Here is a 57671-nt window from a genome sequence, read left to right as displayed (position 1 = left end):
ATAGAGTTCAACGCCCGCTTCGGAGATCCTGAGGCAATGAACGTTCTTCCCATACTGACCTCCAACTTCGTGGAGATCTGCGGCCACATTGTGGACGGTACTCTTTCTCAATCTAAAACAGCCTTTGCCAAGAAAGCGACCGTATGCAAGTACGTGGTTCCCGAGGGCTACGGCACCAAGTCAATGGCCGGCCTCCCCATAACCGTCGACGAGAGGGCCATCGACAAAGAAGGCGTCTGGCTTTACTACGCCGCGGTCAATGAGGAGAAGGACCGCGTCCTTACCACCACATCGAGATCCCTGGCGATCGTGGGGGTGGAGGATTCGATAGAGGATGCGGAGAAGGCCTGCGAGAGGGGTCTCGCCCACATCAAGGGCGAGGCGATAGCCATACGCCACGATATCGGGAAGCCTGAACTTATCCAGAGGCGTATCGACCACATGAAGGAGATAAGAGGCTAGGGAAAGCCTTTATTCCTCGACCGCTCTTCCCCGGAACATGAGAAACCTGGACGAGATAGCCATTGGCATCCAGGATGAGCTGGACGAGAAGGACACCGTTAGAGAGATCGCTATCAAATCCTCCAGGGCCATCATCCGGCTCTCTGGGGGCGCGGTCCATTCCATACACAAGGGAGAGGATGCCTCGGACATGCTGGCAACGGCTCTCGAGGAAGCCGCCAGACTCAAGAGCCTGCTTGAAGTTCACCCCGACATATGGACCTCAGGGTTGGTATCCGATGCACTCCAGGAACTGGCCGAAGCGGCAATCGTCCATTCCATCTTCAAGTGTGAACGCTTGCCCGCCCCCCATGAGCTCGGGATTCCGCCCACTCCCTACCTTCTAGGATTGGCCGATTCCATCGGCGAGATAAGGCGCTTCGTGCTCATCGCGCTCAGGAGAGGGGAGGTAGACGAAGCGATAACCTACCTGGATATGATGGAGGAGATGTTCCTGGTGATAATGAGGTTCGACTATCCTCAGGCACTGGTGGCCATAAGAAGGAAGCAGGATATAGCCCGCTCACTGGTGGAGAAGACAAGAGGAGATATCACGCTTGCGGTGAGCTCTCGCAGGCTGGAGGAGAAGATCGAAGATTTGCAGAAGAGGCTTTAGAACTTCTGCTTGATGATCTCTTCGATGGCCTCTTTGGGCACCACACCAACAATCTCGTCCACCAATTTTCCGTCCTTGAAATAGAGGAGAGTGGGTATGGCCATGATGCCCATTTCATTAGAGGTTTCGGGGTTCATATCCACATCCAAGGTGCCAAAGGCTATTGAATTCTGATAATTCTCGGCCAGCTCCTCCACGAGGGGTTTGATCATCTTGCAGGGCCCACACCACTCCGCCCAACAATCGATGACCATCTTGTCATACTTGGCCTTAAGCTCCTTGAAGTTCTCGTCGGTCACCTCGATAAGATAGTCCGCCATGATATCAAGGTGTCAATCTACAACTTCCTATTTAATCAATTAGACCAATCGCTTACATCCATATGCAATTTGAATCGTATTATTGAAAAACAAAAAGGAACAAAACGGGCGGAGAATCCGCCTGTGAAAGATTTCTCATCTCTTGCGGCGTTTTGACGGTCTTCTGTAGAAGGTGTACGCCATGAAAGCCAGGAATATGGCCAGGACCACGAACAGTATGTTCCAGAGACCCCAATCCTGCTCACCGACCCATATGGTGGAGGTGTACACCGTTCCCCCTCCAATGAAGGTGATGAACTCCTGGTCAGGGTCAAGCATCAGCTTGATGACATGCTCGCCACTGGATACCGAGGGATCTGTCCAGTTGTACCGAATGGTGGTGGAGGCACCGGGATCCAAGCTCACGGTGGTGGAATATATGGACTTCCCGTCAGCGAAGACCGTCAACGGCACACCTCTGACCGAGATGTTCCCGTTGTTCACCACGTTCGCGGAGATCACGATGGGGTCCATGACCTCTATCCCATACTCCTTGACCATCCTCTCCTCCTCTATTCCAAAGAATGAGGTGACGTTCACCCACAGCACTATTCTCGGCACCTCGCCTTTGGCTGTGACATTCAGGAAGAATGTCCCGCTGGAAGTGCCATCGCTGGGAAGAACATGGGCGTCCGCTCCCGTGGTTCCAAGTATGCTCGCAGTATAGGTGTAGTTGCCTTTCCCCTCAGAAGGTCCGCCGGCTACATCCACCCTGTACATCTTGGTCTCGCCCTTTCCCATGACGATGGGGCCGTCGATGGAAATGTACATAGGAGAGTATTCGGCCTGGACCTGCGGTGCCAGGGCCAATATCAGGATCATGGATATTGCCAGCAGTGAAATCAGCGTTTTCTTCGTCTGAACACCCCCTTCTGATATCCGAGAAGCGCCATTATCACGAACAGCACGAGGGCTACGCCGCCCAGGGCAATGGTCTCTATGGGTATGGCAGGTGCGCTGTCATGCACAGATGTTCCGGTGACAGAGAGATCGGGTACGCTCACATGGGGCAGATTCAGAATCACTGGAAGAGCCTTCTGAACCGTGCCCTCTGAGTTAGACCTGGCGAACAGGACAAGCTCAACATCTGGATCTGGGTTGCTCCTTGTAGGTGTGAGCGACATGTCGAAGTAGGCCGGCATGCCCGCATCCACGGTGACCTCCATCCAACTCTTGGAATTGTTGGTGAAGCTGTAGGTCCACCCCAGGGAAGCCAGCTGCTCAGCGTTGGCCACGGTGATGTTGTAGGTGTCCTCGATGTTCCCCAGGTTGCTGAGCTTGACCGAGTAGGAGTAGCTCTCACCCGACGTTGGGTAGCCCTTGTCGAATGTGAGGTTCAGGGACCTTACCGCTATGATGTTCACATCCACGTTCACACTTCCAGACTTGCTTGATTGTGTTGTGGACTGTGCCAGTATCCGAATCTGATCGTGGTCTACCTTGGCATCGGCCGGGGCAAATATGGTGGCGGTGACCACGGCCGAGTTCTGGCTACCGAATTCCACTGTGACCTTTTCCTTGGAGAACTCAACTTCCCATGAGGTGAAGAGTGTAGACAGCTCGTAGGTGTCCTTCACATTGCCGGTGTTCACAAGCGTGATGGTGTAGACCGCATTCTCACCGGGCAGTATCGTGGCCTTCTCCTGTTCATTCCATTGGACCGTCACTCCGAGGAGCACCTGCTTCTCCAGCTCTATGGTCTTGCTGGTGCTGCTAACGAGATCCAGATCGAAGGAGGACAGGTACTCGACATCCATCTCACGCTCAACGGCTTCGGCGGAGCAGGTGACGCTGTAACTTCCACTGGGAAGGAATACCTCAAACGATCCGTCGGGTCCGCTTTCCAGGTCCACAGTTCCATTGCCAGAGATCTGGATGCTCGCTGGACCTTGAATTCCGCTGTAGATGGTCTTTCCACTGAACCTCAGACCGGACTCAAGCTGGATCGTTATCACATTCGGTTCGTATGGCTCGATCTCGATCACGCCCAGGTACGAACCAGGGCCATCGAACTGTTTGGCGTAGACGCTGTACTCGCCCGGCGCCATCTCTAGGTGGAAACCTGCCATGGTCGCCGTTGCTGAGGCGTTCATCGAGGTATCCGATATGGCTGCGAAGGTCAGCGAGCCAGCGATTGGGCTGCCATTCGTCCCTATGAGCATTCCGCTTACCGTGGAGTTGTCGTAATCCCTGTCGAGCTCGATGTCGATCTCTGTTCCAGAGAGGAGGTCGACCTCCCTGTAACCCGTGTATCTGACGTATTTCTGTTCAAGACCGATTCGTTCTATGGTGCTGTAATCGACATCGATTGTGTACTCGCCCGGCATCAGGTATGTGGTGAACATCCCGATGGAATTGGTGTCGATACGCAGTGTTGCTCCACTCGCATCAGTTATGGAAACTGGCGTCTTTCTTAGGAACGGCCCGTCTCCGAACATCAGGCTTCCATCAAGTGCGTAGGCCCTGTCGGTTATTATCACGATGGGCGAGGATGTATGGTCGATGGCCATCCTCTCCAGGTAAGCGTAGCGAGTGGTGAATCTCTCCGCGGATGCGTAAATGTCGTACTCTCCCGGTATGAGGTATATGTCGAATGTCAAGTTGACGCTGATCTCCTTCGTCTCCGGACCATCGAATGTGATGGATGTCATCACATTCCTGTCGGGTAGGACCTCGCCGTAGACCCTGACACGCTTCACGACATCCAAATCAAGTGGTTCTGGATCCTCTCCGATGACCACTGTGAGAGTGGTGTAGTTCTGCCATCGAGTGGCGTTGGACCCTAGGGTGACGTTCTGGTCAACCTCTACAAGGTACTGACCTGGAGCGAGGGATATGCTGAACAGTCCGTGAGCGTCGGAAATCGCCGTTGCGTTCACCGCCCCTCCACCGACCGCATAGAAGCGGACCTCAATATCATCCAGAGCCGTGGTATCGAAGAAGGCGCTTCCCTGAACGGTCCTGTTCTCTGGGACAAGCTCGATGTTCTCTTCCACAGATTCCATCAGTGGCTTGTACTCCCTCTCGACCGTGTAGTAACCATCGAATGAGAAGCTCACCTGGTATGTGTTCCCGGGTACCAGGGTCACCAGGTACTGCCCGTCGGAGTCGGTGGTCGATGTTATCTTCCTACCGTCGGGATCGATCGCCGTGACGGTGACCCCCTCCATTCCCTCCTGGTCTCCCATGAGGTCGTTACCATTGGAGTCGGTCCATACAACCCCTGAGAGATGGACGGCCTGTGCGAGGTATACGTCCAATCTCTTCGAAGAAGAGACATAGACATCCTGCCAGATGGCGTGGGAGTCCGTGTGAGAGTACATGAAGTAGGTCCCAGTGGGCAACACCGTCCTGAAACCACCGCTGGCATTTGTGACCAAGGAGATTCTGGCACCGCTGGTTCTTTCCTCGAATATGATCTCTGTATCAACAGAGGGCACTCCGCCCTCGTAGACGGTCCCGGTGATTACCTTGCCCTGGACCAGGTTGGGATTGACGGTGACCTTGCCGGTACCTGAGGCCGTTCCGATCCATGCATACTCTACACCGGCCTTGACTGCGATAGAGTAGATGGTGTAGGTGCCTTCCGGAACAAGGATCGAGTACTTTCCAGTGGAGTCGGAGGTGGTCCACACCTCTGTGGTGGGAGAGATCGCTCCCACGAGTACGTTCGCGGTGAGGGTTCCCCCGAGCCTGACGCTACCGGAGATTCCCAAGGAATGGTGTATGGTGAATGTACTGTCCACGGTGCGTCCGTTCACAAGGTTGAACACCTGCTCTCCGATGGACACTGTCTGGTCCTTAAGTCTCAGAGAATAGTTACCTGGAAGCAGCTTGGCGAACTGGAATTCTCCGTCCTCTGAGGTCGTCCGGTTTGTCACCTCTCCACTGATGAGGTCCACCATCTCCACGACGACACCGGAGGCAGCCTCTCCCGTATCGTAGACAAGGGTACCGTTGATCGCACTGGGCCGTACCGGTATATCGACGGTGCGGTCACCCAGTGGGAATATCTCCTGGACGGTCAGGCCAAGCTTGCGGTCCTCATAATATGCGTAGAGGTCAGCAGTCATGGGCGGTACCGAGTAGAACAGGTACCCACCAGAGTTGTCGACCTCTTGCTCCTCGTGGAATTTGATCGACGTCCCATTGAGTATTACTTGGGCATCGGTCATTGGCTCATCGACGCTTGGGTCGAACTCCCCATCGCCGTCGATGTCCCAGAATACCGTGCCGTCTATGCTGCTTGAGGGTATCTGCACGTCTCCGTTGACGTGGTAATCCCACACGCCGTCATTGTCGGAATCGACCTCATCTCTCATGGCCTGAGAATAGCTGATGTTGTGGTTGACCGTCAGGAGCTCTCCGGCCACCTGGGTCCTTAGATCGAGGTCGCCGTACGAGTATACGATTGTAACGTTACCGAAAGGCATGATCGCGCTGTAGTGACCGTTCTCATCGGTCTTGACCGTTTGATGGGGCACTCCATAGTCGTCAAGCACGGTCACCCATGCATTGGCGAAAGGCTTGCCCGATTCTGTAGTTGCGGTGCCCTCGAGCATCGCCCCCTCGTAGTATTGCACAAAGACCACGCCGCTGGCGAGTGTGGGTGCGGACATGTCGACCAAGCCGTCGATCTCGCCGGCATCGATCTTCTCCTTCAGCTCGACCGCTTCCTCCAATGAAACTGCGCGCCATGCCTCTGGGTGATCAGAGACCAGCTCGGCTGGATACGGGTTGTAGTATGCGGTGCGGTAAACCATCCTGAAGTGCGAGAGGTTCCATCCCTGCATGGGCGGCAGATTGGCGAGGGAACCCGAGATGCCGGGGATGCCCTGACTCTCGTACCCAATGTCCCAGGGGCCATAGCCCATGAAGGTACGGTAAAGCATGGACTCGTAGAACATCTCTTTGTATTCGATGGTGTAGTCCACGATTACCATGTCAGCGGTGACGTTCTCGAAGGTGTGCGTCTCGCCGTACTGATCCACAGCAAGTATCTGGTAGAAATCGAAGGGCTGATTGAACTGATCGATCCTGTGGTCTGAGAGTGAGGCTGGAGCGTAGAAGATGTTGTATCCGAATGCTGTGAATGGGAACAGGCGTCCGTCAATGGCGAAATAGCCGACGTCGATGCCGGTCTCCTCTCTCAGGTCGTGGTATAGGTCAACCAAGTCGTCAGAACCAATGAGAGCCAGCTCCACCTGCATCGCCGAGTACTTGGCATTCTGGGCGCTCAGATCGCTGTCGTAAGGTCCGTAGATATCGGGATTGCTCAACACCACTTCGATGTATTTTGATGGGTTGGTCATGATGTCGTTGACCTTGTCCACATCGACATCGTATCTCTCCAGCATCGCTACGATGGTCTGATTGTTCGATATACCTGTTTTCTCAAGGGTCCTGGTGATCAGCATGGCGATGGCGTAGTCCTCGTTCTGACAGGTGATGAACTGTCCCGCGAACTGGTAGGCGTTCTGGAAGTTATCTGCAACCGTCGGATGGTCTCCCTCCCTGACGGATTCGAAACCGTAATCCCACCATGACAAGAATGCAGGTTTGGCCGCATCTGGAACGATTTCACTATCCTGTTCACTGAACCAACTCCAAGCCGCTGGCCAGTAGCTGGTGGGAAGTGGTAGGTTATAGGAGAACGCTCCGAAGTACCAGGATGTCCCGTTGACCGTATCGTAATCTGCCGGTTTGAGGAAACTGGGCATCACGTCGTAGACCTGCTGCGAGTACTCCTCTTTGGAATTTGATGGTATTCCCGCGTCCATCGCGTACCAAACGTTGGGAACAATGATCATGAACGCAAGGAACAACGCTCCAAGCACATGCCGCAATTTGACCGCCTTTCTCAGAGCCTGAATGGGATTTCCTGTCACGCCGGACAGGGTCTTGGGAATGTCCTGGAAGTTGATCCAGTCGATGATAATAGCGGATATCCAACCGGCCGTAATGGCGAAGGCCGGAGCCGCGTTGAACATGAACCTCCCGGCTGAGATGGCCATGAACATGGAGATGCCGCTCCATACCACGATGAAGATGAGGTATGGGCTGGTATCCTTTGCGACCTTCATTGCGGCGTAGACCACGCCGGCAAATGAAAGCCAGAATGTGAGAATTCCGAATGACAGCACCAGGTTGGAGAAGTCCGGTGGTTGTGCCTCCGAGATGGTAGAGTACAGCTTACTCTGTACGAAATACCCCTGCCCCGTTATCAAGGCCTCGAACAGGCTGGGCATGGTAAACGAGAGCACGAACAGGGCCCCTCCACCCAGTATCATGAACACTGGAACTGTTAGTGTCCAGGGGTAATCCCTGGTGATCACGAAGTATCCACCGAAGATCATCCCTGCAAGGAACATGTAGAAAGGAATGTCAAACCAGGTGTCCCAGTAGTTCATCTGGTAGTAGACCGGAGCCATGATGGCAAAGCCCACCAGCAGCATCAAGCCCACCGTGATGACCACGCCCATGGAGTCTATGTCCCTGAAGCGATTGACCAGGACCTGTACAAGCAGGTAGGCGAGAATGATGACCACCAGGTAGGCGAAACCGGTCCATATCATGGCCACTGCTGCCAGCATGGTACCAGATAGGACTGCGTATAGCAGGGATATCTGATTCTGACTGAGATAACCGCGGAACCCTTTCCTGATAGAACCGATCTCTCCCCATTTGGAGACCCACTTGCTACCTTTGACATTCATCAGGGCCAGCATCAGGAAGTAGAAGGAGCAAACCGCGAAGAAGAGCACCATAGCGTCGTGATCAGCGTTTGACATCACACTCCTCTGAATGTGACCTGACATGATCGCGAACAGCAGCGCAGCTACAATTCCGGCCTTGTTGCCAAAGGCAGCCCTGCCCATCAGGAAGATGGGTATTATCGTAAGTGTGCCCCAGAATGCTGTTGACATTACCAGAACGAAGCCCATGGCATCGAATGAATCGATCCCGAAGGCCGTCAGTAGCGAACCTGTAACGGCAACGGACCAGTCATAGAGCGGAGGTCTCGCATTCCTCATCCCAGCTGGATAATTGAGCATGGGATCTTGGACCAGGTGCTGGCCCGTTTCCATGACGTAATCGATTACCCTTTCATGATAATAGGAGTCAGATCCTCCGGATACAAGGTATCCGTTATCCACGGAGATCGAGTACCCGAAGTATGTCCTTACGAAGAACGCTATGAACAAGATGGTAGCGAGAATGGCAACAATGTGCCAGTTCTTGCCGAACCATGAACGCTGGAAGCGGGACTTGAAACCCGCTTTCATCGGCTGTTTCCTTGTGGACGGGGGCCTTTCATCGGCCCCTCTATTCCTAGCCATGGTGCAGTCTCCCTACTGGAAATCGTGCCATCTGATTAATGACCCGATATAAATAGATTGCCAGATTCTGAATGCCCCTTGAGTGCATGCCTGGACACTTCCTCATTCGGGGCGGTTTGCCCAGGCCCTCCTCGCCTCCTCGTACATTCTCTCAGCTGCTGATCTGGGGGAGTCGGCCTGGTATATCACCCTTCCCACGATGACGAAATCCGCACCCATGGATATGGCGTCAGCTGCGCTTCCTCCCTGCGCTCCTACCCCGGGCGAGAGTATCTTCAGATCCCCAATCATCGATCGTATCTCCCTGATCCTCTCGGGGCGTGTGGCAGGGGCGATTACTCCAGCCGCGCCTGACTCCTTCGCAATCCTGGCGATCCTCTCCGAAGCGCTCTGGGTGAATTCCTTCCCGCCCGGGTGACTCATTTCCACAACGACGAATACCTCGACGTCACCCGCCGCTTCAACAGCAGCTCTAACGGAATCGCTGCCGGTGAAGCCGTGAACGATTATGCCCTTGGCGCCCCTTGCCACCGTCTGCTCCACTATGAGCCGGTTGGTGTTGGGGATATCAGCCACCTTGAAATCGCATATGACATCTGAAATTCGTGAAAGCTCATCGATGATCTCTGGAGAGGTGGAGAGCACGAGAGGCCAGTTGATCTTGATTGCCGCCACGAGGTCCGAGACCTCCTCCGCCACCTCAAGGGCCTTACCCTTCCTGGTCTCATCAAGGGCAAGAATTAACCTGGATTCTTCCTTCAAGAACTGTCCTCCCTTCGACCACTCAGGGTCTAAGATGGGAAGGGGTTTCCACTATAAAGAGGCCACCGCGTGAGAGGGGACATCATAAATAGTGCCCATACTTTCTTTTGGTCGTGTCAATAGAATACATGGAGGCTGACTCCGCGTTCGTGGGTCTTCTACCAAAAGGATGCGAACTCTGCAGACGAGGCTCGAAGATGGTACTTCTCATCACTGGAAGATGTCAAACTGGGTGTTTCTACTGCCCGCTTTCCGGGAGGAAGAAGGGGCAGGACGTCATGTTCGCAAACGAGCTTCTTGTCGAGGATGAAAATGACATTCTGGACGAGGCGAGGCTGATCGATGCCGAGGGGACCGGTATCACCGGGGGCGATCCACTTTGGGATCTGGAGAAGAGTGTCAGGATCGTTGGACTTCTGAAGGATGCCTTCGGTACTTCTCACCACATCCATCTCTACACCTCAACCATCGACATCAATTCATACCTGAGGCTTGAGGAGGCAGGCTTGGATGAGATAAGGGTACATCCGCCCCTGGCCTTCTGGGATAGAATGGAGACCACCGAACTGGAGGGCGTTCGCAGGTCCATTGACATGGATATCGGTCTTGAGGTCCCTCTAATACCCGGTGAGGGAAGAAGGCTGAGATCGCTTATCGAATACGCCAATGAGATCGACCTTGACTTCATCAACCTTAATGAGTTGGAATTCTCTGAAACAAACTGCGAAGCGTTCCTGGAGAGGGGCTTCGAGGTTAAGGATGACATTTCAAGCGCGGTCAGGGGCAGCGAGGAGCTGGGCATGGAGATGCTGCGGCTCGACCTGGGCATCTCGAGGCACTACTGTTCCTCCAGCTTCAAGGATCGAATACAGCTCAGAAAGAGGATAATGAGGCGAGCGGAGAATGTGGCTCTCCCTCTCGATATCATAACCGATGAGGGGACACTATACAAGGGCGTCATCGAGTCCCAAGATATGGAAGGGGTGATCAGCCTTCTCGTAAAAGTGTACGATGTGCCAGATGACCTCTTTAGGATCGATCTGGACAAGGGAAGGGTAGAAGTGGCTCCTTGGGTCCTCGAGGAGATAGCTCAGGAGCTGAAGCTACCGGCATTTCTGGTGGAGGAATACCCCACTGCCGATAGGTTAGAGGTGGAAAGAGAGCCTTTGAACGATTCCGCTCGTTCTAGGCCACGCTGATGCTCTGGATGTCGTGGTGTCTGTTGACGACGTCCCTGGCGATCTTGAGGTTACGGCCGTTCTTGCCGATGGCCCGTCCCTTGACCTTGGGATCCACCGTCACGGTTGCGTGGACGATGTTTCCCCGGCTCTCGATCTCCACCTTCTGCACTCCGTAGGAGTAGAACACGTTCCTGATGAACTTCTCCGGCTCGTCAGAGTACTCGATCACCTGGATGTTCTTTCCAGTGGTGTTCTTCAGCCGGATAACGTTCTCACCGGCCTTACCTACGGCCCGGTTGGCCTGTCCCGGTTCGACTACGAACACCAGTTTATCTTCGGCTTCCAAGCAATCCTTGACCCTGGTCTTGGTCACACTCTCGAACAGTGAGATGTACCTCAGGGTTTCCGCGGTGAAAGTAATGTCTGGCATATTATCCCAGGGAAAGAATGTTGGAGGAGCCTTTGTCCAATATTGCAAGTGCCGAAACGGAGAAAGGCTTCCCGCAGAGGGCGCCCAATTCCATGTTGTTGCCCTTGTACCTGTGCATTTTCACTTCGTGCTCGCCGGATGTGAGGAAATCATTCTTGTAATTGCTAGCAATGATGACCAGCTGGGCCTCTCCAGACCTAACAGCTTTCTCAGTCTCCCTCTCTCCGAATACCACCGTCCCGGTGGAATCAGCTATCTTCAAAGCCCTTCCAATATCTATCATTTCATTGCCCCCTCTTGGTGGGCGTGTACACGAGGTTTACGGCTCCTGTTCCGAGTGTAACCGGTTGACCTACTATAATATTTTCTGCAACCCCATCCAGATGGTCGATCTCGCCGGTGAGGGCAGCATGTAGAAGGTGCGCTGCCGTGATCTCGAAGGCCGCCCTCGCCAGTACGCTTGACTTCCTGCCGGATATACCGTGTCTTCCGATGGCCTTTACGTCTCCATCATTTGTCATAAGATCCGCGACCAGCATTATGTGCCTTATGTCCACGGACAGGCCCTGCTCGTCAAGGGTTCTTGACGCCTCGGCGACGATGGAGTTGCGGGCTGCCTCGACCCCCAGAACCTCGAATATCTCCTGTATACAGTTGGTGCTGGTCCGAGTCTTGTCCACCATGTCCACCTCAAGCACCTTGTGGAGGTTTGAGCCCTCTGTGTATACTACGTACTCGCTGCCAGTCTTTCTGATAATCGCTCTCTTGATATTGTCGATGCCCTTGATCTTGGCGTTCTTCACCAGGTCCACAATGCTTTGCAGCTTCTTGAACGATGGCTCGGGGGAGGAAATCTGGAGCTTTGTCTCTTCCAGATCCACGGTTCCCTTGATGCCCCTTATCGAGTTGAGGCGCTTGTAGATGTCGTCCATGGATATCTGCTTCTGCCTCAGCTTGCGATCGTCGGGATAAACCATCACCTTCATGTTCACAATGTCTGTCTCCAGGTCGGCGATGTCGATAAGCGTGGTCATCTCGATCTCGGAGGCTATCGCCCTCACCCGGTCCACATCATCGGCCACCTTCTTGTCCATATAGACAGTCATCATGGGTGTGCTGGGAATGCGCCTAGCATCTACGATCTCGATCAGCCTTGGAAGACCGAGCGTTACATTGATCTCGGCCACTCCAGCATAGTGGAAGGTACGCATTGTCATCTGTGTGCCCGGTTCCCCGATGCTCTGCGCTGCCAGGATCCCTGCAGACTCGTTGGGGTCCATCTTATGCTTGGCGAACATCACCTTGGCCCCGGTCAGAATCCTCCCGATGGTCTCGTCGGGAATGTCGATCCCCTCGATCCTCTCCGCGATTTCCCTGACCACGCTGAGGGGCAGGTTCAGGCCCATCTCGGCCTGCATGTCCCTCATCTTGATCTCGAGTTCGGTCAGCTCCGGTGACTTGACCGGAACGTACAGTTCAATATCTGGTTTGGGTGCCTCATCCTTCTTCTTGGCGGACTTCTTGGCCTTCCGGACCTTCTTGCCCACTTTCTCCAGGATGTCAACCGCCTGCTCTTCCGATAGGCCCATGGAGACGAGCTTGTCAATTTCCGCGGACGCGATGTCTCCTAGAGTGCTGAACTCTGACATGAGGACTTCGATCTCCCCTTCCTCCAAGCCTCTGCGCATGAGCGCGTTAATGGTGTCCTTCCGGGCCATCAGTCCTCACCTCCACTGAAATCAGGTTCATCAAACGCGTCCTCGTCCCCCAATTCCATAAGGTCCTTTTCAACCAATGCGTAGCCGCCAATCTTTTTCTCCTCGAGCTTGGCCAATATCTCAGCCTCATCCCCGAGCACGTCGAGAAGGAGATCATCGACATCTATTGGCTTGCCTTGAACGCTCCGGCTTGGGTCGATCCCATCCTCTCCGTATTCGAACTGGACGACCATATCAGCGGTGTTCCTCACAGTGCCGTCCTGCTTCAATTTGAGATCCTCAAGGGCGTTGATCAGACGCCTCTGCATGTATCCTGATCTTGATGTTCTAACGGCGGTGTCTACCAGTCCTTCCCTTCCTCCCATGGAGTGGAAGAAGAACTCAGTGGGTGAGAGGCCACTCTTGTACGAGTTGCGAACGAAGCCCTTTGCCTCTGCTCCCAGGTCACCCTTTCTGAAGTGAGGTAGTGTTCGGTTCCAATAGCCACGAGCCAAACGCTCACCACGAACCGCCTGTTGCCCTATGCAACCTGCCATCTGAGAGAGGTTCAGCATGGACCCCCTGGCACCCGACCTGGCCATGACAACCGCGCTGTTCTCAAGACCGAGGTGACGACCTGCGATGTTGCCCGCTTCGTCCCTGGCCTGACCCAGCACCTTCATGACCTCCACCTCTAGCGTCTCCTCTAGCGAGCGGCCGGGAAGTTGCTCGAGTATACCCTCGCGGTAGGCAGCCACCAGGTCATCGACCCTGTTCGAAGCCTCCTCAAGGACATCCTCTATCTGCCTTCTCGCCTCTCCGGGGATATCCTCATCGCTTATTCCGGTGGTGAAACCGCGTATCATGATGGCCCCGATCGCCAGCTTGGTGATGTTATCCAGAAGCGCCCTGGCGGCATCGGACCCGTAGTCACGGGCCACCTTGTCCAGTATGCGCCCCTTGAACGATCCGATGGCGTTCTCATCAATTGTCCCGCACATGAGCTCTCCGTCGCGGATGCGAACGTATGAGTCAAGATCACACTTCTCCTTCATGCACTCCGTGCACTTGCGGCAGATGGAGGACTTGAAGTTCATCTTGAGATCCTCTGGCAGAACCAGAGAGATCAGCTGCTTTCCAGTCCAATATTCAACGCCGTCCTGCACGATCCCTGGATGGGGTAGTGGTCTGTGCCTTGCCCTTGATAGTATGAAGAGTGTCTCGCTCTTGGTGAACTTGGAGTCCTTATGTGTGAGTATGAATGCGCCCGTGATGTGATCGTGTATGGCCCCTATGACCGGCCCCCCGAACCTAGGCGACAGGATGTGCTCCTGCACCTTCATGAGGATCTGGGCCTCGGCTCTGGCCTCGTCGCTCTGTAGTACATGAAGGTTCATCTCGTCTCCGTCGAAGTCCGCGTTGTAAGGGGGACAGACACATAGATTCAGGCGGAAAGTCTTCCATGGCATGACGCGCACGGTATGGGCCATCATGGACATCCTGTGCAGCGAGGGTTGCCTGTTGAAAAGGACCACATCGCCGTCCATGAGATGCCTCTCAACGATGTATCCCGGTTCCAAGCCCTCGGCCGCGGTCTCCGCGTTGCGGTCCGTGACCCTTATCCTCCGGCCATCGGGTCGAATGATGTAATTCACTCCAGGAAGATACTTCTCACCGCCTGGCTCAGGACCATTGAGCACCATGCCTCTCAGGATCTCCATGTTCGTGGGAGTCACAAAGACCGGAACGGTCAGTTCCCTGGCCGCTCTGTAGGGAACGCCTACCTCGTTGATCGAGAGTATGGGATCAGGCGATATGACCGTCCTGGCGGAGAAGTTCACCCTCTTACCTGAGAGGTTGGAACGGAAGCGGCCTTCCTTACCCTTGAGCCTCTGCACCAGCGTCTTCAGCGGTCTGCCCGACCTGTGCCTGGCGGGCGGTATGCCCGAGGTCTGATTGTCGAAGTAAGTTGTAACATGATACTGAAGCAGCTCCCAGAGATCCTCGACGATCAGCTGGGGAGCGCCGGCGTCCCTGTTCTCCCTCAGCCTCTGGTTTATTCTGAGAACGTCCACGAGCTTGTGGGTCAGGTCATCCTCTGACCTGTCTCCGGATTCCAAGGTGATGGAAGGCCTGACTGTGACTGGCGGTACGGGAAGGGCGGTAAGCACCATCCATTCCGGCCTGCAGGATGCTGGGTCAATGCCCAGCGGGGGCAGGTCCATGTCTGGAATGCGCTCCAGCCGCTCTCGCACCTCCTTGGGCGTGAGCTTGTGCCCGTCCTCACGGAAGGTGGTTGGTTTGTCCAGTGTTATCTTGAGCTGCTCGGCGCCGCAGTGGGGGCAAATGGGCTTGGACGAGGCATCCTTTGCGGTCTCCTTTGAGAGCAGGCGGATCTCTATGGTATCCCCGCCCAGATCCTCGACCATATCCATGGCCTCCTGGTACTCCTTCACCTGATCCTCAGAGAGGAGCAGTCTTCCGCAAACCCGGCAAGTTGACTGCAGGAGCTTCTTGATCTCCTTCATGAAGCCCACATGGATGACGGGCATGGCAAGATCGATATGACCGAAGTGCCCTGGACACTCGTCCACCTTGTGTCCGCAGGTCTTGCAGCGAAGACCGGGCTCGATAACGCCCATATGCGGATCCATCAGTCCCATGTCTATGGGGAATCCATCATCATCGTAGGTGTCAGCGGTGATCACCTTTGTGGAGGACATCTTCCTGACTTCCTCGGGAGAGAGGCAGGCAAACTTGATCCCTCCGATCCTCTTCGATACGCCTCTCATCATCGCAAATCCTCCAGTTGAAGTCGCATGGCAACGCCAAGCGATAGCAGTTCATCAAGCAGCAATTTGAATGCATATGAGGTCTGCACCAGGTGGACATTGGTGTTGTTGCTACATACTGGGCAGCGAAGTGATCCCCTGCGGTCCATCATGGCCACGTGCCCGCAGTTAGCGTTACCGCAGACATACTGCATGGTCCCGTCCGACTCGTCGAGCAGACGGTCCTTTATGACCATGGCAGCTCCATGGCCTATGAGGCAGTCCCTTTCCATCTCTCCGAACCTCAGGCCGCCCTGTCTCGAACGGCCTTCTGTGGGTTGCCTGGTGAGTATCTGAACAGGTCCACGGGATCTAACATGCAACTTGCCCGAGACCATATGGTGAAGTTTCTGGTAATAGATCACACCGATGAAGATATCAGCAGGAATCATGCGACCTGTCCGACCATCGTACATGACCTCCTTCCCTGAGTGCTTGTATCCATTGCGTACCAGGGCTTCCCTCAGAGCCTGCTCCTTCTCTCCGGAGAACGGTGTACCATCGACCAGGCGGGCTTCCATGGACCCAACCTTTCCGCCGATCATCTCAAGGACATGGGCGACAGTCATACGCGACGGGATGGCGTGGGGATTGATGACCAGGTCAGGAATCACGCCTTGCGAAGTGAAAGGCATGTCCTCCTGAGGTGCTAGAAGACCGATCACGCCCTTCTGGCCGTGCCTGGAAGCGAACTTGTCTCCAAGCTCTGGAATCCTTTGATCCCTCACCTTGACCTTGACCAGACGGCTCCCGTTCTCGGACTCGGTAAGCATCACGCTGTCAACCCAACCAGATTCGCCAGGTCTAACGGTTATGGAAGTCTCCCTCCTCTTCTGCGGAGTCAGGAAATCAGTATCTTCCTCAAGGAACCTGGGTGGCGACGTCTTTCCAATGAGAACATCACCGCCACTCACCGCCGTCTCGGGCGATATCAGGCCGTCCTCGCTGAGGCTTGTGTAGGCCATGTCTGCCCTTGCCCCCCTGACATCGGGAGAGGGTATCTCAAAGTGGTCCTCCTGACCACCGGGATATCGGCGCTCCTCAGCACGGTATGTCCTCATGAAGGTGGACCGTCCCAGGCCTCTCTGAACGCTGGATTTGTTCAGGACCAGAGCGTCCTCCATATTATAACCGTGGTATGAAAGAACAGCCACGACGAAGTTCTGTCCAGCAGGACGCTCGTTGAAATGCACGAACTCCATGGTATTGGTCTGAGCCATGGGTTTCTGGGGGTAATGGAGAAGATGACCTCTCGTGTCGGGTCTGCGCCTGTAATTGGATGTGGCCAGACCCAAAGACTGCTTGGCCATTCCCGCTCCCATGGTCACCCTTGGAGAGGAGTTGTGCTCTGGATATGGAACCAGGCCTGAACAGGCGCCCAGGATGCACATGGGATCAAGTTCCATGTGGGTGTGCTCCTTGCCGAGCAGGGTCGGAACTGTGATCTGACCATTGCAGTGCAGGCACTGAAGAACGATGCTTCCCTCCTCGCCGCCCGGGTTGATCCAATCCACGTCGGACGGTGATAGCGCGGTAGCGCAGTTGGGGCATCGGTTGGGCACATGGAAAGGCTCTACAGCGATGTAGCAGTCCTCTTCCTCCTCGGCGTCCAGCCATTCTAGGACGCCGTCGCGGAGAAGATCGGACCATCGGGCCCTGCCATCCTGAATGTCCTCCAGGTGCTTCCTGGTCAGGACGGTCCTTCCGTTGGCAATGACCAGAAGTGGGCGGCGCAATCTTCCCTCATCGCAGTTGATGATGATCTCGTCCATCTCCTCGTCATGCCGAACGTTGATCTCATGGGAGAGAAGGCCACAGCGCCTCCTCTGCCTGATCTCGTGGACAAGTTCCTTTGATTTGTCATGGACGCCCACCAGGTCCCCGTTGACGTAGACGCGGGTGCCGGTCTGCTGCTGTCCTTTGACCTCCTTCACTCCCAGGTCACGAAGCAGCCAGTGTACGTCCTCTTCCCTGAAGCCCTCCGAAACATCGATGATGAGGGCCGCGTTCTTGACCAGACCGCAGTTCTGACCCTCAGGGGTCTCGTTGGGGCACAGACGGCCCCACTGAGTGGGGTGCAGATCTCGAGCCTCGAAGTGCGGCTGCGATCTGGTGAGTGATGATGTGATCCTTCTCAGGTGGGATATGGTACTCATGTTGGAGGTACGGTCCAAGAGCTGGCTCACGCCTGCCCTTCCCCCGACCCAGTTTCCTGTGGCCAGGGCATGGAGCAGCCTGTGGGTTAGAAGATCAGGCCTTATAGCGGAGGCTATTCTCAGGTCCTTCTTGCGGGCGTAGTTCCTCTCAAGTTGGTACTTGAGGTCCTTCATGAGGTTGGTGTACGCTACGCGGAAAAGGTCTTCCATGAGGTCGCCAGACAGCTTGAGCCTCTTATTGGCGTAGTGGTCCTTGTCATCCTCCTTCCTGAGCCCCAGTGAAAGTTCCAGAACTGATCGTGCGATCCTTCCCAGGAATATGGCCTTCTTGAGGCGGTCCTCCTGGGTATCGCCCAGGTGGGGGAGCAGGGACCGGTCGATGATAGACTCCACCTTCTTCACCCTGTACTCCTTGGCCTGGCCGGTCGCGAACTTCCTCTCCAGGTACAGCAGCGCGTCATCGGTGGTGAAAATCCCGTTGGGCGGGAACATCTTGCTGTCCTGGCACTCCTCTATGTTCGCGTACACTATGTTGGCCATCTCGGGTACGCTCACGATTGCCTGGTAGATCTCCTCATCGCTGTCCATTCCCAATGCCTTCATCAGCGCGACAAGGGGGATCTGACCTGATGCGGCGGGAACTGTGACCATCAGCATGCCGTCCTTCTTCTTCTCCACGAGCGTGAGGGCTCTGTAACCCTCCCTCTGGGAGAAGACCTTGGCCACCTCCAGCCTGGTCCCGTAACGCTCGTTGAACTCTACCATGACACGATTTGGAGCCAGGTCCTCCAGTGATATCAGGACCCTCTCAGTTCCACCGATGATAAAGTAGCCGCCAGGGTCGCTGGGATCCTCTCCTTCCTCTATGAGCTTCCACTCGTACTCCTCATGAGTGAGTTCCCTCTCATCCTCCAGGCTCTCCTTGTAGAGGTTGCATTTCTTTGACCTGCACATGATGGGGAGATCTCCAACATGGACCCGCTCAGGCTCCTTCTCGATGCCGTCCTCTATCACGGTGAAATCAACATAGATAGGGGCCAGGTAGTTGAGATTCCTCAGCCTCGCTTCCATGGGCGTCAGCTTGTGGGTGTATCCGTTCGCCTCCCTGACCACTGGGAGGTCGATATTCACCGTGGGGCGGGACTGGGGATCGATCAAACCTGCTTTCTCATCCCTCCTGCGACCGACGCGGATCTCGATGATCCTTCCATCGGTGCGGTCTGGGTCTAGCCGGATTATTCCTCTGTCGATGTCCTCCGCAGATACACGGAGGTTGTCCACGATCTTCTGCATTCTCGAATTCGGGTTATCGAGCGTGGACAGGAAGTCGTTGAAGCTAGCGATATGGTGATTCACTATGCTCCGCTCTTTAAAATACAGTTCTACGAGATCTCGCAATTCTTTCACCCTCTGATGACCAGACGGTAGGCCACGAACTGCTCCGCGGTCAGGCTCTTCCTTACAACCTTGATTACTCGGCCTTCCGATATGGGACCGTAAATGTTTTCTAGAATCTTGATGCAAGCATCGCTATGCCGAATCTTGGGAAGCTGATCCCGGCTCAAATTCATCCTACTCAAGACCTCTCCGGCTTCCTCCTCGGAGAGCAGATAGTGTTCGGGCACGAGTTCGTGCTCTAAGACATTAAAACCTATATCAGACACAGATACCACCTCGCCGGCTGAATGGACCCTTCAAACTTACCAATAGCCCTTCCGGACTACTAAGTGCTAGTGTTATAAAAATACATCGACTATTACCGAGTTGAAGGTTGTTTTCCATCGTTTCCCTCACCTTTCCAAGCGGGCCCGCGGGGATTTCCGATACGCACGATGCCCTTTCGTGAGTTTTTCGAACCCCGGACCACCTGGTTAAAAGCCAGATGCTCTTTCTAGGGACACTTGCTTGCAAGCATCCTACCTAGCTGAGCTACGGGCCCATTGGAAGTTGATGTCGGCATGCGGAAGAACGGGAAACTACTGTTGTTATTTAAACTTTGCCCATCTAGACCCTTGCGAGACCCGGAAAGACCATCAAATTGAGGACGATAGCCCTAAAACTGCACCCATCGGCCTCAGAAACGTCGATCTCATTCGATATAGATCGGCAAAACGGGATCCGTTCGAATGATCAATGACCTGAGAACATTCAGAACCGATTCTATATACAGAATATCTATACAAGGAGGTCAGTTTTCATATGTCGATGAGAAAATGGAAGTGGTCAAGTGAGAATTGTACATATTTCTGATCTCCATGTGACCAGCCCCTACTTTGTGAAAGATTGGGGCGACATCGTGGTCGAAAAGGTGAACGAGATATCCCCAGAGCTGTTGATCATCACCGGGGACCTCACCCAAGATGGACACCCCCACGAGATGGATATCGCCAAGCGCTATGTTGACAGGATTGATGTCGGCGAAAAGTTGATCGTTCCAGGAAACCACGACGCTAGGAATCTTGGCTACGAGATCTTCGAGGAGGTTTTCGGCACCAGGTACCCATTCTACGAGGACGGCGAGGTGGCGGTCTTCGGTGTCGACTCCACCGTCCCGGATATCGATGATGGACATATTGGAAGAGAGTACTACGAGATCATACAGGAGAGATTGTCCTCAGACGCGAAGTTGCGAATACTCGCTCTTCACCACCATCTCATTCCAATTCCGGGAACTGGGAGGGAGAGACAGATACCCGTGGACTCTGGGGACGTTCTCAAGCTCATCAGAGAGTTGGATCTGGACCTCGTCCTGTCTGGACACAAGCACCTTCCATGGGTGTGGAAGCTGGAGAACACGCACTTCATAACCGCTGGAACCTCAACATCCAGGAGGCTGAAGGGGAGGTCGCACCCGTCTTTCAATGTCCTGGAGGTGTACGAGGGAAAGGTGGGTATAGACCAGATCGATGTTGACAGCGGTCAGTCGAAGAAAGTGCTCCAGATATAGTGGCCGATGAGGGTCCAGCCTGTCGAAACCATGTAGTTATATATACATGAATCTGTATCCGCCCACAGGCGAGATCATGGACAAAGAGAAGATCTGCAGTTCATGCGGTATCAGACTTATCGGCACGGGCATATCCTTCTTCCCCTGCCCGATGTGCGGGAATAATGAGATCGGCAGGTGCGCTAGCTGCCGGGACCAGAGTGTCAGCTATATCTGCCCGGAATGCGGTTTTGAAGGACCATAGGTGAATCAAATGGGAAAGGTAGCGGCAGCGTACAACCTGATGCCGGAGGACCCGGAATACCCTATAGAGAATATCACGGACGCCCTACCAAAGGCCGTTCCAGAAGGCGTTAACCTCAGTGGACTTGAGGTGAAACCGCTGGCCTTTGGCCTGAAAGTGATCGAGGTCACCTTCATAATGGATGACGCCGAAGGGATCATTGACAGGCTCGAGGAAGCGCTTAGTGATGTACCAGGTGTCCAGAACGTAGAGACTCTGTCTCTTACGCTTATTTGATCTGGGCTTACCCAGAATTTTTTACATTTCCTAGAAAGCAGGTTGAACCTTGGAATAAAGATGGTGGCGAGTCCGGGAAGGGGACCCGGAACACGCTTAGGAGGAATCGGGGAAGGCCTCTTCGGAATCTGCTTCCTTCCCGATATGCTACAATAAGCATATTGGAATTTCCGTATTTAATCCTTCGGCCAAGTAGATAGCGAAAGCTGCTCGATTGAAAAATGAAAGGATTGTGGGAAAGGGTTTACTTGGGGAAAGGTCTGATGCAACCCTTCTTCATGGCCAGAGCGGTCTGCTGCCTCGCCCTCTTGATGATGGCCTCCGCGGTCTCGTAGAGCTCGTCCCGGCTCATCTTCTTGAGGGCTATACCCTGTTCGATCGCCTTCATACCAACGGCGGTAGCCTCTCTGGGGAAGACCTCCCATTCGTCCATGTCAGGCACGATATAATCATCCCTCAGGCCGTTATCCTCGGCGGTCTGGGCGATCTCATAGGCGGCGGCGATGCACATCTCGTCGGTAATGGTCTTTGCTCTAACGTCAAGGGTACCACGGAATATGCCGGGGAACCCAACAGAGTTGTTGACCTGATTGGGGAAGTCAGATCTTCCCGTGGCCACGATCCTTGCTCCAGCCTCTTTGGCATCCCAGGGCCATATCTCAGGGATGGGGTTGGCGGTAGCGAACACGATCGAATCGTCAGCCATGCTGGAGATCCACTCCTTCTTGATGGTGTCGGGGCCTGGTTTCGAGGCCGCCACGACCACATCAGCTCCCTTCATGGCCTCAGCAGAACCGCCTTCTCTTCCCTCTCCGTTAGAATTCTGGGCCATGAACCACTTCTGGGGGTACTTCTCCTGAAGCTCTTCCCGCCCAGGGTGGAGCAAACCCTTGGAATCGCACATGAACATATTCTTGTACGGAATGCCGGCTGCGTTCATCACCCTGGAGATGGCGATCCCGGCCGCTCCAGCACCGAGCATAGCGAAGGTGGCCTCGTCCAGTTTCTTACCCACGAGCTTGAGAGCGTTTATGAGCCCAGCGACCACGATGGTTGCGGTACCCTGCTGGTCGTCGTGCCAGACGGGAATCCTGGCCTCTTCCCTGAGGGTATCCAGGATCCTGAAGCACTTGGGATGGGAGATGTCCTCCAGGTTGATGCCTCCGAAGGCAGGCTGGATCAACTTCACGGTCTCGATGATCTTGTCAGGATCTTTGGTGTCGAGACAGATTGGGACGGCATCCACGCCTCCCAGGTATTTGAAGAGCATGCATTTCCCCTCCATCACTGGGAGGCTGGCCTCTGGTCCGATGTCTCCGAGACCGAGGACCCTGGTTCCATCGGTCACGACCGCGACGGTGTTCCACTTGCAGGTATGATTGTAAACTTCCTCGACATCCTTGTTGATAGCCCTGCACGGTTCAGCAACCCCTGGAGTATACCAAATTGCAAAATCGTCAAAACTGTGTATGGGCGCCTTGGGGACGACCTCGATCTTCCCCCCGTAATATGGATGGTACTTCATCGCAAGCCTTGATGGCTCGTAGGCCTTCTTCAGCAATTCATCTACATTCTTCTTCTCTGCGCTCATAAATACACCAAACCTTTGTCGTATTGAAACGATAAATATTGGCCAACGGCCAATGAGTAATTTCACTTAATGCACAAACTACAATAAATAACTGACGAGAGACACTTTTCTATAACCAGTTCCATTAGCTCGATTGGTTAGATTAGATGGATGTAGTGGTCATCGATGGATATGTGGACGAACCAGCTTCCCTAGGAGTTCGTCCATTCCTTCATCCCATGGTGAGGGCAATGTATGGGGCGGCTCTAGACGCAGGAGCTAAGGTCTTTTACCTTACAATAGATCACATCCGGAACGGGATTGAGATCCCTAGAGCGGACGTATACGCATGTCATGTCGGTTCCGCGGTGCCTGGTAGATATCTGAGGTCCATGCCCGCATCGGATAGGGAGTTGAACTCCATCTTTGACCGAATCGCCGGTCAGGTGATAGTCGGGGGACCCGCTGCCCTGAGTGATGCACAGCGGAATGATGTGATTTCGGTCAGAAAGGATGCGGCAGCCACCCTACATGACCTGCTCCTGAGAGGAGAAATCACGGATCGTTGGAGAACCCTCGACGAGTGGAACAGATGGCTACTGCTCGGGTCGGGCATGGTCGGGCAACATCCGGACTTCCCAGAACCGCTGATCGTAGAGGTAGAGACCTACCGTGGATGCATGCGTCACGATAGCGGTGGATGCTCCTTCTGCGTCGAGCCATTGAAAGGGAAGCCTGTTTTCAGAGATATGGATGACATAGTGGATGAGGTCTCCAATCTCAGGAAACTTGGTGTTGCCAACTTCAGGCTTGGAGGGCAGACCTGCTTCGTGTCATACATGGCTTCCCGGTCAAGGGGAGAGATAGTTCCAAATCCGGAAGCTGTGGATTCGCTTCTCTCCCGCTTGGCTTCCCTCAATCCTCGAGTGCTCCATCTTGATAACGCAAACCCCGCCGTAATCGCCACCAGACCTGAGGAATCCATAGAGGTGCTGAGAAGCGTGGCGAGGCACTGCACGAGCGGCAATGTACTGGCGCTGGGAATGGAGAGCGCTGATCCATCCGTGATCGAGGCTAACAACCTCAACGCGACGCCTGACCAGGTCATGTTCGCCGTTGACATTATCAACCAGATTGGGGGAGAGAGGGGAGAGAATGGCCTGCCCAGACTTCTTCCAGGACTTAACTTCATCATCGGGCTGGATGGTGAAACCCCAAGAACCCTCGATCTAAACATGGATTTCCTCAAGGATGTTCTGAAAAGGGGCTACCTCCTGCGGAGAATAAACATCAGACAGGTGATGTGCATAAGAAGGGACTTCAAACCAGGAGTGAAGCGATCACAGTTCATCAGGTTCAAGGAGAGGGTGCGGGAGGAGGTGGATCGTCCCATTCTGGAACGTCTGGTTCCCATAGGAACTGTGTTGAGGGATGTGTACATCGAGATAAGAGAAGGCAACCGGAGCTTCGGGAGACAGGTGGGGAGCTACCCCCTCCTGGTGGGGTTCGAGTATCCACTTCAGACCGAGGGATTCCTTGACGCAACCGTGGTCGGTTGGGGATATAGGTCCATTACCGCCGTGGAGCATCCACTTTCGTTGAACAGCTGCCCGATGTCCGCACTCACCTCGCTACCCGGGATTGGAAAGAAGCGGGCCGCGAGGTTGATGAGGGCCAGGCCTTTGCATGGAAAGGATGATCTGATCCTTGCCCTTGGAGATGAGAGATTGGCTGAGGAACTCGAGGATATGCTGAGCTTCCGGCCCAACGCCGGTGAAGCTTAATATTCTAGGCCACCATTCTTCGACTAATGGATGCCCGCAACCTGGCCAGGTTTCCTTTCTTGAGGGAGGCCTCCGAATTCGTGAGATCTTATGGTGTGTCTATCCAAGAGCTTCTGGAGGGGATAGCTTACGAAGAGGCCAGGGAAAGGGGCATGGCTCGAGCACTTGATGCGCTGGAGAAGGGAGAGGTTTCCAACCGACCCATAGCCACCGAGCTCGACAGGGTGCAGGAGATACTGTCATACCCCATCGCAAGAATGCTGGTGTCAAGCGTTCCCGATCCGTTCCTGATCAAAAGATACGCTCTCGCTGAAGCGGTGGCCATGAACGGTCGCCTCAGGGAGGAAAGCCTGGAATTCATCGTGCAGGTGGCCGAACAGCTCGATGTAAGGGCGGTGATTGTGGACGGAACCCTCAGGATAAGGTTCACTGACTACCTTCGATTCACCTCTAGGATCAGGAGCAAAGAGTGGAAGCTGGTGAACAACGAGCTCTTCAAGGGTTTCGTATTCCTCTCCAAGTCAAAGTTCTGCAGGGTGCTCCAGCAGGCACTCCAAGATAGGCTGGAGGAAGAGCTCCCCATGGATGTCAACGACCAGATCCTGATCTCTCTCCGGGAGTATTGGAGGAAGCTGAAGGCTATGGTAGAGACCTGGCGTGAAAGCTTCAAGGCAGAGGATTTCGGCAGAGCGAGCATCGTCAAGTTCCCACCTTGCATGAAGCGGCTAGTAGCGATGGCCCAGGCTGGGGAGAACCTTCCACACACCGGAAGATTCGCGCTCACCTCATTCCTTAACTTCATAGGCCTCTCCTCAGAGGATATCATGAGGCTGTTCTCCGAATCTCCTGACTTTGACCCATCAAAGAGCAGGTACCAGATAGAGCACATCACTGGAGAGATCTCTGGTACCGAGTACACGCCGCCCGAGTGCTCTACCATGAAGAGCTATGGCATCTGCTTCGATGCTGATTCTTTGTGCCGACATCCCAAGGTTAACCACCCCTTGACCTACTACAGGATAAAATCCAGAAAAAGGCAGGATGTCGAAGATGCGCAGGAGGATAAGGCTGAAGTGAAGGAGGAATCTCAGGATTGATCCTGCTTGCCCAGTCTCTTCCATACTGTGACCGCACGCTGCACCGCGGTGAAGTTCCCCACTACGGCGAAGTAGATCATCATTAGCTCCATGATGGAGAAGGTGAACGAACCGATAGTGAACCAACCCGTCGAGTAGAACATGACGGCCCACTGGATCAATGGAATTACGGTGAGAAGCATCACCCTGTCCGCCCTGCCAAGAAGACCCGCGTACAGACGGCCAGCTCCAAGGGCCTGGGCCTGTGTCCCCATGTAGCTTGTCAGCAGCACGCCTACTATGGCTAGAATACCCACGAAAGGGTTGCACCATGCGCTTATGGCCACTCCGCCGATCATAAACACGTCTGCGTAGCGGTCCAGCACATGATCCACGAAGTCCCCCTTCTTCGATGCCTTACCAGCGAGCCTTGCGATCTTGCCATCCAGAGCATCGAGGAAACCGCTCACTATGACGAGAATGGCTGCCAGAGGAAGAAGCAGTTCCCAGTTCTCGGTACTGAAGTAGAAGGCCAGCCCCGCCAAGAACGCGAGGATTATGGCGATGGCTGAGACAGCGTTGGGATCGACTCTAACGAGCTTCCTGGCAAAGGGTTCCAGGAAAGGATCGGCACTCTTTCTCTTCGAATCTAGAACCAGCCAAGCACCTCCTCGCTCCAGTCGATATTCCCTGGTGCGTACTTCTCCCTTTCCCCCTGGAGGATCTCCTCCACCGCGTCCACGACTGCCAAGGGGGAAAGATCTGTGGTGTCGATCTCGCACACCTCCACACCTGAATCGAGCGCCTCGATCAGGATGACATCACATGCCTCAGCCTCCATGTTCTCATGGACCTTTGACTCGCCCCATCCCCTTCCAGATAGTCTCTCTTTAAGAAGCGAGGGGCTGCATCTCAGGATGATTATCAGCTCAACTGAGAGAAGATGTGAGAGGTGACCCACAAGTATCAAGGGATCACCCGAGTGAAACTCTGAAATCTCGATGTCCAGTCTATCCACATCCACCTCGTATGTCCCTCTGGCCTCATCGAAAGCGCCCATAAGGTTCTTTTCTTTGATTACTCGGGAGAGCTCAACCACCACAAGTCCCTTCTCAGAAAGGGTTGTGGCGACCGTGCTCTTTCCCACGCCCGGGGTACCTGATAACGCGATCAGCACAACACCGAATCGCTTAAGGGGAAAAAATAGTTGTTCGCAGGATCGATCAAACCCTGCGAACATTGCCCCGCGGACCTTTCCCCATTTGATCAGTAAGCTACGGAGTGTAGAATCATAAATATTGGTTTATAAAAAGACTATCTGAGCATGCTACAGTTATTTTTAAATATGATAATAGCCCCGATTGACGCTCAAGGATCGACTGGGAGACATCTGATGGCCAATTCCCTGTAGAAATCTAGCCTTAGGAAAGCGTCCTCCTCTTTTTCAATGATTTTCCTCTTAAGGGTCTTAGGGTACTGAATCTCAAAATCGAATTGGTACTCGATGTCCATCAGACATAGGTTCTTGGGGTCAGCAAGCCCGAAGGAAAATTCGTCCCCCTCCAAGACTTGCTCCACCTCGGAGATGGTAGCATTGCCCGTTCCCACCGATTCCAGTGCGGCCACCATTCTTCTGACCATGTTTCTGAGGAACTCCCTGGCTTTGAAATCGATCACCAGGTAGCTTCCTAAAGGAAGCACCCTTGCCTCATTGAGGACCCTTACCGTGGTCCGGTCGTCGTTCTTGCAGAAACTCCTGAAATCATGCTTTCCCTGAAGAAGCGAGGCTGCATTGAGTACCATGTCCACATCGATTCCTTCGGAAGGAAGGACGTACCTGTACCACCTCACACTGGCCCGCCTGGGAGAGAAGCTAGTTGGGACCTTTGCGAGCCCGTAGTAGTACACATCACTCGAGACCCCATTGAGAGCCCTGATAAGCTGCTTCTCGTCAAAGTCTGTATCGAATGCCACCACGTTTCCAAGGGCGCTCACCCCCCGGTCTGTCCTTGAGGCGGCTTTGAACCTGGACTGCGGTAGGGAATCTACGGCTTCGATCTTCTGGATGGACCTGATCACTTCCCCCTCGACCGTGTACCGGTCCGGCTGCCTCTGAGACCCCATGAAACTGCGTCCGTCATAAGCGATCTTGACCGCTGCTCTCCATACCATGGTCCTTAGAAAGTATGAAATCACTATAAGACTTCCGAGGAGAACATGCCAAGGTTCAGGGTGGTCCTGGTCAACCCCAAGATCGACGGAAACGTTGGGGCGGTGGCAAGGGTCATGGGCAACTTCGGATTCAAGGATCTTCGGCTGGTTGATCCCTGCGAGATAACCGATGAGGCGCGTAAAAGGGCAAAGCACGCCAACTACATTCTGGACGAGGCGAAGGTGGTGGCCTCGCTTGACGAGGCCCTGGATTCAGTATCGATGGTCGTGGGAACATCGGGAATAGTTACCCCAGGGGAGAAGCATTTCATTCGCATACCAATCACAGCAAGAGAGTTCGCCAGGAAGATGGAGGAATACGATGGTACAGTGGCCCTGCTCTTCGGCAGAGAGGACCTTGGCCTATTCCAGGAAGAGTTGCTCCGATGCGACCTATTGGTACACATCCCTTCAACCGATGCGTATCCCATCCTAAATCTCTCCCACGCGGTTGCCATCGTCCTGTATGAGCTGAGCCTACTGGGGGCCGAAGTTCCCTCACCACCAGAGGCCTCTGATGTTGAGAGAGAGAAACTTTTCGAGTTCTTCGCAGACCTACTTGATGCTATTGATTACCCCGATTTCCGCCGGGAGAAGACGGAGGTCATGTTCAGGAGATTGATGGGAAGGGCGGTGCCCACCAAGTGGGAGTTCTACACGATCATGGGCGTTCTGGCAGACGCTGCGGAGATCATAAGGAAGGAAAAAGATAATCGTTGATCCTCCTGATCTTTTGGGATCTCGATTCTTGATGGTTCCTGAATTTCAAGGATCATACCGGACCAGGGCGCTCTCGATCTCTTGGTCGACCTCGATCTCGTCCTCCAAGGCCGAATCTTCTGCAATGTCTGCTATACCAGTAATTACGGCCATTAACCTGATCTGCCCCTCATATGCCTCGTCAATCCTGGTGCCGCAAATGAGATTGGCCCTGGGATCAAGGTACTGGGAAATTCCCTTGATGACCTTTTCCACTCTTCTGAGGGTCAGATTGCTCCCTCCTGTTATGTGGATGAGAGCTCCCGTGGCCCCGCTGAGATCGATGTCCAGAAGCGGATTGTTGAAGGCATCCACCACAACCCCCTCGGGGTCCGAGTTCTCCCCGTATAGCAGGGTGGAGATGCCACCCTGGCTGAGGATGCTGCAAAGATCGGCGAAGTCCAGGTTGATGAGGGACGGCTGGGTGATTGCCTCGATGAGCCCCCTTATGATCTCGGAGATGAGAAGGTCCATAACCCCCAGTGCCTGCTCCACGGGAAGATTGGGTACCATGTCCAACAGGCGGTTGTTGTCCAGAATCAGAAGGGTATCGGAGTTGACATCCAAACGCCTCAGTCCCTTCGACGCGGTATCCATCCTGTTTCCCTCGAAACCAAAAGGAGTCGTTGCTATTGAGATCACCAGTGACCCGTGACGTTTGGCCATCTCGGCCACCACAGGAGCGGTGCCGGTGCCGGTACCCCCACCCATTCCAACTGTTATGAAGGTGAGATCTGCTCCTTGGAGAACGTGGTTCAGAGCGCCCGTTGCGTTCAGAGCGCAATGCATTCCAATGTCGGGATTTCCGCCCGCCCCTAATCCCCGGGTGACCTCCGGTCCGATGAGAAGCCTCTTATCGGCCTTGATCGTCCTGAGATGTCTCTTGTCAGTGTTGATGGCGATAGTCTCAGCTCCTTCGATACCGATCCGATTGAGGCGGTTGATGCTGTTGCATCCTCCACCACCACAACCTATGACGAGTATCCTCAGCGGGCGAAGCTCTTCCTCTAGGTATTCGTCACCGTATTGGTCCCATTGCACTGCCATCACCCCGTGCATCCCTAACGGGGGCTCACTTCATCTCTTCCATGGCGCGGGTTATCCGCTTCCTGATATACTCTCTGACCGCGTTCCTTATCGCATCATCGACTGATATAGAATCGCCATCTTTAACCAGCCCCTCCAGCTCGATGACGTTGCCCTTGGGCAGCTCCACCGTGATCCGTTCAATATAATCAGGAGTGAAGTGCTTGTCGACGAAGCTCTCGATGGCCGATCTGATGGCGTCGGAAACTGTAGGATAAGCCCCTGCCTTCACAAGTGTCTGCAATGCTAGCAGCTTTTCTGAAGGAATCCTGACAGTAATCCTCTCTGTATCTGTCATGATACAACTCTTCGCGCGCGTTTGTCCGACGCTATTAGATACACCGTCGGACAATTGTCATTATGTTAGTATATGTATATAATCTTCTCGCAAGTGTTGCTCTGTTAACTTGTTGTTGGTTTCGTAATACTGGCTATTCTGACGACAGGTAGACTAGTGTCGGTAATAAATTCTCCCGATTTTGGTTTTCAACCTTGTCGTTCGCAGGAATATAACAGCTTATAAAGGACAAGAGGACAACTTGATACGAAGGCATGTGATGAAGATAATCATGAACCTGACCAATGAGAGCTACGTCATCACAATCAGCAGCAAGAACTCAGTAGAGTTCTATTATAAAGATAAGAGCGGTTGGTTCAAAGTGAGTACGCGTGGTCGAAAGTTCCCTGCGACTGCCGAGCAGATTTTGAACCATGTCCTGCCTGCAATAGCCGGCATTAAGCCAGACGTAAGCATTAAGGTGGAACATTACGAGGACCCGGGGAAGCGAGTCCTAGTAGGCCCGCATGGAGTCGAAACCAATTGAGAACGCTCTTCATCTCAGCCAGATTGTCCTTGGGAAGCCCGCTGTTTCAAATCCCCCATCTATTCTCATTAGGCAGCTCCGTCCTTCAATTAATCGTTGAAGGGGAGGGATTTGACCATTGATCAATCCTATTTGGATGTCTCCAGATTATCGTGAGACCTGCCTTTCAAAAAATGATATTTAAATAATTTTGCCTTTGATATTGAATGTTCAATTAAATATATGTTTTAAGAATGTTAATCTAATATTAATGGAACGGCTGCCAGAACACAAAAGGTATATAAATGGGTATTTAAATACCGCCCCGGTGACCTAATGGCCAAGATCAAGATCGAGAACGTCGTGGCGTCGACATCGCTCGGTGAGGAGCTCGACCTACAATCCATAGCCCTCGCCTTGGAAGGCGCCGAGTACGAGCCCGAGCAATTCCCTGGACTCATTTATCGGCTCAAAGAGCCCAAGACAGCCACTCTGCTCTTCAGGAGCGGAAAGGTCGTTTGTACAGGTGCAAAGAGCCTCGATGACGTCAAGGTCGCTATCAGCAAGGTGGCGAAGCAGGTCGAGAATGCTGGAATCAAGATTACAATCGAACCAGTTATTGAAGTCCAGAACATCGTAGCATCCTCAGACCTTGAGCAGGAGATCAACCTCAATGCCATTGCTATCTCACTGGGTTTGGAGAAGGTAGAGTACGAGCCCGAGCAATTTCCGGGCCTCGTGTACAGGATCGATGTGCCTAAAGTCGTTGTCCTACTCTTTGGATCCGGAAAGCTTGTGTGCACAGGTGCCAGGAAGCCCCAGGATGTTGAAGCCGCGGTGGCCAAGATCACCGAGGAACTCAGGGCTGCTGGTCTGCTCAGGTAGGCATGAGATTTCCTATACTGGACAATCATATTCACCTTCAACCAAAGGGAAGAAATATAGAGGCAGTCAAAGATTTTCAGCGCATGGGTGGAACCCATGCAATACTTTCCCATCTTCCCTACGGTGAGGTGCCCATAAGGAACGCTGAGGACTTCCGGGATTCCTACCTCATCACAACTGGCATTGCGGAGAGATGCAATCAGGAAACTGAAGTGAGATTGCACTCCACGCTCGGCCCATATCCAGTTCTTCTTCTCGGCCTTTCCGAGCGACACGGCCTGGAGAAGGCCAAGGACATCATGATGAGGGGGATGGAGATCGCCCAACAATTAGTTCTTGATGGTGAGGCAATAGCGCTTGGAGAGATCGGTAGACCTCACTTCCCGGTCTCGGAAGAGATCTGGGAGACATCAAACGAGATAATGATCTACGGTATGAGACTGGCGCGTGAGGCTGACTGCGCCGTCGTGATTCACACCGAGCACTCGACGCCGGAACAGATGTTGGAATTCGCTCTTATGGCAGATTCCGTGGGGTTGAAGAGAGAGAAGGTGGTGAAGCACTACTCCCCACCATTGATCTTGGAGGAGGAGAACCATGGGCTCTTCCCCTCGGTCCTCTCCAGCAGGCCGGCCTTGAGAGAGGCTCTGGAGAAGGGCACGAGGTTCCTGATGGAGACCGACTTCCTCGATGATCCGGAGAGGCCGGGAGCTGTAATGGACATCAAGACTGTGCCAAAGAGGACGAAGGGGCTAATCGAATCCGGTCTTCTATCAGAGGAAGACGCCTGGAAAATACACAAGGATAACCCCGAGAGGGTGTATGGTCTGGAATTTAGGCTATAGGTCGAAATACCTTGTTTCGAAATCCCGAAAGTCGCCAGTGAACCCAGACCACTTGAGATCGATTTCGTCCACACGAGCGATTGGATGTTCTTCCCGGAGGCGCCTGACGACCTCGAGTATGTCCGACTCCTCGCCCTCGAAAACGGCCTGAACGGTGCCATCGGGACAGTTCATCACCCATCCTTTTACCCCCAACTCATCCGAGTATCTGCGGGTGAAGTCTCTGAAGTAGACTCCCTGAACCTTTCCCGTGAACCTTGCATCGGCTCTTTTCCTCATGTCCTCACATCATATCATTGATTACTGTTAGAAGTTTTGCCCAGACTATTGCCGGAAACTCCATTGCTTGACGAAAATATAAATATCGGAATTCTCAATGAACAGAACGAATGGGATGCACGTCTCTACTGCAAAGAGCGCGCGTTTTAATCTTGAAAGGTGAAGGGAATGAAATCATTGGTTGAGGAAGCCCTGGCCAGAGAGGGCGGGAATCAGGTTTACGAGGAAACGCAGGGTCCATACTCACACAACAGTTCACTCGAGGCAGAACTCATCGAAGTGCTACAGAAGCTCAAGACCAATATCGCGATAGTTGGTGTCGGAGGCGGCGGAAGCAACACGGCCGCTAGGATCTGGGACGAGGGCGTGGCTGGAGCAGAGGTCATCGCAGCCAATACCGATGCCCAACACCTGCTTGCCATCAACGTGCCTAAGAAGATACTGCTTGGAAGAAGGAGCACTCGTGGGCTAGGTGCCGGAGCGCTTCCCCAGGTCGGCGAGGAAGCCGCCAGGGAGGCAGAGGAGGATCTCAGGAAGTACCTGCAGGACAAGCATATCGTGTTCATCACCGCTGGAATGGGTGGGGGTACCGGCACCGGAGGAGCGTCGGTAGTAGCCGGTATCGCAAAGGACATGGGCGCCCTGACGGTGGCCATTACAACAACACCTTTCAAGGGAGAGGGACGCTACAGAATGGAGAATGCTGAATGGGGTTTGGAACGCCTGAGGAATGTCGCCGATACCGTGATCGTCATACCCAACGACAAGCTTCTAGACCTTGTTCCCAGACTCTCGCTTACAGCCGCATTCAAGGTGGCGGATGAGCTGCTGATGCGCGCCATAAAGGGAATCACCGAGCTCATAACCAAGCCCGGGCTGGTCAACCTTGACTTCAACGATCTCAGGACGATCATGAAGGGAGGAGGCGTAGCTATGATCGGTCTTGGAGAGGCCGACGGTCACGCCGAAGATAGGGCGATGGATGCCATAGAGGAGGCCATAAACTCACCGCTTCTAGAGGTGGATATCAGCACCGCGACCGGAGTTCTGGTGAACGTGCTTGGAGGTCAGGACATGACCGTCTCCGAGGCAGAGAAGGTAGCCGAGGAGATACAGCAGAGGGTATCACCCAACGCCAGGATCATCTGGGGTGCCGCTATAGACCCCGCACTGGAACATAAGATGAGGGTAATGGTGGTCATGACCGGTGTCCAGAGCCAGCAGATAATGGGCAGGAGCACGGCACCCACTCACCTGAAGGGTGCAGAGGTCGACCTGGTGCGATAATCTCAAATCAATCTCAAGGGGGCGAGCGGAATCTTGCCCCTTCCTTTCACCTTACCATCTTAATCCCCGTTAAGATGGCATAGCCAGTCCACCTTTAGATAGGGCTACCGAAACCTATTAAAGTGGCAATGCACGTAAGCCCTCTGTAACTGGGCTGTTGGTCCAGTTTTTGAGGAACGATTGGGGCCCAGGAGGAATTCAGAATGAAGTCTTTGGTCAATGACGCACTTTCCCGTGTGGGTGAGATGACTGAGGAGGTGCCAACCTACAAGGAATACTCAGCCGCCGATGAGGAGCTTGAGAGGATACTCTCAGGCCTGAAGACAAACATAAAGATCGTCGGCTGTGGAGGTGGCGGTTCAAACACCATCGATCGCCTGGTTGATGCGGGAATAATTGGGGCGGATTTATATGCGGCTAACACCGACGCGCAACATCTCCTTATTGTGAGGGCTCCCAACAAGATACTCCTGGGTAGAAGGAGCACTCGTGGGCTAGGTGCCGGAGCGCTTCCCCAGGTCGGCGAGGAAGCCGCCAGGGAGGCCGAGGAGGATCTCAGGAAGGTGCTCACCGGTGCAGACATTGTTTTCATCACCGCAGGTCTTGGTGGCGGCACCGGAACGGGATCTGCACCATTCGTAGCGCAGCTGGCCAAAGAGCTTGGTGCTCTTACGGTCGCTATCTGCACATCCCCCTTCAAAGCAGAAGGAACCATCAGGATGGAGAATGCCGAATGGGGAATGGAACGCCTGAGGAATGTCGCCGATACCGTGATCGTCATACCCAACGACAAGCTTCTAGAGATCGTTCCAAGACTTTCGCTGAACGCGGCATTCAAAGTGGCCGACGAGATACTTATGCGAGGGATCAAAGGAATCACCGAGCTCATAACCAAGCCCGGGCTGGTCAACCTTGACTTCAACGATCTCAGGACGATCATGAAGGGAGGAGGCGTAGCTATGATCGGTCTTGGAGAGGGATCGGACGAGGATCGCATTGATGAAGCGGTCGATGAAGCGATCAACTCCCCGCTCATAGATGTGGACATCAGCACCGCTACCGGGGCACTTGTAAATGTCATCGGTGGAGCGGACATGTCCGTGGCTGAGGCCGAGAGGGTAGCGGAGGTCATTCAATCCAGGATCGCCCCCAACGCCAGGATCATCTGGGGTGCCACCGTTGACCCCACTTTGGAAGACAAGGTGCGGGTGATGGTTGTTATCACGGGGGTCAAGTCCAAATACATACTGGGTCCCAGAGAGATAAGGACCGCCAAGGACGTTGATGTCGACTTCATCCGTTGAAAGGGCTAGCAAACCTTTCGGATATGAAGAACTATATATCCTAGCTGACAAAGTATTTAATATTGGAACGAATTGGCTTTGAGCTTATAGAGAGCTGTTACAATGGACATCGTGGATAAGTCCTGGGAAGTCCAGAAGGACATCGAGGATCGGACTAGGCGGCTGGGCAAGGGCAAGTACGGAAGGGTACTAAAGATGGCCCGCAAGCCCACCAACGAGGAGTTCATCAGGGTCATCGAGGTCACGGGTCTGGGACTGATATTGATAGGCGGACTCGGGTTCCTCATCTATCTGATTTGGTCTTCAATTCCCGGGTTGTTCAGCTAACACTGCTCACTCTGAGGATTGATCTTATGTTCGATGATGAGAAGGAAAACTCGTTCCCAGAGAGCCACATGACCGGCTCGGTGGGATTCACGGGTGATGCCGCCCAGCAATTGGTCCCTGCCGCGGGCAAGGCAAGCTGGAACTTCCAACTCCAAGAACGGGAGGGGAAGCGAGTGAAGGCGGTCCTGTCAATTGGCGTCGACGTTGCTTCTGAGGTCGAGGGCGCCGCTGAGTGGTCGGTTAGCCTGAGCAGCGCCATGGGAGATATATGGACCGATGATATGAGTAAGGACCATATCGAGGTCCAGCTTGAGGGGAAACCCATGGAACTAGAACTTGGCGTTGAGGCTCCCAAAGGAGCTTCGTTCGGTGACCAATTGACCATCACTATCGAAACTTGGCCCGAAGGAAACCCCATGGACAGGAGCACAATTGCGTTCTCCGCCAAGGCTAGACAGTCGGTACTCGCACTCAAGACTTCCATCGGCCACGAGAAGAATGTGGCGGACAGTGTTTACAGTAAAGCAAAGGCGGGAAAGAGCGGGATCTTCTCCATTCTTTCCCCGACCAATCTAAGAGGCTATGTGCTCATCGAGGGCATGAACACCGATCAGCTCAAGGAAACGGTAAAGGGTGTCCGAAAGGCCAGAGGCCTGGTGGATGGCGAGACGACCTTTGAGGAGATCAACCACTTCCTGACCCCCAAGCCCCTGGTTTCGGGCATTATGGAAGGTGACGTAGTTGAGCTGGTCGCAGGCCCGTTCAAGGGCGAGAAGGCAAGGGTACATCAGATCGACGAGAACAAGGAAGAGATTACCGTCGAGCTGTTCGAAGCCATGGTACCCATCCCCGTTACGGTAAGGGGAGATCATGTCAGGGTTCTAGAAAAGGAGAGATGAATAAATGCCAGAGACTATCGAGGCTCTTGTTGACGGTGGCAAGGCAACCGCAGGTCCCCCACTCGGCCCGGCACTCGGGCCCCTTGGAGTGAATATCGGGGAGATCATCGGGACAATCAATGCCAAGACCAAGGCCTTCGCCGGAATGAAAGTGCCGATCAAGGTTATCGTTGACCCGGCCACAAAGAAGTTCGAAATCAAGGTTGGAACACCCCCCACTTCCGCACTGATCGTCAAAGAACTTGGGATCGCCAAGGGCTCTGGGAGTACAAGGGTGGACAAGGTCGGAAACCTCACCATGGAGCAGGCAATGAAGATCGCTGAGATGAAACGGGACTCGTTGCTTGGAAAGACCGTCAAGGAACGAGTCCTTGAGGTCACCGGAACCTGCGTATCCATGGGTATCAACATCGAAGGAAAAACGGCAAAGGAGATGCAGAAGCTGATTCGCGATGGTGAGTACGACGAAGTGCTCACCTCCTGATACACAAAGCTTATAAACGGGAGTTTTATTATTGGAGACCCACCGCTGTAGGAGAGCCGTTGGCTCGTATGCACTACAGGAGGGATAACGTTGGCTGACAAAGAGACCGTAAAAGCCGTCAAGAAGGCTCTAGAGAGCAGAAAGAAGCGTGGTTTTATTGAATCGGTCGATTTGGCCATCAACCTGAAGGATGTGGACCTTTCCGTTCCCAAGAACAGGATACAGGAAGACATCATTCTCCCTCACGGTAGGGGCAGATCGGTCAAGATATGTGTATTCGGTAGCGACGAGCTTGCAATGAAAGCTAAGAACGTCGCCGACCGTGTGATCACACCCGAGGAGCTTGGCACCATCGCCGACGACAAGAAGGAGGCGAAGAAGGTGGCAAATGAGTTTGACTACTTCATTGCCGAGGCTCCTTTGATGCCCACCATCGGTAAGCGGCTTGGTATCGTCCTTGGTCCCAGGGGCAAGATGCCCAAGCCAATACCACCAGGTGCAGACCCCAAGCCCATGATCGACAACCTGAACAGAAGCATCTCCATCCGAAGTAAGGACAAGATGACCTTCCACACTCCCGTAGGTAACGTGGAGATGGATCCTGAGTTGATAGCAGATAATATCGATTCCGTGATCAAGAGGGTCGCCTCCAGGCTGGAGAGAGGTACGATGAACATCGCTTCCGCCTACGTGAAGACGACAATGGGACCGGCGGAGAAGGTGATGTAGGAGGGTCGATATGGCGCATGTGGCTGCTTGGAAAAAAGAGATGGTGAGCGATCTTAAAACGATCATGACCGAGAACCCCGTCGTGGCCATTGTGAACGTCCATGGAATACCAGGGCCGCAGATTCAGAAGATGAGGGCCGATCTAAGAGGAACGGCGAAACTCCTGATGACCAGGAACAAGCTGATCAGAATAGCCCTCGATGAAGTCGCCCAGGACAAGGACGGTTTGGATGGCCTGAAGGAGATGGTCGATGGTCAGTGCGCCGTCGTGGCTACGGATATGAACCCCTTCAAGCTCTTTAACCAGATGGAGAGAACCATGGCATCAGCTGCCGCCAAGCCCGGGGACATAGCCCCCGAGGACATCGTGGTGAAGGCTGGTCCAACCTCGTTCCCTCCGGGCCCCATAGTGGGTGAGCTGCAGAAGGTGGGTATTCCCGCCGCCATCGATGGCGGAAAGATCGTCATCAAGAAAGACAAGAAGCTTGTGGAGAAGGGCGAGCCGATTCCAGAGAACATAGCCAAGATACTTCCCCGTCTGGACATCATGCCGATGACAGTGGGGCTTGACCTTTTGGCCGCTTTCGAAGATGGAATCGTCTATGACAGAGAGGTCCTCGACATTCCACCTGACTACTACCCGTCAATGTTGGCAAGTGCTGCCAGTAACGCGCTGAGCTTAGGTGTTGGGATAGTCTACCCCACCGCAAAGATCACGCCTATACTGATATCGAAGGCCTACCGCGAGGCGCTTAACCTCGCTGTGGAAGCCGCGATACCCTTTGGGGACAGCATTAAGATACTATTGACCAAGGCGGACTCCCACATGCTGGCCCTCGCCTCCAAGTTCCCTGAGTTCGCGGACGAGAAATTGAGCGCAAGATTAAGCGCCGCACCGCCCGCACCGCAAGAGCCCAAGGATGAGGATAAGGATGAGGAACCCAAGGATGAGGAAGACGAGGAGGAAGAGGTCAGCGAGGAGGAGGCCGCTGCTGGTCTCAGCGCCCTGTTCGGATGATAAAGGAGGTTAAGATATGGAATATATCTATAGCGCTTTGGTTCTCCACGCCGCTGGGAAGGACATCACCGATGATGCGATCACCAATATTCTGGGGAGCGCTGGTATAGAGGCCGACGCCGCTAAGGTGAAGGCGCTTACCGCCTCCCTAGAGGGTATCGACATCGATGAGGCCATCGCCACCACCGCGTTCGCTGCAGCTCCGGCTGCGGCCGCGGCTGTTGGCGGGGCACCCGCTGCTGGCGAGGAGCCAAAGAAAGAGGAAAAGGAAGACGAGGAGGAAGAAGAGGTAAGCGAAGAGGAAGCCGCCGCTGGTCTCAGCGCACTATTCGGCTGATCGGGCTTGTCCCTCCAAACCTTCCGCAGGGGATCACTCCCCTGCCCACAAAACCCTTCCCCATTCTCTGATTTTTAAATTGAAAGAAGGGGCGCTCTAGCTCCATGCCTCAATCATATGGATCTTCCGAATCGTTCGGAGGTCGACGAGATTTCGATGACGCTCGACAGAGGCGGCTTCACATCTTCTCTATGACGCGCATGACCTCTTTCTCAAGGAGTCTAGCGAGGTCTTTCTCCATCTGCTCCCTCATCTCATCTGGGACCATGGAAACTCCGAGTTCGGCGGTCACCTTGCCAAGCCGCATGAGTGCATATGTCTCCTTCATCTTGGCCTCGATAAGGTCCTTGATGATCTGTTTGGCCTCCGCCTTGAGGCGGGGGTTCTCCTCGAGCTTCTGTCTCACGTACCTCTTTATCTCATCCTTCACAAGATCCTTCATCGCCTCGACCAGAAGATCCTCGGTCTGGATTGATAGAGTAGACTTAAGAAGTGATTCGATATCGATTCCGTTCATCTCTACCAGTCATACCAACGTTCCCTCCCGTATAACTCATTTTCCTCTGGAGTGTGTAAACAACCATTATATAATCTCACGAAGGTATGCGCTCGATTGGCATGAGATTGGAGGAAATCTACAGGACCGCGATCGAGATGGGGATCGAGGCCGATCCACGCTCAAGGGATGAGATCGAGAAAGTGCTTGCCCGGGCCAAGGAGAAGTACGACAAGCTGGAGGGAAAGGAGAAGGAGTACTTCGACATCGACGCATTCTTCAACCCCTATGCTGACAGCAGGCTTCTGGTGGGAAAGGGCGAGGAAGAGATCAATACCGTTATGGTCGGCATCGACATCACCCCAGGAGAGGTGGTCCTAGCCGATCGCCTTCGGGATAGGGGCACAAGGATAGAGGCTATCATTGGCCATCATCCTCTGGGAAAGGCAGCACCCAACTTCTGGGAGGTGATGCACATGCAGGAGAACATGCTTGAACAACTGGGCATAGGCATCACTGTAGCTGAGGGTATTTTCGCACCTAGGATAAACGAGGTCATGAGACGGGTCCATCCCCGCAATTACAACCAGACCGTGGATGCTTGCCGTCTGCTGGAGATACCGTTCATGTGCCTGCACAGTCCATGCGATAACCATGTCCAGACCCATCTTCAGAATCTGTTCGATGAGAAGGCACCGGATAAGGTGAAGGATGTAATCGACCTGCTGGGAGAGATACCCGAGTTCGACCTTGCTATCCAAGAGAACGCTGGACCCAAGGTGTTCGTAGGGGACAAAGAACGAAGCGCTGGAAAGGTGGCGGTCAAGATGACCGGTGGAACCTCCGGGCCCAAGGAAGTCTACGAGAAACTTTCCCAAGCTGGTGTGGGCACGGTAGTGTGCATGCACATACCCGACGACCACATCGAAGAAGCGAAGAAGAACCACATCAACGTTGTGGTATCAGGGCACATGGCCTCCGACTCGTTGGGCATGAATCTCATCATGGATAACATTGAAGAACAGGGCGTCTCAATAATTCCCTGCTCAGGTTTCATCAGGGTGAAGAGGAGTTGATGAACGAATACCCCGGCCAGAGGTCCAGATTGTTCAAGGACCTGTCAAAGCTCTCGTTCGATTACGTTCCCGAGAGGCTTGTCCACAGAGAGACCCAATGGGAGAGAATGTGGATGCTTTTCCGGCCCGTGCTCGAGGGCGGAGCCTCTCAGACAGCGTTCCTCATCGGCAGCGTCGGGACGGGAAAGACGGCGATGACCAAGCGGTTCTGCCTTGACTTCGCCGATGAATACCGAAAGCGCGGTGGAGCTATCGATTTTCTGGTCGTGAATTGCCGGCAGCGGAGCTCGGAGAACGCCGTGCTACTTCGCCTGGTCACCCACTTCGACGAGGGATATCCTGACCGAGGCTTCTCATCTGCCGAGATGCTCAGGGCCATCAGGAGACACGTCAACAAGAAGAAACTCCATCTCATAGTCGTCCTTGATGAGGCTGATGTTCTACTCAAGAAAGGATCAGGGGATCTGATATACAACCTCTCTAGGTTCGACGAGGAGACTGTGGGAGGAAAGGGTTCCATCTCTCTCATCCTTGTGTCCCAGAGATACGTGCTCGATATGCTGGATCCGGCGTCTCTCTCTACATTTCGGAGGGCTAACGCCATCAATTTCGATCGGTACAGCAGTGATGAGCTCAAGGACATCATCACGGACAGAGTGGAGCTGGCCTTCTTCCAGGATACAGTGAGGGATGATTCCCTGGACCTAATAGCTGACATAGCCTCGGAATGGGGAGATGCGCGATTCGCCATAGAGCTCCTTGAAAAGGCCGGTATGCTGGCGGAGGAGGAAGGCACTGATCTGGTCGATGCCGAACATGTCAGGGCGGCCAAGGCCTTGACCTACAGTGTGGTCACAGAGTCCAGGATAGAGGAGCTCGACACCCAGAGAAAGGTGGTCCTTCTGGCCATAGCGCGAACCATGAAGGACCGCGCATATGTTACCACCGGAGAGGTCGAGGAGAACTACCGCATCGCAACTGAGGAGTTCGGTGAGAGGTCTCGAGGGCACACACAGTTCTGGTCCTACCTACAGGATCTCTCCAACCAAGGCCTTATAGAAACCAAGGTCGCTGGTGATGCCTCGGGGGGCAGGACCACCTACATATCGCTTCCTGACATCCCTTCGAAGGTGCTCAGGGAGAGACTTGAAAGCCTGTTGGAATGAGCGGAAACTAATTAGTGGTCGCTCAAGCCTATTATCAGTCGTTTGTATTCCCAGTTTGGATTCATAATTTGAGGGAGGAGGTAAATGAGGGACAATCTTGTCGAAACCCTGCTTGAACTGATGGAGATAGGAAGTGACAACCGATCGGACAAGGGCCCGATAATCAAGTATACCGTGGGAAGACTGGAAGAGCTTGGCTTGCAGACCTCAATCACCGGTCCCAGGGACACTCCAGCCTTATGGGGATCGTTCGGTGAGGGGGGTATCATACTCTCTGGCCACCTAGATACGGTTCCCGTAGGAGATGGTTGGTCCAGGGGACAAGGGGAGATTCAAGGTGATAGGATATTCGGGAGGGGGGCTTCCGATATGAAGGGGGCAGTGGCCGCCAACCTGGACGCGGCCAAGACCCTGGTGGAGGAGGGGGTCCCGTTCTCGATATTCCTAACAACGGACGAGGAGGAGGGAATGTTCGGAGCCCTGGAGCTAAGTGGTCTCGATGTCTTGGAAAAGGCCAGGGGGATCCTGATCGGTGAGCCCACCGGCATGATGATTGTCGCCCGAGAGAAGGGAGTCTATAGGTTCAGAATCACCACCAAGGGGAAAGCGGGGCACTCCAGCCAGCCCTGGCTTGGCGAGAACGCAATCATGAAGATGCACCGCATAATCTCAAGACTGGACGATATGCTGACGTCTCCCATGGATTTCACGGAAGAGCGGACTGCTTCTATCACCACTATCAATGGAGGCGCCAAGAATAACGTGATCCCGGAGAGTTGCAGTGCGGAGATCGATGTCAGGTTCCCGCCATGGGAATCTATTGAGTTGGTCAGAACATCAATAGAAGAAAGACTTGCAGATCAGGACTACGAGATCGAGACTATTGCTGAGCTTGACTCGTTCGAGGCCGCGGAATCATCGAGTTTGATAAGAGAGGCTGTCGATTTTCTGGATACCAAAATGTACTCAGCGGCCTTCGCCACGGAAGCATCGAGGTTCTACATGCACAACCGTGAGATCATCATATGCGGACCCGGGAAGCCAGGTACCTGTCACATCGTGGACGAGTGGGTGAGCAAGGTTGACCTGAAGAGGTATCGCGATTTCGTCCTCCATATGGCAAGGTTCTCATCTCAGGGATAGACCCTGGTGACGGTCCTGGGGAACGGGATGGCGTCCCGTATGTGCTCGAGCCCGCAAATCCAGCGGACCACCCTTTCCACACCGAGACCGAAGCCGGAATGCGGGACCGATCCATAATTTCTCAGATCAAGATACCACTGATAGGGCTCCATTGGAATGCCTTCCTCCTGCATCCGTTCCACAATTAGATCGTGGTCGGTCTCCCTCTCGCTCCCTCCAATGATCTCACCGTATCCATCCGGGGCCAGGAGGTCAGCGCACTTGTAAAGGGAGGAATCGTCTGGATCCTCCTTCATGTAGAATGCCTTGCACTTCTTGGGAAAGGAGGTGATGAAGACCGGTTGCCGCTGGCCTTCGGTGAGAGCCCTCTCCTCGAGAGTGCCCAGGTCATCCCCGTGACAGATCTCCATCCCGTTCTCCCTAAGCCTATCAACAGCTTTCGAATAAGTGATCCTGTTGAAAGGAGGTTCGACGGCTTCAAGGGGCTCGATGTCCCTTTCCAGAAGTTTCAGCTCATCTCTCCTATCATCCAGCACCTTCCTCAGCATGGCAATGACAAGCTGCTCCTGGATATCCATGTTGCCCTCGTTGTCCACCCAGGCCTCTTCCAGCTCAAGGTGCCAATACTCCGCGAGATGTCTTGGAGTCCGGGACTTCTCCGCTCGGAATGAAGGGGTGAGTGAGTAGACCCTCCCCAGTGAGAAGCAGAGAGCCTCAAGATACATCTGGGCACTCTGACTTAGGTAAGCATCCCTACCGAAGTAGTCCAATTTGAAAAGCGTGGTTCCCCCCTCGCAAGCGTTTGTGGTGAATATGGGTGGGGTGACCTCCACGAAATCATTCTCCTTAAGCCACTCCCTCGCCCCCTCCAGAACGCTCGCCTTGACCTTCATTATGGCGTTCTGCTCCCTGGACCTAACCCAGAGGTGCCTGTTGTCGAGAAGGAGTTCCTCACTCTGGTACTCGGTGATGGGAAAAGGAAGCGCAGTACCCACCACTCTGAACGAGTTAGCCTGCATCTCCCTGCCACCTGGTGCTCTTTCATCTTCGGACAGGACGCCTTTGATTATCGCCGAGGATTCTATGGAAGCGGCCCTGGCCGCTTCGAACTCGCCATTGGGAAGGTTTCCCTTCTTGATGGTTATCTGAATGATGCCAGTCTGATCTCGGAGGGTGATAAAAGTGATCTTGCCGCTGCTCCTGGTCCTGAAGATCCATCCCCTGACGATGGCCTCGGAACCCGGTTCGTGATCGGTTAATTCCGCAATCCTGACTGGACCGGACATCGTGCTCATCATCAGCATTCTAATATCTTTTCCTTTCGGTTCCGTCGACCTCGAAACCGGCAATTTTCCAATATGAGGGCATTAAGATATAGTTCGGGCTGGATATCCTGAAATGTGGTTGACATCCGGAAGGCCGATCCTGCTGATCTCGCAGGAATCGAGCAAGTGGAGGTGGCAAGCTTCGAGTCCAACCGGTTTGAGAGAGGAGTTCTCATATTGCTACTCACCGAAGATAAATTCCATAATTGGGTGGCGGAGGAAGATGATGAGATACTGGGATATGCTTCAATAATGAGGCAGGACAATGACAATGCAAGGCTCCTCTCGATAGCTGTGATCCCAGAAAGCAGGAATCAGGGAGTGGGAAAATCCTTGATGGGTGCTGTAAGAAGGCACGTCAAAGAAAGTGGAGGGGATAGGGTTTCCCTAGAGGTGCGTGTATCCAATGTCCCAGCCATAAATCTCTACCTGAGCGAGGGGTTCAAGGTAAAGGGATTGCTAAAAGACTACTACAGTAAGGGAAGAAAGGGGCCAGAGGATGCTTTATTCATGATTCTGGATGTGACTTCTGAGGAATGATGCCTCATAGGTTTTATCTATTCCCCACATCAGTGTTTATTTGGGTGTGCGGATGGACCTCGATCTGACCAAAGGGCATCGGACATTTAGGGATAAGGTGAGACATTTCTCAGAGGAAGAAGTATTACCAGTCGCGCGAGAAATTGATGAGAAGGATTTGTTTCCAGATGATGTCATCACCAAGGCAGGAAAGATGGGTTTGTTAGGAATCATCACGCCTAAAGAGTATGGTGGAATGGGTAAAGACCTCATATCTTATGTTCTAGCGATCGAGGAGATATCCAAGGCATCCCCCTCGGTCGCTCTCACCATTTCCGTGAACAACTCCCTGATATGTTCTCCACTGGTTCACTTTGGCAGCGAGGAGCAGAAGACGGAATACCTTCCAAAGCTCGCTAGCGGGGAGTGGCTGGGGTCGTTTGCCCTGACCGAGCCCGGTGCTGGGACTGATGCGGGGTCGTTATCCACAACGGCAAATCGAGAGAATGATTCATACATCATCAACGGTAGCAAGATGTTCATAACGAACATGGGAAAGAGCTCGATGATCCTAGTTTTCGCCAAGACATCCCCCGAAAAAGGGACAAGGGGAATCAGCGCTTTCCTGGTTAGGGCTCCTGATAATGCCCTTGTCACGGAGGCGGTATTGGAAGGCATGGGCATGAGGGGATCGCAGCAAATGTCCTTTCAAATGAAGAACCTAAGAGTCCCGATCCAAAACATGCTGGGTAAAGAGGGAGAGGGGTTCAAGATCGGGCTCTGGTCCCTGAACATGGGAAGATTGGGCATAGCCGCCCAGGCTCTTGGAATAGCGCAGGCGGCTCTGGAAGATGCCCTTGAGTACGCCTCTAAGAGGGAACAATTCGGGAGGCCTCTATCTGATTTTCAAGCAATTCAGTTTCGACTGGCGGATATGGCAATAGAAATCGAGGCGGCCAAGTCAATGATAATAAGGGCAGCCTGGCGGATGGAGAAAGGTTCGGCGTCTCCCTCGGATCCGGCAATGGCCAAGTTACTTGCATCTCATGTCGCCATCAAGGTCAGTGGTGACGCTCTCACCATCCTGGGAGGAAGGGGTTATCTTAAGGGTTCAAGAGTCGAGAAATTGTATCGGGATGCGAAGATAACCGAGATCTATGAGGGAACTTCGGATGTTCAGAGGATGATCATAGCCAGACAATTGCTCAGTAGATGATGGCCGGCAAGAAATTCCAGAAATCAGGGGTGAAATAGATATCGAATCCCGATTATGGCAACTGGGCAATATTGAGTTTTATGGTTCATGAAGAAAAATCATTAAATATGAAACCGCGTATCCCCCGAATATCGTCAACTCTCGCGGGATGTTGGCTAGAGGTGAAGGAAGATGGAAGAGACGCTTTGCAATGTTGAGTTCCTCAAAGATAATGCCTCCTATGTCGCAAGAGTTCAGAGCGACCTTGGGGGCCTCAGAGAATACCGAAGCGCAAGCCTGGAAGAGGTTCTGGAACAAGTGATAATGGACCTCCAAGAGGAATTCGAGACCGCTATCTGAATGGCTTCCAAACCCTTGGGTTTAAGCTTCTTTGACCAATTGCAGCTTGGCTACCTCTTGCTCCCGCGCGAAGTTAAAGGAGGAGTTGGCATGACTCAAAACAAATCGGAATATGATTCAGTTATGTCCACCTATTATGGGGACGATGCAGTTTCTGCGATCATCACTCTCAAGGTAGATACCAAAGAAGCGGATACCATTGCCGAGAAGGTCTCAGAGTATCAGGTAGTGGAGGACGTCTTTCTCGTGACGGGGGATACGGATATTATTGCAAAGGTCAAATTCCAGACCTATGACCAGCTGAAGAAGTTCCTCATCGCGAAAATCTCAAGCATTGAAGGGATAAAGGACATTAAGACCCTGATGGTTGTAACTACCTTCAAGGAGAGGGGCGAGAAGCGGTTCGAACCCATTGAAAACGGGGAGAATGAGTAATCAGGACACCATCGATTGGAGGTGGAAGTATGGAAACGGGAGTAAAGCTTAAGCAAATTATAGAGGTCTTAGACCAACTCGCTGAGGACACGTCTGTCCCCAGGAACATTCGAAGGGGCGCCACAGAGGCAAAGGAGAGGATCCTTCAGGAGAATGAGGCACTTGATGTCCGGGCGGCAAGCGCGATATTCATCCTTGATGAGCTGGCGAATGATCCCAACATCCCTCTGCATGGTCGCACCCTCATATGGAACATCATCAGTCAACTGGAAACGGTTCGCTGATTCTAACATTTTCACACAACCCTAGAACCAAATGGCCGGGGTAAAAAGAATTAAGGTTGAGTTCGTGAATCTAGTGCAAAGGCGGCCGTAGTCTAGTGGTTAGGACTGAGGCTTCCCAAGCCTCAAGCCCGGGTTCAAATCCCGGCGGCCGCATCCCATTATTTCTCAGCGGGTTTCCTCGAGAACTCGATGATGACATACACCACCATCATGATGATTCCCACGAAGAAACATATTCCAATGAGCAACCCAACGAGAATAAAGATGATGCCCAGAATGAGAAGGATCCACATGTCGTCCCCCTTACTTTTCTGGTAAGTTACTACAGGAGGAGACGAGGGTTTGATCGGGTCTTGCGAGCTCACTGGGTTGCTGCATTTGGAGCAGAATCTTGAGCCGGGATGAATATCAGCATGGCAATGAGGGCAAGTCAGATATAGCTGATGCCCACAAGAAGGACAGTACTCCCAACTTTCGTCTAGACTCTCCCCACACTTTGGACAGAAGACCATGACAACTTCCCTATCAAGAAGAATTTTAGAGAATATATTAGATTCTGAAGAATTCTGTATGATGTATTATTAAAAAGAAAAAAAAGTGGGGATGGCCGCATGAGCGGCCATTGGGCTATCAGGCTCTCTTCTTTTCGAAGAGTCCCTCAACTGCTGCGAGGGTTAAGGCTGCAAGATATTCTTCAGCCCAAGCATCACTGCAGTGTGGGCAAATGACCGCAGGACCTAGTCTTTCCACGGTCATGTAGGTCATCTTAACGTGGCCTTGTTTGGCTATGCCTCCACAGTCTGTGCAGGTCCAATCCGAATCATGGGTTGCGTTCATGACCTCGCCTATCACCATCCTGTGGGAGTAGGCGGAGTTCAAGGTTGCACTGCCCCCAGTCATGCTGTAGTCAGCATAGACTGTGACATCACCCATAATCTTCTTGGCGATATACCGAGATCCATCCTTGGAAGCGAGCTTTCTCTTGGTAGCTTCTGCCGTTTCAATGACTGCCGTTACATCCTCCGGCTTGATCCCCCTCTGCGCAATCGTCTCCTTTACATTATCTGGGATGATGACGTTCATCTTTCCAACCCCTTTTTCTGGCGCCTTTGTTTCCTTCTTCTTGCTAAACCATCCCATGTTATCACCACGTACCATAGGTCCCGACATCTCGGGCGGCTTTGACCATCGCCAAGAGGTTACCAGGTATGGTGTAGGGCGGGCACTCGCAAGAGTTGCCAAGGATGTAGCCCTTGGGAGAGTCTCGGCCGCCAATTATCTGTGCCTTTGACTGCTCGTAGACTGCTTTCGGGTTCGGATTGATCATGATCTTGGTGTCAACTGACCCCATGACCGTACAGTACTTGCCAAACTCCTCCCTAAGGAGATCGGAGGGGAACACATCCTTGCCTTTGTATCCAACGTGGAACACTGTGAAGGGCGACCAGATGAGCTTGTCCTTGAAGACCTTGTAGTCGGTCTGGTGGTTTCCACAGAGGTGGTAGAACAGCTGAGGTCCAGCTCCGCCTCTGAAGCAACCGTTCACATAGTACCTCATGTAGTTCGCAGAGTACTTCTCCACATACTCATCTGAGAAGATGTCGTTGTTGGCGAGAACGGAACCCACGATCAACATCGCCATTCCGTATCTCTCGGCCATTCCAATGGCACCATTCACTGATGTGTCTACATATGTCTTCACCAGCTTCTCGGCCTGCTCAGGATCGGTGAACGTCCACATGATGAAGTTCTCCACACCGCAGATTTCTGCGGCCGCACCGACCAGGTCGAAACCGTAGGAGATGGGTACAAGCGTCTGGGGGAGGTTCTTAGCTACGTAATCGTAGATGTTGAAGAACATTGGAAGTGTCCAACCCTTCTTCAAATCTTCTGTTCCTGCGACCTCAATGTTGTCTACCTCACTTGGATCCGAGATGATGGGCCCGGTAGAGATCGGAGGCAAAGTCTCCTTATACTCTAGGGTGAGTCCCAGCTCTGTGACCCAGGGAAGGGAGAAGAACCAGTGGGTAACAGGCAGCAGATCGTATAGCTGAGAGATATACCCCACGCAGTGTATGCCTAGCTCGGGTTTCTCGTAGAAATCCCTTATCGTATAACCACATGCTACCGCCGCGTGCGACAGTATAATGGGATCGACGTCTATCCTATCATGAGGGACGTCAACGAAGGGACTTGCAAATCGCTTAGCAGCATTTCCATGCCACTTTTCGTCAATTCCAGGGAATAATTCTTCATATCCCATTTGAATCCCTAAGTGTTGAAGAGCCTATCGCGTATATAACGATTGTTTCCGCAACAACGTTGCATTGCATAGTATTTACACTGTTAATAAGTAGAGTTTCTTTTCATTATTCATCTAAATATGTAATTTTTGTTACATGAAACTGTAACTATTTATTACCGGTTATAGGGTGGTAAAAGAAAAATAACGCAGTACTCTAGTGTCAACATATGATTAACGGCCTTAAAATATATGGTGTTAATGCACATATGATTAGCTCTTAATATTAACAAATATTAAATTAATACCACCTATAACACCTGTTAAGATTGTTAAACAATCGATAAATTGTAACAATTGTTCTGATGAAACAAAATAACAAAATCATATTCAACTGTGTTAATACAATTCTATGTATATTATTTTCAAATATTTTGTTCTCATGGATGTGCAGCGATAATCGGGTTTCAAACTTATTACCTAAATTAGTAAAACTGAGGACGTGTCAATCTATCATATTTTAATACCTGTTTTCTAAAAAAGTGGAGAGAGCCTTTCGAGAGCACTCACATCCACTTTCCACGGTCCTTTCTCTTGATTCTCGATGGAGCGACCGGTTTCTCCCAGGGAAATTGGGGTTCTGGAACCACTTTTCCCGGAGATTGGATCGGTCTACTAGTTCCAAGATAATGTTGTTTCATCAATCGAATCACCCCAATCAGGTACAATAGGACCACGATTAAAGCCAAAAATGGACTGTAGACATAGAATAAGGCCATACAAATAATGGTAAGAAGACTGATGAAGACGAATGTTGAGACGAAGTGGGCGACCTTCGCTCTGGTTCCGGGACCCACACCTAGATTGGTATAATTAGTGTGCTGCACAACTGGGAAAAGCTCTCTATCGATTACACCCCAGATCAACAAGGTAAGACCTATGCCTATGCCAAATACAATTAGGTGGACTGGGCCCGTTGTCGCTATCAGCACAGTCATTACAAGGAAGTAGAGGATAAGGGCGAAGCCTAGATGCCTGGGTCTATGATATAGACGCAGTTTGGCCGGCATAACCAACTTGCTGAGGGTGCGGGCAATGACCGCTCCGCTGTACTTCATATAATATGGTAGCCTCTTGGCTATACCCTCGGTGATCGTCACGCTGTTTCTCATAAGAAGGGGGGTAATTGCACTCATGATGAAGCAAAAGGCTCCTGCGAAGGGGAACAGCTCTGCACCCTTCGTGGTACCCACCGCCCTGCTTCCTACGCTTGCGTACATGACTGATTCCGCTCCCCTTCCACAGAGAGAGGTCCCCATCGAGACCGCCCCCTTTGCCGAAAAGCCGAGGAAGTATGCCAGTGCTGCGGTGATAAGTATATCATTTATGATGACAAGGGGAACCGCGATGACCACTATCCATATCACACTCGGGAACATGGCGGGATCTATGAGCATCCCAAATGAGACGAAGAATACAGCAACAAAGGCATCCCTGAATGGTGATATCTTCTGCTCAAAGCGCTCGGATACCTGAGTTTCGGCGAAGACCATGCCTATGAAGAACGCCCCTATGATCGCTGGAACATTTGATATCTCGGCTAACGCTGCGGACAGGAAAACGATTCCTAGGGCGAAGAGGACGAACATCTCATCGCTCTTTATCTTCTTGAGCTGCTTGACGGTCCGCGGAATTATCCATATCGCGAGTATGATGAAGAAAATGTAGAAGACCAGTATGCCCAGGGCTAACGTGGAAAGTGAGAGGGGCGTCGCGCCAGTTTTGACCACCAGACCACCTACGATCGTGAGTAGCACCATGGCTAGGAAATTCTCTACGATGACCATTCCTAATAGGAACTCGGTCTCAGGGTTGGCAAGGCGCTCGAGCTCTATCAGAGACTTGGCGGTTATGGCACAGCTGCTCATTGCGATGACGCCGGCGAGGAAGATGGTATCGACAATGGGCCAACCCAGAAGCGTACCCAGTATGATCCCCGCGAACATGTTGATGCCCAGGTTGATGACAGCGAGAATGGTGGCTGGGGCTTTGGTCTTCTTGAGCTTGCTGAATGAGAACTCGAGGCCAACAAAGAACAGCAGCAGGATCAGGCCAAGCTGGGACATTGCCTCTATGAAACTCGTGTCTTGAAGCAGACCATCGTAAACGAAATCGCCCATCTCGATGTGCATGTAGGGCCCTATGAGGATGCCCGCCATTATGTACCCGAGAATCACGCTCTGACGGCTACGCCGGGCTAGACCTGCCCCGATGAAGGCGATGAGCATTATCAATCCTACCTGGAACATCACATTGTCGCCGGTAAGCATGTTCTCCTCTCGACACTGGACGGCGATGTCGTGTGAATTCGAGCTCTGCGACGCTGGGCTGAGCTGCCTTCCTAATTATGCATTATCTGGATGACTGACTCCAGTTCTTAATGAGGGCCGTTGATGGCTCAGCCTGTCGAGAGCGTTTTCACATCCCATCCGCAAGCATGGTGGCCTGGTGCATCCCGCAGACGTTGTGATTTCCAGAGCATACAAAAAGCTTTTCTCGAGCATTGCACGACTGGGGAAACCTTGGACAGAGATATCGCAATTGCAATATGAGAAAGTGTATCAAATCTGCAGTGGGACAGGATCTCCTCCTGAACATGGAAAAGGCTTTTCAACAGCTCTTCTATGTCTACCCATCAATGGACAAGGAATGGCACTCGATACCCAATGAGGAAACCCTCAAGCTGTTGGGGACATCTGGGAAAGGGCTCTCGGATGAAGCGGCCAACCAAAGACTGGATGAGTACGGCCCCAATGAGTTAGTGGAGACTAAGGGAACATCCCCCCTCAGGTTATTCCTGCAGCAGTTCAAAGAGGTCCTGGTAATCATTCTTATTATCGCTGCATTGATCTCGGCGGCCATAGCCGCCGTGCAGGGTACAGTGGAGGAGTGGTTCGACGCAGCGGTGATCATGGTCATCGTCTTCCTGAACGCCATACTTGGTTTCGTTCAGGAATACAAGGCTGAAAAGACCATGCAGGCTCTGAAGGAGCTTGCGGCCCCAAGGGCCAAGGTGATAAGGAACGGCATCGAAATCGAGATACCCTCGAGGGATCTGGTTCCCGGAGACATAATCATGCTGGCAACCGGTGACAAGATCTCCGCCGACGCCAGACTCCTTGAGGCCATAAACCTGAAGGTGAACGAGGCTTCGCTAACAGGTGAATCGATTGCCATACGCAAGAACGCGGAAGCGGTCCTAGAGAAGGATGTGTACCTAGGCGAGAAGACCAACATGGTGTTCTCTGGCTGCGTCATCGAGTACGGTAGAGGGCGAGCAGTAGTCACCAGCACAGGCATGAACACGGCCTTGGGAAGGATCGCAGGATTGATACAGACCGAGCCGGAGCAGACCCCACTGCAGAAGAAGCTGAAGGTTCTTGGAAAGCAGCTCGGGATCGCCGTCCTCTTAATCTCAGTGTTCATCTTCATAGTGGGACTCATCCAGAAGGTCGACATCGTCAGCATGTTCCTGACATCTGTCAGCCTCGCAGTAGCGGCCATTCCAGAGGGCTTACCCGCAGTGGTAACCATCTCACTTGCGCTCGGGCTTCAGAGGATGGTCAAGAAGAATGCCGTCATACGGAGACTCCCAGCGGTCGAGTCCCTGGGAAGCGCTACCGTGATATGCACCGACAAGACCGGCACTCTGACGAAGGGCGAGATGAATATCAGGGAGATATTCGTTGGAGAGACTGTCTTCGTCAGCGGAGAGGGTTTCAATCCAGTGGGCGAGTTCACCATGGACGGCAGGAGCGTCGACCCTCTGAATAATGGGAGGTTGAAGTGGCTGCTGAACGCGGGCATCCTCTGCAACGACGCGACACTCATCGATAACAATGGAAAATGGCGAATCGGTGGGGATACCACCGAGGGAACGCTCATAGTCACCGCCAGAAAGGCTGGAATCGAAGAGGACCAATTCAGAGATGACCATCCCAGGATGTTCGAGATTCCTTTTGATTCCACTAAGAAAAGAATGACCACCGTCAACCAGTTTGGCGAGAAACAGTACGCATTCTGTAAGGGTGCCGCCGAGAGCGTTCTATCCCTGTGCGACCGCGTCTGCATTGAAGGGACGATCGTTCCACTTGATGGAAGCAAGCGCCTGGCCATCAAGAACAAGGACTCTGAGATGGCTTCCAGAGCCCTCAGGGTACTAGCCCTGGCAATGAGGGAAGTCGACGATGATGAGCTTTCAGAGGATTCGCTAGAGAGGGAGCTCGTGTTCCTAGGCCTGGTGGGCATGATCGACTCGCCCCGCATCGAGGCCATCGAAGCCATCAAGGTGAGCAAGAAGGCCGGTATCCAGGTCAAGATGATCACCGGGGACCACGCCCTAACGGCAAAAGCAATCGCTATGGAGATGGGGATTGACACCAGGGATGATGCTCCAGTGATGACTGGCAGGGAGCTGGAAGAGATAAGCTTGGAGGACCTGGCGGAAAGAGTGAAGGAAGTCAACGTGTACGCCCGTGTCGCGCCAGAACACAAGGTGAAGATCGTCGACGCTCTCAAGAACAACGGGGAGATCGTTGCCATGACCGGCGACGGCGTGAACGACGCTCCGGCGCTCAAGAAGGCGGACATAGGGGTCGCCATGGGGATCACTGGAACAGACGTGTCCAAGGAGGCGTCGGAAATGATACTCGTGGATGACAACTTCGCCTCTATCGTCAGCGCTACCGAGGAGGGGAGGGGCATCTACGATAACATAAAGAAGTTCGTGTCCTTCCTTCTCTCCTGCAACGCAGGTGAGGTGGCGACAATGTTCATAGCCACCTTGATCTTCGTAGACCCTGAGATGCTTCCCTTCTTGCTTCCTATCCAGATACTATGGATCAACTTGGTGACAGACGGCCTTCCGGCTCTAGCCCTTGGGGTTGAACCCACCGACCCCGATGTCATGGAAAGATCTCCCAGGGACCCCGATGAACCGCCCATAACCAGGGCCATGGCCTACCGCATCGTGATCATAGGTTTGATAATGGCCATCGGTACCCTCTTTGCATTCTGGATAGAATACAGCGATACTGGGAGCATCGCCCGAGCACGTACGGTTGCCTTCTGCACACTGGTACTATTCCAGCTGTTCTATGTGTTCTCCGCCCGTTCCGAAAGGAGAACTCTCTTCAACCTCGGGATCCGCTCCAACATGAAGCTTATCTATGCGGTCATTGCATCGATCTCGCTGCAGCTTCTGGTGGTCTACTTGCCATTCCTGAACGAGGTATTCAGGACCGAGCCCATAGGGTTGACAGAGTGGCTCATTACAATACCGATCGCCCTAAGTGCCTTCGTAATCAACGAGCTGTGGAAGATTGCCAAGAGAAGGGCTGCGAGGGCCGAGCCGTCATGAGGGTGTCCTTGCTCTGAGGTGTAATTATGATTGATGTCGATGGCTCCATGGGCGAAGGGGGAGGTCAGATACTTAGGATGGCCGTCGCACTCTCAGCCCTAACCGGATTGGAGTGCAGGGTGTCCAACATCAGAGCGGGAAGGCCGAAGCCTGGGCTGGCGGCACAGCACATCGCTGGAATAAGAGGTGTGGCCCAACTCTGCAATGCGGAACTTTCGGGGGACCTGAAGGGCTCCACGGAGATCGTATTCAAACCTGGTAAGGTCCGATCTGGCGATCTCAGCCTGGATGTGGGAACTGCCGGTAGCATCACTCTGGTACTTCAGGCCTATCTCCTACCCGTGATAGCTTCGAATCAGGAATCTCGGATAACGATCAACGGTGGAACCAACGTGAAGTGGTCCCCTCCCGTGGACTATCTCGAGAAGCTTCTCTTTCCCATGCTGAGTAAAATGGGCGCGAGAATCAACATCGATATCGGGAAAAGGGGATTCTACCCTCAGGGCGGGGGGACAGCCACTGTCCATGTCAACGCTACAGAGAGGCTTGCACCCGTTGACCTCCGTCAAAGGGGAGAGTTGATCACATTGGAAGGTGTGTGCTTCTCACAGAATCTCCCAGACCATATTTGCAAGAGAATTTCTCACACGGCCAAGAAGACGTTCTTGGGCAGGGATTTGAGGATCTACTGTGACCGGAGTGACGGCCCCTCAACCGGAACGGGGATCTGTCTCTTCGCAAGGTATGAGAAGACCATCCTGGGAGCAGATTCACTAGGAGAGAGAGGACTGTCGTCGGAGAAGGTAGGGGAGCAGGCCGCAAAGGACCTCATTTGCGAGATGGAAGGTCCTGGGACTCTGGATATCCACGCGGCAGATCAACTCCTCCCTTACTTGGCTTTAGCGGAAGGACCTTCAAGGTTCCTGGTAAGAGAAGCCAGCCAGCATCTGTATAGCGTGGCTGCCCTCCTTCCAGAATTCCTGGATGTCGAGATCCTCATCAGAAGGAGAGATGAAGACTTCGAGGTCAGGGTGAATCCTAGCTATACATAATGGACTTGCTCTTGGGGATCTCCTGTTCCTTGCCCGCGGTCTTGTAGAGCTGCTTCAAGTGTTTCTCGATGACCTCCGCCTCGGTTATCAGGGGCTTGATGTCCAACTCAACCTGGAGCAGTATCTTGTCGATGGCGGATATGCAGGCGGCCGCAGCCCTGGCGTCAGGGTATTCCGCATGAGCCCATGACAGAATGGTCACCACACCGATGTCCCGGTTTACCCCCTCGTTCAACAGTACACCTGCCAGACCCATTATGATGCCTGTCTCAAACAGGGGGATGTCGTGCTCCTTGAGCAGGTCGGTCATCTGTTGCGTCGATCCAATCCCGAAGATATTATCTGAGATCGAACCTGGATCCTCGTTCTTACCCTGGGGCAGGATCATTCCTTCGGGGGATATCACCATTCTGCACTTGTTCACCTCAACCCAATCCATGAGGGTGGTAGCAAGGGGCTTAATGATCTCAGGTGGAGGCTGGAATTCAGAGACAAAGACTACTATCTTATCCTGTCCTCCCTCTCCAATTTTCCCTCCGTAAATGCGTACTGGGCTGTATGGAATTCCTTCTCGGACCAGGGACATTGCTGGAAAGGTCATGGAATCAAGGACGCCGATTAGGTCCAGCTCAAGGAAGCTGACCAGATAATTCGCGGCAATCGACCCTACTAGGCCGACGCTTGGGAAGCCGTCAATGACATATGCTCCTTTGACGTCCATTTGCTTGATGGGGATGATATCAATGCCATTCATCGCATCCTAATCTCAATTTAGATTACTTAACCATTGGTGCCTCCTTCCAAACCTTTATCTCACCTCGCCCGCATCATTCCGGCGATGAGACCCCACGTCACAGTCAACTGTGCAATGACCGCCGATGGGAAGCTGGCAGGGAGGAGAAGGAAGCAGGTGACCATTTCCTCACCCGAGGACCTTGCCCGGGTGAAGGAATTGAGAAAGGAGGTCGATGCCATCCTGGTGGGGATAGGCACCGTGCTCTCCGACGACCCGCATCTTACCGTGAAGGGCTCCACCTTGAAAAAGAACCCCATCAGAGTTGTTCTTGACTCCAGGGGACGCACACCCGAAAACGCCCGGGTGCTGGATGCCCAGGCAAGAACCATAATTGCCACCGTCGAGGACTGCGACAAGGTCTGGCGAAATGCGGAGGTCCTGCGCATAGGAAAGGACAGGGTAGATCTCGACCTTCTACTCATGAAGCTACATGAGATTGGTGTAAGAACCTTGCTGGTGGAGGGAGGGGGAGAGGTTCTCTGGTCATTCTTCAAAAGCGGATTGGTGGACCATTACTCCGTCTTCGTAGGCAGCAGGATCATGGGCGGGAGAACCGCACCTACCCCCGTGGACGGAGAGGGATTCGATGACCAAGAGGCATTGAAACTGAAACTCATCGAGTGGGTGCCTCTGGGTGATGGAGTTCTATTAGAATACGAGGTCTGCAACGATGGCGGATAGACCCAAGTTCTCAGTCGATGAGATGTTAGGATCCTTGGCCAGATGGCTGCGCATTATGGGGTACGACACCATCTATCACAGAGATCAGAGCGATACGGAGATCGTGAATACCGCCTGGGAGGAGGGGCGCTTCCTTCTCACCCGGGACAAGGAACTGGCCTTCAGGGCGGGCGACGGGGGGCTGTTCATCGAGGATGACGATGTCATGGGGCAGCTCAAGCAGGTATCGAAATTGCTGGGGCTGACCCTCGATGAGTCCCTGACCAGGTGCACCATGTGCAACGGGGAGCTGGAGACTCTCTCTCCCAAGGAAGCAGAGGAACTGGTTCCAGAAGGCGCGTTGAAGAACAATGATGAGTTCTTTCGGTGCATGCGATGCGGCAAGGTCTACTGGAAAGGCACCCATTGGGTCGACATTAGGGCTCGTCTGGAATCAGTTGATTGATTTGATGTGAGGGA

55 protein-coding genes and 2 tRNA genes (1 of these 57 running past the window's edge) are annotated in these 57671 nt (G+C 53.2%); 32 read left to right on the top strand and 25 right to left on the bottom strand.

Translation table 11 applies throughout. The features are described 5' to 3' along the window. Positions 1–462 carry the 3' end of a phosphoribosylamine--glycine ligase gene (purD, locus tag GKC03_04045; GenBank protein NYT11707.1) on the top strand. 864 nt of this gene lie to the left of the window's left edge, so only the last 462 of its 1326 coding nucleotides appear in the window; the start codon falls outside the window, past its left edge; its stop codon occupies positions 460–462. A 37-nt stretch (positions 463–499) separates the two neighbouring features. Next, entirely contained in the window at positions 500–1117 is a 618-nt protein-coding gene (locus tag GKC03_04040) for a translin family protein (GenBank protein NYT11706.1), read from the top strand. Here GKC03_04040 and trxA read toward each other — a convergent pair. From trxA to pyrF, 4 genes are all read right to left on the bottom strand, one after another. Beyond that, the gene (gene trxA / locus GKC03_04035; GenBank protein ID NYT11705.1) at positions 1114–1437 is read right to left on the bottom strand and encodes a thioredoxin; all 324 of its coding nucleotides are present in this window, start codon (positions 1435–1437) and stop codon (positions 1114–1116) included. The two genes, GKC03_04040 and trxA, sit on opposite strands and share 4 nt — an antisense overlap. Positions 1438–1572: 135 nt before the next feature. After that, positions 1573–2298: a hypothetical protein gene (locus GKC03_04030; GenBank protein ID NYT11704.1), complete on the bottom strand. Its 726-nt coding sequence runs from the start codon at positions 2296–2298 to the stop codon at positions 1573–1575. A 20-nt stretch (positions 2299–2318) separates the two neighbouring features. After that, on the bottom strand, positions 2319–8816 hold the full coding sequence (locus GKC03_04025) for a hypothetical protein (protein NYT11703.1): 6498 nt from the start codon (positions 8814–8816) through the stop codon (positions 2319–2321). 102 nt (positions 8817–8918) lie between these two features. Further along, a complete protein-coding gene (gene pyrF / locus GKC03_04020) occupies positions 8919–9578 on the bottom strand; it encodes an orotidine-5'-phosphate decarboxylase (protein ID NYT11702.1) in 660 nt (219 codons plus the stop codon). A 113-nt stretch (positions 9579–9691) separates the two neighbouring features. Here pyrF and GKC03_04015 point away from each other — a divergent pair, with 113 nt between their 5' ends. Next, on the top strand, positions 9692–10777 hold the full coding sequence (locus GKC03_04015) for a radical SAM protein (protein ID NYT11701.1): 1086 nt from the start codon (positions 9692–9694) through the stop codon (positions 10775–10777). Here the strand turns inward: GKC03_04015 and GKC03_04010 are convergent. From GKC03_04010 to GKC03_03980, 7 genes are all read right to left on the bottom strand, one after another. Further along, entirely contained in the window at positions 10764–11189 is a 426-nt protein-coding gene (locus GKC03_04010; GenBank protein NYT11700.1) for a NusA-like transcription termination signal-binding factor, read from the bottom strand. The genes GKC03_04015 and GKC03_04010 overlap by 14 nt on opposite strands. Position 11190: 1 nt before the next feature. Next, entirely contained in the window at positions 11191–11472 is a 282-nt protein-coding gene (locus GKC03_04005) for a 50S ribosomal protein L30e (GenBank protein ID NYT11699.1), read from the bottom strand. 1 nt (position 11473) lies between these two features. After that, complete coding sequence (rpoA2, locus tag GKC03_04000) at positions 11474–12907, bottom strand: DNA-directed RNA polymerase subunit A'' (GenBank protein NYT11698.1); 1434 nt, start codon at positions 12905–12907, stop codon at positions 11474–11476. Further along, a complete protein-coding gene (locus GKC03_03995; GenBank protein NYT11697.1) occupies positions 12907–15678 on the bottom strand; it encodes a DNA-directed RNA polymerase subunit A' in 2772 nt (923 codons plus the stop codon). Before GKC03_03995 ends, rpoA2 begins: the two co-directional genes overlap by 1 nt. Continuing rightward, positions 15678–19271, bottom strand: coding sequence for a DNA-directed RNA polymerase subunit B (locus GKC03_03990; GenBank protein NYT11696.1), 3594 nt, complete (start codon positions 19269–19271; stop codon positions 15678–15680). The genes GKC03_03995 and GKC03_03990 overlap by 1 nt, the downstream gene beginning before the upstream one ends. Before the next feature lie 5 nt (positions 19272–19276). Continuing rightward, a complete protein-coding gene (locus tag GKC03_03985; GenBank protein ID NYT11695.1) occupies positions 19277–19528 on the bottom strand; it encodes a DNA-directed RNA polymerase subunit H in 252 nt (83 codons plus the stop codon). 148 nt (positions 19529–19676) lie between these two features. Next, a tRNA-Lys gene (locus tag GKC03_03980) sits at positions 19677–19812 on the bottom strand. A gap of 288 nt (positions 19813–20100) precedes the next feature. On the opposite strand from GKC03_03980, the gene GKC03_03975 reads away from it, so the two are divergent. The 3 genes from GKC03_03975 to GKC03_03965 all read left to right on the top strand — a co-directional run bounded on the left by GKC03_03975 (position 20101) and on the right by GKC03_03965 (position 21340). Then, positions 20101–20820, top strand: coding sequence for a metallophosphoesterase (locus tag GKC03_03975; protein NYT11694.1), 720 nt, complete (start codon positions 20101–20103; stop codon positions 20818–20820). 76 nt (positions 20821–20896) lie between these two features. Further along, positions 20897–21064, top strand: coding sequence for a DUF1610 domain-containing protein (locus GKC03_03970; GenBank protein ID NYT11693.1), 168 nt, complete (start codon positions 20897–20899; stop codon positions 21062–21064). A 9-nt stretch (positions 21065–21073) separates the two neighbouring features. Beyond that, a complete protein-coding gene (locus tag GKC03_03965) occupies positions 21074–21340 on the top strand; it encodes an elongation factor 1-beta (GenBank protein ID NYT11692.1) in 267 nt (88 codons plus the stop codon). A gap of 244 nt (positions 21341–21584) precedes the next feature. Here GKC03_03965 and GKC03_03960 read toward each other — a convergent pair whose 3' ends face one another. After that, on the bottom strand, positions 21585–22931 hold the full coding sequence (locus tag GKC03_03960) for an NADP-dependent malic enzyme (GenBank protein ID NYT11691.1): 1347 nt from the start codon (positions 22929–22931) through the stop codon (positions 21585–21587). Between the two features lie 146 nt (positions 22932–23077). Here GKC03_03960 and GKC03_03955 point away from each other — a divergent pair, with 146 nt between their 5' ends. Together GKC03_03955 and GKC03_03950 are read left to right on the top strand one after the other, a co-directional pair. Continuing rightward, positions 23078–24694: a radical SAM protein gene (locus tag GKC03_03955; protein ID NYT11690.1), complete on the top strand. Its 1617-nt coding sequence runs from the start codon at positions 23078–23080 to the stop codon at positions 24692–24694. Between the two features lie 26 nt (positions 24695–24720). After that, positions 24721–25791, top strand: coding sequence for a DNA primase large subunit PriL (locus GKC03_03950; GenBank protein NYT11689.1), 1071 nt, complete (start codon positions 24721–24723; stop codon positions 25789–25791). Here the strand turns inward: GKC03_03950 and GKC03_03945 are convergent. From GKC03_03945 to truA, 3 genes are all read right to left on the bottom strand, one after another. Continuing rightward, the gene (locus GKC03_03945; protein NYT11688.1) at positions 25782–26429 is read right to left on the bottom strand and encodes a CDP-alcohol phosphatidyltransferase family protein; all 648 of its coding nucleotides are present in this window, start codon (positions 26427–26429) and stop codon (positions 25782–25784) included. The genes GKC03_03950 and GKC03_03945 overlap by 10 nt on opposite strands. After that, the gene (locus tag GKC03_03940; GenBank protein NYT11687.1) at positions 26420–26947 is read right to left on the bottom strand and encodes an AAA family ATPase; all 528 of its coding nucleotides are present in this window, start codon (positions 26945–26947) and stop codon (positions 26420–26422) included. The genes GKC03_03945 and GKC03_03940 overlap by 10 nt, the downstream gene beginning before the upstream one ends. Before the next feature lie 191 nt (positions 26948–27138). Beyond that, positions 27139–27942, bottom strand: coding sequence for a tRNA pseudouridine(38-40) synthase TruA (truA, locus tag GKC03_03935; protein ID NYT11686.1), 804 nt, complete (start codon positions 27940–27942; stop codon positions 27139–27141). A 66-nt stretch (positions 27943–28008) separates the two neighbouring features. Here truA and GKC03_03930 point away from each other — a divergent pair, with 66 nt between their 5' ends. Then, positions 28009–28701, top strand: coding sequence for an RNA methyltransferase (locus GKC03_03930; GenBank protein ID NYT11685.1), 693 nt, complete (start codon positions 28009–28011; stop codon positions 28699–28701). Between the two features lie 45 nt (positions 28702–28746). Here the strand turns inward: GKC03_03930 and ftsZ (GKC03_03925) are convergent, their stop codons facing one another. Continuing rightward, positions 28747–29787, bottom strand: a complete 1041-nt coding sequence (ftsZ, locus tag GKC03_03925) for a cell division protein FtsZ (GenBank protein ID NYT11684.1) — start codon at positions 29785–29787, stop codon at positions 28747–28749. 25 nt (positions 29788–29812) lie between these two features. Then, positions 29813–30124: a CopG family transcriptional regulator gene (locus GKC03_03920; GenBank protein ID NYT11683.1), complete on the bottom strand. Its 312-nt coding sequence runs from the start codon at positions 30122–30124 to the stop codon at positions 29813–29815. A 241-nt stretch (positions 30125–30365) separates the two neighbouring features. Between GKC03_03920 and GKC03_03915 the strand changes: the two genes are divergently transcribed. The 3 genes from GKC03_03915 (at position 30366) to GKC03_03905 (ending at position 32359) form a co-directional block, all read left to right on the top strand. Then, a complete protein-coding gene (locus GKC03_03915) occupies positions 30366–30650 on the top strand; it encodes a hypothetical protein (GenBank protein ID NYT11682.1) in 285 nt (94 codons plus the stop codon). A 315-nt stretch (positions 30651–30965) separates the two neighbouring features. After that, positions 30966–31514: a TATA-box-binding protein gene (locus GKC03_03910; GenBank protein NYT11681.1), complete on the top strand. Its 549-nt coding sequence runs from the start codon at positions 30966–30968 to the stop codon at positions 31512–31514. A 2-nt stretch (positions 31515–31516) separates the two neighbouring features. Next, positions 31517–32359 carry a metal-dependent hydrolase gene (locus tag GKC03_03905; GenBank protein NYT11680.1) on the top strand — a complete coding sequence of 281 codons (843 nt, stop codon included), beginning with the start codon at positions 31517–31519 and terminating at the stop codon, positions 32357–32359. Here the strand turns inward: GKC03_03905 and GKC03_03900 are convergent. Continuing rightward, positions 32354–32638, bottom strand: coding sequence for an acylphosphatase (locus GKC03_03900; GenBank protein ID NYT11679.1), 285 nt, complete (start codon positions 32636–32638; stop codon positions 32354–32356). The two genes, GKC03_03905 and GKC03_03900, sit on opposite strands and share 6 nt — an antisense overlap. 168 nt (positions 32639–32806) lie before the next feature. Here GKC03_03900 and ftsZ (GKC03_03895) point away from each other — a divergent pair, with 168 nt between their 5' ends. The 8 genes from ftsZ (GKC03_03895) to GKC03_03860 all read left to right on the top strand — a co-directional run bounded on the left by ftsZ (GKC03_03895) (position 32807) and on the right by GKC03_03860 (position 39023). Beyond that, positions 32807–33925: a cell division protein FtsZ gene (ftsZ, locus tag GKC03_03895; GenBank protein ID NYT11678.1), complete on the top strand. Its 1119-nt coding sequence runs from the start codon at positions 32807–32809 to the stop codon at positions 33923–33925. Between the two features lie 203 nt (positions 33926–34128). Continuing rightward, on the top strand, positions 34129–35229 hold the full coding sequence (gene ftsZ, locus GKC03_03890; protein ID NYT11677.1) for a cell division protein FtsZ: 1101 nt from the start codon (positions 34129–34131) through the stop codon (positions 35227–35229). A gap of 102 nt (positions 35230–35331) precedes the next feature. After that, positions 35332–35556, top strand: a complete 225-nt coding sequence (locus GKC03_03885; GenBank protein NYT11676.1) for a protein translocase SEC61 complex subunit gamma — start codon at positions 35332–35334, stop codon at positions 35554–35556. Between the two features lie 416 nt (positions 35557–35972). Next, complete coding sequence (locus GKC03_03880; GenBank protein ID NYT11675.1) at positions 35973–36455, top strand: transcription elongation factor Spt5; 483 nt, start codon at positions 35973–35975, stop codon at positions 36453–36455. Positions 36456–36459: 4 nt separating this feature from the next. Then, complete coding sequence (locus GKC03_03875) at positions 36460–36939, top strand: 50S ribosomal protein L11 (GenBank protein ID NYT11674.1); 480 nt, start codon at positions 36460–36462, stop codon at positions 36937–36939. Positions 36940–37029: 90 nt separating this feature from the next. Then, positions 37030–37668, top strand: a complete 639-nt coding sequence (locus GKC03_03870; GenBank protein NYT11673.1) for a 50S ribosomal protein L1 — start codon at positions 37030–37032, stop codon at positions 37666–37668. Between the two features lie 10 nt (positions 37669–37678). Continuing rightward, a complete protein-coding gene (locus GKC03_03865; GenBank protein ID NYT11672.1) occupies positions 37679–38686 on the top strand; it encodes a 50S ribosomal protein L10 in 1008 nt (335 codons plus the stop codon). 16 nt (positions 38687–38702) lie between these two features. Then, a complete protein-coding gene (locus GKC03_03860) occupies positions 38703–39023 on the top strand; it encodes a 50S ribosomal protein P1 (GenBank protein NYT11671.1) in 321 nt (106 codons plus the stop codon). Between the two features lie 178 nt (positions 39024–39201). On the opposite strand, the gene GKC03_03855 is transcribed toward GKC03_03860, so the two are convergent. Further along, entirely contained in the window at positions 39202–39540 is a 339-nt protein-coding gene (locus GKC03_03855; protein NYT11670.1) for a hypothetical protein, read from the bottom strand. Positions 39541–39641: 101 nt separating this feature from the next. On the opposite strand from GKC03_03855, the gene GKC03_03850 reads away from it, so the two are divergent. The 3 genes from GKC03_03850 to GKC03_03840 all read left to right on the top strand — a co-directional run bounded on the left by GKC03_03850 (position 39642) and on the right by GKC03_03840 (position 42904). Next, positions 39642–40595: an NGG1p interacting factor NIF3 gene (locus GKC03_03850; protein NYT11669.1), complete on the top strand. Its 954-nt coding sequence runs from the start codon at positions 39642–39644 to the stop codon at positions 40593–40595. Next, positions 40595–41761: an AAA family ATPase gene (locus tag GKC03_03845; GenBank protein ID NYT11668.1), complete on the top strand. Its 1167-nt coding sequence runs from the start codon at positions 40595–40597 to the stop codon at positions 41759–41761. The genes GKC03_03850 and GKC03_03845 overlap by 1 nt, the downstream gene beginning before the upstream one ends. 84 nt (positions 41762–41845) lie before the next feature. Then, a complete protein-coding gene (locus tag GKC03_03840) occupies positions 41846–42904 on the top strand; it encodes a M20 family metallopeptidase (protein ID NYT11667.1) in 1059 nt (352 codons plus the stop codon). Here the strand turns inward: GKC03_03840 and asnS are convergent. Further along, a complete protein-coding gene (gene asnS / locus GKC03_03835; GenBank protein NYT11666.1) occupies positions 42895–44190 on the bottom strand; it encodes an asparagine--tRNA ligase in 1296 nt (431 codons plus the stop codon). The two genes, GKC03_03840 and asnS, sit on opposite strands and share 10 nt — an antisense overlap. A gap of 114 nt (positions 44191–44304) precedes the next feature. Here asnS and rimI point away from each other — a divergent pair, with 114 nt between their 5' ends. The 5 genes from rimI (at position 44305) to GKC03_03810 (ending at position 47175) form a co-directional block, all read left to right on the top strand. Continuing rightward, complete coding sequence (gene rimI, locus GKC03_03830; GenBank protein ID NYT11665.1) at positions 44305–44769, top strand: ribosomal protein S18-alanine N-acetyltransferase; 465 nt, start codon at positions 44305–44307, stop codon at positions 44767–44769. A gap of 52 nt (positions 44770–44821) precedes the next feature. Further along, positions 44822–45964 (top strand): acyl-CoA dehydrogenase, encoded by a 1143-nt coding sequence (locus GKC03_03825; protein ID NYT11664.1) that lies wholly within the window; start codon positions 44822–44824, stop codon positions 45962–45964. A gap of 429 nt (positions 45965–46393) precedes the next feature. Next, positions 46394–46738: an Lrp/AsnC family transcriptional regulator gene (locus tag GKC03_03820; GenBank protein NYT11663.1), complete on the top strand. Its 345-nt coding sequence runs from the start codon at positions 46394–46396 to the stop codon at positions 46736–46738. A gap of 29 nt (positions 46739–46767) precedes the next feature. Beyond that, entirely contained in the window at positions 46768–47022 is a 255-nt protein-coding gene (locus GKC03_03815; protein NYT11662.1) for a UPF0147 family protein, read from the top strand. Between the two features lie 81 nt (positions 47023–47103). Further along, positions 47104–47175: transfer RNA gene (locus GKC03_03810), tRNA-Gly, on the top strand. 5 nt (positions 47176–47180) lie between these two features. Here GKC03_03810 and GKC03_03805 read toward each other — a convergent pair. From GKC03_03805 to GKC03_03790, 4 genes are all read right to left on the bottom strand, one after another. Continuing rightward, positions 47181–47534 carry a zinc ribbon domain-containing protein gene (locus GKC03_03805; protein NYT11661.1) on the bottom strand — a complete coding sequence of 118 codons (354 nt, stop codon included), beginning with the start codon at positions 47532–47534 and terminating at the stop codon, positions 47181–47183. A gap of 118 nt (positions 47535–47652) precedes the next feature. Then, on the bottom strand, positions 47653–48162 hold the full coding sequence (locus GKC03_03800) for a hypothetical protein (protein ID NYT11660.1): 510 nt from the start codon (positions 48160–48162) through the stop codon (positions 47653–47655). Positions 48163–48166: 4 nt separating this feature from the next. Then, positions 48167–49168: a hypothetical protein gene (locus GKC03_03795; GenBank protein NYT11659.1), complete on the bottom strand. Its 1002-nt coding sequence runs from the start codon at positions 49166–49168 to the stop codon at positions 48167–48169. Between the two features lie 662 nt (positions 49169–49830). Further along, entirely contained in the window at positions 49831–51594 is a 1764-nt protein-coding gene (locus GKC03_03790; protein ID NYT11658.1) for a cation:proton antiporter, read from the bottom strand. A gap of 368 nt (positions 51595–51962) precedes the next feature. Between GKC03_03790 and GKC03_03785 the strand changes: the two genes are divergently transcribed. Together GKC03_03785 and GKC03_03780 are read left to right on the top strand one after the other, a co-directional pair. Then, positions 51963–54683 (top strand): HAD-IC family P-type ATPase, encoded by a 2721-nt coding sequence (locus tag GKC03_03785; protein NYT11657.1) that lies wholly within the window; start codon positions 51963–51965, stop codon positions 54681–54683. Between the two features lie 26 nt (positions 54684–54709). Beyond that, positions 54710–55735: an RNA 3'-terminal phosphate cyclase gene (locus tag GKC03_03780; protein ID NYT11656.1), complete on the top strand. Its 1026-nt coding sequence runs from the start codon at positions 54710–54712 to the stop codon at positions 55733–55735. On the opposite strand, the gene GKC03_03775 is transcribed toward GKC03_03780, so the two are convergent. Beyond that, the gene (locus GKC03_03775; protein ID NYT11655.1) at positions 55722–56489 is read right to left on the bottom strand and encodes a proteasome assembly chaperone family protein; all 768 of its coding nucleotides are present in this window, start codon (positions 56487–56489) and stop codon (positions 55722–55724) included. The genes GKC03_03780 and GKC03_03775 overlap by 14 nt on opposite strands. Before the next feature lie 84 nt (positions 56490–56573). On the opposite strand from GKC03_03775, the gene GKC03_03770 reads away from it, so the two are divergent. Then, positions 56574–57212, top strand: a complete 639-nt coding sequence (locus GKC03_03770; GenBank protein ID NYT11654.1) for a 2,5-diamino-6-(ribosylamino)-4(3H)-pyrimidinone 5'-phosphate reductase — start codon at positions 56574–56576, stop codon at positions 57210–57212. Next, positions 57202–57657, top strand: coding sequence for a hypothetical protein (locus GKC03_03765; protein ID NYT11653.1), 456 nt, complete (start codon positions 57202–57204; stop codon positions 57655–57657). Before GKC03_03770 ends, GKC03_03765 begins: the two co-directional genes overlap by 11 nt. Positions 57658–57671 lie beyond the last annotated feature (14 nt).

The organism is Methanomassiliicoccales archaeon, from assembly GCA_013415695.1.
GTDB lineage: Archaea > Thermoplasmatota > Thermoplasmata > Methanomassiliicoccales > JAAEEP01 > JAAEEP01.
Note: the sequence above shows the minus strand (reverse complement) of the source record. Positions and strands in the feature narration are given on the sequence as shown.

Coding starts and splice junctions, on each gene's coding strand:
- GKC03_04040 (NYT11706.1), top strand. CDS start 500: ATGAGAAACCTGGACGAGATAGCCATTGGCATCCAGGATGAGCTGGAC.
- trxA (NYT11705.1), bottom strand. CDS start 1,437: ATGGCGGACTATCTTATCGAGGTGACCGACGAGAACTTCAAGGAGCTT.
- GKC03_04030 (NYT11704.1), bottom strand. CDS start 2,298: ATGATCCTGATATTGGCCCTGGCACCGCAGGTCCAGGCCGAATACTCT.
- GKC03_04025 (NYT11703.1), bottom strand. CDS start 8,816: ATGGCTAGGAATAGAGGGGCCGATGAAAGGCCCCCGTCCACAAGGAAA.
- GKC03_04010 (NYT11700.1), bottom strand. CDS start 11,189: ATGCCAGACATTACTTTCACCGCGGAAACCCTGAGGTACATCTCACTG.
- GKC03_04005 (NYT11699.1), bottom strand. CDS start 11,472: ATGATAGATATTGGAAGGGCTTTGAAGATAGCTGATTCCACCGGGACG.
- rpoA2 (NYT11698.1), bottom strand. CDS start 12,907: ATGGCCCGGAAGGACACCATTAACGCGCTCATGCGCAGAGGCTTGGAG.
- GKC03_03995 (NYT11697.1), bottom strand. CDS start 15,678: ATGAGAGGCGTATCGAAGAGGATCGGAGGGATCAAGTTTGCCTGCCTC.
- GKC03_03970 (NYT11693.1), top strand. CDS start 20,897: ATGGACAAAGAGAAGATCTGCAGTTCATGCGGTATCAGACTTATCGGC.
- GKC03_03965 (NYT11692.1), top strand. CDS start 21,074: ATGGGAAAGGTAGCGGCAGCGTACAACCTGATGCCGGAGGACCCGGAA.
- GKC03_03960 (NYT11691.1), bottom strand. CDS start 22,931: ATGAGCGCAGAGAAGAAGAATGTAGATGAATTGCTGAAGAAGGCCTAC.
- GKC03_03955 (NYT11690.1), top strand. CDS start 23,078: ATGGATGTAGTGGTCATCGATGGATATGTGGACGAACCAGCTTCCCTA.
- GKC03_03950 (NYT11689.1), top strand. CDS start 24,721: ATGGATGCCCGCAACCTGGCCAGGTTTCCTTTCTTGAGGGAGGCCTCC.
- truA (NYT11686.1), bottom strand. CDS start 27,942: ATGGTATGGAGAGCAGCGGTCAAGATCGCTTATGACGGACGCAGTTTC.
- ftsZ (NYT11684.1), bottom strand. CDS start 29,787: ATGGCAGTGCAATGGGACCAATACGGTGACGAATACCTAGAGGAAGAG.
- GKC03_03920 (NYT11683.1), bottom strand. CDS start 30,124: ATGACAGATACAGAGAGGATTACTGTCAGGATTCCTTCAGAAAAGCTG.
- GKC03_03910 (NYT11681.1), top strand. CDS start 30,966: ATGGCCAAGATCAAGATCGAGAACGTCGTGGCGTCGACATCGCTCGGT.
- GKC03_03905 (NYT11680.1), top strand. CDS start 31,517: ATGAGATTTCCTATACTGGACAATCATATTCACCTTCAACCAAAGGGA.
- GKC03_03900 (NYT11679.1), bottom strand. CDS start 32,638: ATGAGGAAAAGAGCCGATGCAAGGTTCACGGGAAAGGTTCAGGGAGTC.
- ftsZ (NYT11678.1), top strand. CDS start 32,807: ATGAAATCATTGGTTGAGGAAGCCCTGGCCAGAGAGGGCGGGAATCAG.
- ftsZ (NYT11677.1), top strand. CDS start 34,129: ATGAAGTCTTTGGTCAATGACGCACTTTCCCGTGTGGGTGAGATGACT.
- GKC03_03885 (NYT11676.1), top strand. CDS start 35,332: ATGGACATCGTGGATAAGTCCTGGGAAGTCCAGAAGGACATCGAGGAT.
- GKC03_03880 (NYT11675.1), top strand. CDS start 35,973: ATGGACAGGAGCACAATTGCGTTCTCCGCCAAGGCTAGACAGTCGGTA.
- GKC03_03875 (NYT11674.1), top strand. CDS start 36,460: ATGCCAGAGACTATCGAGGCTCTTGTTGACGGTGGCAAGGCAACCGCA.
- GKC03_03865 (NYT11672.1), top strand. CDS start 37,679: ATGGCGCATGTGGCTGCTTGGAAAAAAGAGATGGTGAGCGATCTTAAA.
- GKC03_03860 (NYT11671.1), top strand. CDS start 38,703: ATGGAATATATCTATAGCGCTTTGGTTCTCCACGCCGCTGGGAAGGAC.
- GKC03_03855 (NYT11670.1), bottom strand. CDS start 39,540: ATGAACGGAATCGATATCGAATCACTTCTTAAGTCTACTCTATCAATC.
- GKC03_03850 (NYT11669.1), top strand. CDS start 39,642: ATGAGATTGGAGGAAATCTACAGGACCGCGATCGAGATGGGGATCGAG.
- GKC03_03845 (NYT11668.1), top strand. CDS start 40,595: ATGAACGAATACCCCGGCCAGAGGTCCAGATTGTTCAAGGACCTGTCA.
- GKC03_03840 (NYT11667.1), top strand. CDS start 41,846: ATGAGGGACAATCTTGTCGAAACCCTGCTTGAACTGATGGAGATAGGA.
- asnS (NYT11666.1), bottom strand. CDS start 44,190: ATGTCCGGTCCAGTCAGGATTGCGGAATTAACCGATCACGAACCGGGT.
- GKC03_03825 (NYT11664.1), top strand. CDS start 44,822: ATGGACCTCGATCTGACCAAAGGGCATCGGACATTTAGGGATAAGGTG.
- GKC03_03820 (NYT11663.1), top strand. CDS start 46,394: ATGACTCAAAACAAATCGGAATATGATTCAGTTATGTCCACCTATTAT.
- GKC03_03815 (NYT11662.1), top strand. CDS start 46,768: ATGGAAACGGGAGTAAAGCTTAAGCAAATTATAGAGGTCTTAGACCAA.
- GKC03_03805 (NYT11661.1), bottom strand. CDS start 47,534: ATGGTCTTCTGTCCAAAGTGTGGGGAGAGTCTAGACGAAAGTTGGGAG.
- GKC03_03800 (NYT11660.1), bottom strand. CDS start 48,162: ATGGGATGGTTTAGCAAGAAGAAGGAAACAAAGGCGCCAGAAAAAGGG.
- GKC03_03790 (NYT11658.1), bottom strand. CDS start 51,594: ATGCTTACCGGCGACAATGTGATGTTCCAGGTAGGATTGATAATGCTC.
- GKC03_03785 (NYT11657.1), top strand. CDS start 51,963: ATGGACAAGGAATGGCACTCGATACCCAATGAGGAAACCCTCAAGCTG.
- GKC03_03780 (NYT11656.1), top strand. CDS start 54,710: ATGATTGATGTCGATGGCTCCATGGGCGAAGGGGGAGGTCAGATACTT.
- GKC03_03775 (NYT11655.1), bottom strand. CDS start 56,489: ATGAATGGCATTGATATCATCCCCATCAAGCAAATGGACGTCAAAGGA.
- GKC03_03770 (NYT11654.1), top strand. CDS start 56,574: ATGAGACCCCACGTCACAGTCAACTGTGCAATGACCGCCGATGGGAAG.
- GKC03_03765 (NYT11653.1), top strand. CDS start 57,202: ATGGCGGATAGACCCAAGTTCTCAGTCGATGAGATGTTAGGATCCTTG.